Below are 57671 nucleotides of genomic sequence, written 5' to 3' on the forward strand. Positions count from 1 at the left end.
CGCAGCACCGGTACTGGCACCGAACAAGCCGAGCGGCAGATCAGCGATGTCGGGTTCAGAGGCTACCCACATTGCGGCTTCCACGACTCGCTCGGCCAGCAGTTGGATGTCAAAAACGTTCTGGCGGTCCTGTCCCTCGGTCGGTGTCAACAAGTCGAACAGCAGGGTCGCAAAACCTTGGTCGTTGAGTCGGGAGGCGACTTGCCTGTTTCGAGGGCTGAGGCGGCTGGAGCCGCTTCCATGCGCAAAAAGGATTATGCCGCGAGGATCCTTCGGCACCACCAGATCGCCAACTAGACCCAATGGGGGGATCTCTACCTTTCGCTTGTGCGGCGTGCTTTCGTTCTCGCTCCTATCAACTGAAGCGTCGGGAAACCCTGCTTGGCCGAGTAAGGCAACGGTTTCATCATCGGTGAGCTGGTGGAAGTCATGATAAAACCCACCAACACCGCGAAACTCAGTCGATGGCACAAGGCAAACGACATCGTCCGCCAAGCCAGCCAGCTCCTGCAACGCTTGAACGGGTGCGACTGGCAATGCGACCACGATTCTTGCAGCACCGTTTCGATGCAAGGCCGTCAGGGCCGCCTTCATGGTTGCCCCGGTGGCCAAGCCATCGTCGACAACGACAACTGTTCGGCCTTTGGGGTTCAAACGCTTTCGATCCCCGACATAGCGATCGCGCCTGCGTTCCAGCTCTGCCAGCTGTTCGGCATAGGCGCTTTCAAAATACTCCGTATCTGCTCCGGACCTCCGCCTGATGTCTTCATTGATGACAACCTGCACCTCGTCACCTTCGACAATGGCCCCGAGCGCCACCTCGGCATTGCCCGGCGCACCGATTTTGCGCACAAGAACAACGTCTAACGGTGCTGCTAGCGTTTGCGCCACTTCCACGCCGACGGGCACACCGCCGCGCGGCAGGGCAAAAACAAGCGGCTGATGCAACCCCATTGCCGCTAGCTGCTCGGCGAGCTTTTGACCGGCGTCTTTGCGGTCCATGAATCTAATAGCGAATTCATCCATTCAGCGAGGGTAAGACAGTCACGCAGCGCGAGATTGATATCGGTCAATTAACACCGTGCGTTTGGGCTTTACGGGACCAGAACTGCGGCCCCCTGAAGGCGACCAGCCCTGAGATCGTCCAGAGCGGCATTCGCCTCTTCTAGCGGGTATGCAGTTGTATGGGTGCGCACGCCTGCCTTGTCGGCCAAGGGAAAGAATTCTTGACCGTCCTGCCGGGTTAAATTGGCAACCGACATGATTTGACGCTCTTGCCAAAGACTTGCGTAGGGAAACGATGGAATGTCGCTCATATGGATACCGCCGCAAACAACCTTCCCGCCCTTGCATAATGCGCTCAGGGCACGAGGGATCAACTCTCCGACTGGTGCAAAAATGATCGCAGCATCCAGCGGGGCAGGTGGGGTTTGCCCGGAACTGCCAGCCCAAACCACGCCGAGCTTTCTTGCGAAATCTTGTGCGTCCACGTCGCCCGCGCGCGTGAATGCGTAGACTTCGCGCCCCTGATAAACAGCGATCTGTGCGAGTATATGCGCAGCTGCCCCAAATCCATAAAACCCAAGCCGTTGCGCATCGCCCGCCATGCGCAAGCTGCGGTATCCAATCAGGCCCGCACACAGCAAAGGGGCCAGCGCGACAGGATCTGCGGTTTCGGACAAGGCGAAGACGTACCGCGCATCCGCGACGCATTCTTCGGCAAATCCACCATTCAGGGTGTAGCCGGTAAACCGCGCGTTATCACACAGGTTCTCGCGGTGAGTGCGACAGAACCCGCAGGCCCCACATGTCCAACCCAGCCACGGTACGCCAACGCGTTTCCCGATCTTCATGCCTACAACCCCGGGACCGATTTCGGCGATGCGGCCAACGATCTCGTGGCCGGGGATCAGCGGCATTTTTGGATTGGGAAGGTCTCCGTCCAGAACATGAAAGTCTGTGCGGCAGACACCGCAAGCCTCGATTTTGATCCGGACCTGCCCGGCACCGACACGCGGAGCCTCCACCTCTTCGAGCTGAAGTCTGTTCCTAAGGCCAGCATGTAAAGTCATTGCACGCATGAGAGCTATCCTGTTTTACACGACACCGGAATCCCAAGACCCGTTTCGTGCCCAGCCATGATGGCGATCAATTTGGAAATGCTGCGACCTGTCAAAGATCCAAGCTGCATCCATTTTGATCGGTCATTTGGAAAAGGGCCGCCCCAACGGTTCCATATCCAGACGGTAATCCTCGGCAACCCGGAACACGGTCTTGTTTGGCACTTCGTACCATTGATCAACAATGGTGACAGGTTCCGACGCGATCTCGATGGCCTGATAGTTGGTTTTGGGATCGTGATGCACGTGGGGTTGATCGCAGATCGGACAATGGAACACATGGTCACGGTGCAGATAGTGTAGTGAGCGGTTGTAGCGCGATCCGATCATATGTTCGCCATCGGTCAGAACGATGTTCAGGCCCACGCGGGCGGTCGGATCAACTTCTGCTGCCCAGGTCAAAATCTGCTCGAGCCCCTCTTTTACAGTGGCAAGCAGGCCGCGTTCAGGGTGTAGCAAAAACAAGCTCATCAAATAGCGAAAAATATGTTCGCTATCGGTGGTTCCGGAAATTTTTGTTCGGTGAAGCGGGTCGATATGGTCGAGCATCTTCATCCGGACATCGTCGAAATTCGGTATCGTGCCGTTATGGGCGAAAATCCATCTGCCGTGATGGAATGGGTGGGTGTTTTCGATGCTGGTCCCGCCCACCGTCGCGCGGCGCACATGAGCCACAACGGTCTTGGCATAAACGCGCGCAGCTTTGCGGGTGAAATGTTCACCGTGAAAGGCGGCCCAGACCTGCTTTTCGATCATCGGCACTCCGTCGGGGTAGTCGGCAACGCCCCAACCATGTCCATGTGCGTATCCTTCCATGTCGCTTTGGCTTTGCGCCATCAGAGCGTTTTGGGCTTTGACGAGGCCGCATTCTACCTTGGTCGGTTCGTTGGCATGCATCGCGTAAAGACGGCACATTAGGCTTTTCCCTTCGTTGATAGGCGGATTTTAGGAATTTGCGCGGAGATGGATTGATTTTGATCAAATTGACTGCCGGAATCCGGCTTATTTTTCCGTATGTTCAACCAGCGGCAAACCAAGGACTCTGAAAGCGACTTGATCGCGCAAGACTATCTGCGCGACGAACCTGCCTTTTTGTCCTCTTTGGATTTCGGCCCTTTCGTGGCACAAGGCTGCGGGCCGGGGCCGTCTGTCCTGATTGGCGATCAGTCCGAGATCAACCTGCTGGGGTCTGTGTCGGATGTGCGGCTTGACCACCGTATGGCGCTGTTGGCAAGGAACGGTGACACCGTTCTGGTGCGCCACCGTGAGGCGGCGTTCGAGACCTACCTTGCCGACTTTCTTGGACTTGACGAAGTGTCGTTCATCCAGGTTGATAACGACCCGCTCCGCCCGGTCGCAGAGCAAGTGCGCATCTCGCTGCCACAGCGTGACGCGCTTGCGCAGACAGCGCGAAAGAGCGGCGGCATGACGCTCAAAGCCTATTTGACTACGGGGAATATCTGGAGGCTGGCGCAGACCGTCGGAGAGACTTCGGGCGCGCGCATTCATGTCAGCGGCCCGTCACCGCGTGCCACCCAGCGTGCCAATGACAAGCTGTGGTTCAGTCATCTGGTGCAAAAAATCATAGGATCCAATGCAACCCCTCCAACACTTGCCGCCTATGGCCCGGCGGCGGCGGCGGGTCTTGCACGAAAGATCAGTCGCTCCGCAGGGCAGGTTATCATCAAGGTGCCCGATAGTGCAGGCTCAGCTGGGAATATCAGGCTTGAAGGCGCGCTTTTGCGAAGCATGTCCCTTGTCGAGGTAAGACAATTTCTGATGGAGCGGTTGCGCAGCATCGGTTGGCAAGACAGCTTCCCAATTCTGGTAGGTGTCTGGGATGAAAATGTCAGCCGTAGCCCGTCAGTCCAACTTTGGATACCAAAAATATCTGACGGCCGGCCACTGGTTGAGGGAGTTTTTGAGCAACGTGTGCAAGGGGCGGCCGCCGCCTTTGGCGGCGCGGTGCGTTCAGACTTGCCGATCTCCTTACAAGAACAGTTAGGTGCCGAGGCCCGCTCGATTGCCAGTGTTCTTCAAAAGCTGGGCTATTTCGGGCGCTGCAGTCTGGATTCAGTGATTTGTGACGCGCCGGGGCGACCAAGCACCATTCACTGGATCGAATGCAACGGCCGTTGGGGCGGTGTGTCCATTCCAATACAGGCGGCGTCGCGGCTGATACCCGGCAAAGTATTGCCTGCTATCGCGATTGTTCAGGAAATCCTGCCAGAGCACGTAATTGGCACGCGGCAACTTCAGCAGCATTTGGGGGACCTCCTGTTCCGCCATGGCAAGAACACGGAAGGCTTGATCATTTTGTCGCCGGCAGAAAGTCGGGGCGGTACGTCTGTCAATTTGCTGGCAATTGCCGCTACGCAGGGGGCCGCGGATGGTTTTCTGGCCGAAGCGATGGCACGGCTTGCCTCCGTTCGCTCAGGCGCTGGCTGAGTATCCATCCTGTCCCATCCGATGCCGCATCGACGGTGATGACCCTTGGCCCTCGGGAGGCGGCGGCCCATGCTTCTTTCCTCAACTGTGCCCTCCTTTGGCCAATCGGGTTGAGCGTTCCAGAGTTTGACCTGCATCAATCCGTTTTCCTCGCTGTCCTTCACTTTCTCCCCCAGTTGGCCAGCGAATCTCAGAGGTTCTTCACCGTGCAAAATATCATTCAACACTCGGAAACCTTTCAAAAACCGCCTGCCGGGGATACCGACGGGCCTGTCTGGCTGGAGATCGCTGATCATGGTGCCAAAAGTGGAATAGATATTGGAGTGTTTGATCCGGTCACCAACCAGCTGTGCTTTGAAATTATCACTCTGGCCCCTGAGGCCTGTCCGCTGATCGGAAAGGAACCCCAATCAAATGAGTCCTTCCGTGCGTTTTGCAAAGCCTTGAACCGCACCACGAGCAGAGGCAGAATTTATGTTCTCATTCAGTTTCACCAAAGCGTTTCCACAGCTCATGCACCAGACATCGAGAGTGATGATCGCAGCAGCAGAGTCTATAGGATGGTCGAAGATATCGTTGATGAAATTTTAACACATAGACCAGGATCAAAGATCGAGATTGGAATGCGACATGCCGGAGGATCAGTTACATCACTCATGTGAGCCCCAGCCTCACATGCATTTCAGGCCGTTGCACACAAATACAGCGAAGAAAGCCGTCGGCTTTGGCCCGACGGACTTAAAGGAAGAGTAAGATGCCAGAGGCAATCAAATTGACATGTCTGTCCTGTGGACAAGGAAATCGGTTTTCAGCTGCAAGGCTTGACGCAGGGCCGAAATGTGCAAAATGTAGCGCGCTGCTGGTCAGTGGGGACGTCGCAGAGATCAACATGAAAATCCATGACAAAGCGCTGAAGATCGACGACCTTCCGCTGCTTGTCGACTATTGGGCCCCTTGGTGTGGTCCGTGCAAGATGATGGCCCCTGAATTTGCAACGGCGGGCAAGGCTCTGCGTTTCAAATCACGCTTTGCCAAGATCAACACCGAACAATTTTCTGCAATATCTCAGCGGCTGCAGATAAAGGGGATTCCACTGTTGATCCTATATGCCAAAGGCCGTGAAATTGCGCGCTTACCGGGCGCAAGACCTGCTGCCGAAATCGAGGCATTTGTGCGACAATACCTTTAGGCTAGAAGGCAATTCGCTTCACCGGTTGCGCCGCATCAGCCAACTTTATCGTGTCGATGACAGAACCGGATTGGGAACTCTTCTGCCACTCAGACAGTGGCCTGCTACGCTGAGGGTCTTTGACGAGAGCCGGAGTGCAACCATGCCTTCAATCGGCGACGGCGGCCTCCGTTAACAAACATCGGAGGGAAGACGCCGCCACGGACGCGGGACTGCCTATGCGTAAAGAAAGTTTGCGATGGATTTCGAGGATGCCACCTTTGCACTGCTGATCGGGTTCGGGGCTTGAGCGGCGGGCATTCTTTGCCACGTTGGCAGCAGATATTTCGCAAATTGCGGGAACATCACGCTTTTTATACTGGCATTGGATACGACGGATGCAGGCGGTTAAGACAGGCCAGTCAAAGGCCGCCGGGCCAACGTTCTCTAGGCTGCGCCGTTGAAGCTATCGGACTTTTGGGGTGTCATCTTGTATTCCCCCGAAATTTAGGGGTGTTTGTCGGTAGAATTTTCTCAACACTGAACGAGGAAATCTTGGTGAATCGATCAAAGTACAGCGAAGCCCGGATCATGGTCTGATCACAGTCAGTTTGACAAGTGGCGGGCCAAATACGGTGGGATGGAGACACTGGAGCGGGTTTTGTTGCGCCATTGGTCCGAGCGACAATGGCGCGCGAGAAAAAGCTTCTCACAAAGATGTTTTCTGAGAAGGGCTTGCAGAATGACCAGCTAAAGGTGGCGCATGCAAAAAAGGGGTAAGGCCGTCTCAGCGCAAGGAGATGGCACAAGCGCGGCTGCCGCATCTATCACGAGCTGGGCCTAAACATGCGCCCCTCTCGGGACATTGCCCTGCCATGTATTGCCGGGTGTCAATCAATCCGCGCAAACGCCTGCAACGGGAAAAGTCAAATCCACTGACTGTACCGGATTCTTCGAATGGTTTGGTCCATGGACTTTATGTCGGATCAGCTTGTCGATGGCCGGTCCTTCGGGCCGCTCAATGTGCTTGATGACTTCAATTGCGAAGGGCACCCCCATAAAACTGAATGGTTCCCCGACCGACGATCAGTGTCTTTTGCGAATTCACTACTTGCATGCCAATCATTTGGCACGGGTCGTCTTCGAAAAGTGGAAGAGGCGGGGGCTCTTGTCAACTGCAAGGGCAGATGAGCAACCCAGCCGCAAAACACACTTTCCTAATAACCGGAGGTGGAACTCGGCAGGGTGTGCACCAGTCATCGTGGATTGATTTTGGTCAATCGCCCTTATGTGATCTGTGGTTCGATATCGTGCAATCCGTCCGAAGAAAACAATGACCAAAGCGTCTGGATGACGCGGCTGTTTCTCGGACAGCATGTTCAGACAGCAGGGTTCGTCGGTCTCTGCTTTTCAGAAAAGGAAGACCTGATGAATATCCTTAAGAAAGCGCTTATGGTCTCAGCAACCCTGACAACCATTGGCCCTGGTTTCGCTGGTGCAGAAGGCACAGTAGAGGTACTTCACTGGTGGACTTCGGGGGGCGAAGCAAAGGCGGTCGGAGAGTTGAAAGACGCCTTTGAAGCCCAAGATGGCACTTGGATCGACTCGCCCATTGCAGGCGGCGGCGGTGATGCTGCGATGACAGCATTGCGTGCACGGGTGATCGCCGGAAATCCACCAACCGCCGTGCAACTGAAAGGTCCAGGTATTCAAGAATGGGCCCGCGAAGGTGTTTTGAACTCTGTTGATGCAGTGGCCCAAAGCGAAAACTGGGACGCGGTGCTGCCGCCTGTCCTTGCAGATATTATGAAGTACGAGGGCGCATATGTGGCTGCGCCAGTCAACATCCACCGCGTCGACTGGATGTGGGCCAACCCAAAGGCACTTGAAGCTGCCGGTGTCACGCAGATGCCGACAACCTGGGATGAATTCAACGCAGCGGCCGACAAACTGATGGCAGTCGGCATTGTGCCGCTGGCCCATGGTGGTCAGCCTTGGCAGGACGCGACCGTGTTTGAAGACGTTGTCTTGGGCATTGGCGGCGCGGACTTGTTCCGCAAAGCGCTGGTTGAGTTGGATCAGGACGCGCTGCAAAGCGATATGATGATCGCGGCGTTCGATCAGTTGCGCAAAATGCGAGGCTACGTCGATGACAATTTTTCAGGGCGCGACTGGAACCTTGCAACCGGTATGGTCATGCGCGGCGAAGCAGGTTTTCAGATTATGGGCGATTGGGCCAAGGGGGAATTTCTGGCCGCCGGAAAAGTTCCGGGTGTTGATTTCTTATGCGCCCCAACCCCGGGTAACGGATTTGTGCTGAACTCCGATAGCTTCACGTTCTTTCAGGTTGAAGGCGAGGAAAACATCGCAGGTCAACAGGTGCTTGCCGGCCTGATCATGTCGCCAGAGTTTCAAGAAACCTTCAACCTAGCCAAAGGGTCGATCCCGGCGCGCACTGACGTGTCACTTGAATCTTTTGACGCCTGCGCGTTGCGGTCACACGAAGACCTTCTTGCCGCGATTGAAAATGATGCGCTGGTGCCATCAATGGCGCATGAAATGGCTATCCCACGTTCCATTCGTGGTGAGTTTATTGACCTTGTGACCAACTTCTTCAACTCGGACATGAGTTCCGAAGAGGCGGTGCAATCGCTTGCGGCAGCCGTCGCACGCGCGCAATAGAAAGCTTGCGCCGGGGGATCCGCCCCGGCGCAGATTCAAATGGCACCCCGCACCCATAGCACCGTCCCGCTTGGCCAAAAAATAGAACTCTGGCTTCCCCGGTTCGTCGTCTCACCGCTCTTTGCGCTTAGCCTGTTCTTTGTTTACGGGTTCATTCTCTGGACGGTTTACATCTCGTTTACGAAATCCGGTGTGATGCCGAACTATTCGTTCGAAGGCCTTTCACAATACGAACGGCTGTGGGCCACGCCACGGTTGTATGTGGCGCTTGGCAATATGTTCGTATTCTCGGCGCTATTCATCGGAATAAGTCTGGCAATCGGGATCTTTCTGGCGATTCTTCTTGATCAGCGTGTCCGCATCGAAGGTGTGATCCGAACGATCTATCTTTATCCGATGGCGCTGTCGTTCATCGTGACCGGAACGGTCTGGAAATGGATCCTCAACCCCGGTCTGGGCATTCAGAATTTCGTTCGAAAAGCCGGGTTCGAGGAGTTCACCTTCGATTGGCTCGTCAACTCGGACTATGCGATCTACACCATCGTCATCGCTGCCGTCTGGCAGTCTTCGGGCTATGCGATGGCGCTATTTCTGGCGGGATTGCGGTCGGTTGATGATGAAATTCTGAAGGCCGCTGCAATAGATGGAGCGGGCAGCTTTCGCACTTATTTCAGTGTCGTGCTGCCGATCATGCGCCCGGTATTTTTGTCAACTGTGATCATTCTTGCGCATCTGGCGATCAAAAGCTTCGACCTTGTCATTGCCCTGACAGGCGGAGGGCCGGGCTATGCTACAGCTATGCCAGCGACTTTCATGTATTCTTTTGCGTTCCAGCGCAGTGAGTTAGGCGTTGCGGCAGCAAGTGCCGTGATGATGCTCGCGACGGTTATCGCGATCGTGGTTCCCTACCTGTATTCCGAATTACGGGGGACCAAACAATGAGCCGCAATAACTTGGGCGGAATAGTTCAACAAAAAGGGACGCGGCATCTGATGATGCGCACGCTGCTGTTCCTGACGCTTGGCGTGTTCTGCCTGTATTACCTAATCCCCCTGATCGTCATGATTGCCACCTCATTGAAGTCACTCGAAGAAATCCGCGCGGGGTCACTGCTGAGCCTGCCGCAGGACGTCACCTTTGATGCGTGGGCCAAAGCATGGAGTTCAGCCTGTGTCGGGGTGCGTTGCGATGGCCTGAAGCCGTTTTTCTGGAACTCAGTCGCGATGGTTGTGCCTGCGGTCACGATTTCGACGATTCTTGGCGCGCTCAACGGATACGCACTGACGAAATGGCGCTTTCCCGGCGCGGACATCATATTCGCGCTGATCCTTTTCGGTGCCTTCATTCCGTTTCAGGTGATCCTGTTGCCGATGGCCCGCACGCTTGGTGTCTTGGGGCTTGCGGGGACGATCCCGGGGCTGGTTCTAGTGCACGTCATCTACGGCCTAGCCTTTACCACGCTGTTTTTCCGAAATTTTTTCATCGGTGTATCCAGTGGGATCATACAGGCAGCCCAGATCGACGGCGCTGGCTTTTTCGGGATCTTCTTTCGGATCGTCCTGCCCATGTCATTGCCTGCGGTTGTGGTAACAGTGATCTGGCAATACACGCAAATCTGCAACGACTTTCTGTTTGGCATCGCCTTTACAGTCGGTGACAGCAACCCGGTTACGGTCGCGCTGAATAACGTGGTGAACACGTCGACGGGTGTGAAGGAATACAATGTTGATATGGCTGCTGCGATCATCGCCGCACTGCCGACATTGGCGGTTTATGTGATCGCTGGGGCGTATTTTGTTCGCGGTCTGTCCGCCGGCGCAGTAAAGGGGTAGCGCGATGTCTGATATTCGTCTGGAAATGGTCAAAAAGAATTTTGGCGCGACCGAAGTCATCAAGGGCATTGATCTGGCCATTGATCCCGGAGAATTCGTAGTGCTGGTCGGGCCGTCGGGCTGTGGCAAGTCAACTCTGCTGAACTTGATAGCCGGGCTTGAGACGATTACCGAGGGCAACATCTATATCGGTGGCAAGCGGGTCAATGACACCCCGCCGCGCGACCGCAACATCGCAATGGTGTTTCAATCCTACGCTCTCTACCCGACCAAGACAGTGCGCAACAATATCACCTTTGGCATGGTGTCACGTGGTATTCCCAAGGCGGATCAGGATGCAGCTGTCGCAGAAATCAGCACGCTGCTGCAGATCGAAAGGTTGTTGTCGCGCAAACCCGGTCAACTTTCGGGCGGCCAGCGCCAAAGGGTCGCAATGGGGCGCGCGTTGGTGCGCAAGCCAGATGTTTTTTTGTTTGATGAGCCGCTTTCAAACCTCGACGCCAAGCTGCGCATCGAGATGCGGACCGAGATCAAAAAACTGCACCAGCGGCTGGGCAAAACCATCGTCTATGTGACCCATGACCAGATCGAGGCGATGACGCTTGCCTCGCGGATCGCGGTCATGGACAATGGCCACATCCGGCAATTTGCCGATCCCAAGACAATCTATGAGGATCCCGTCGATTTGTTCGTGGCCGGATTCATGGGCTCCCCGCCGATGAACATGATGCCTGGAAAGATTCGCACGCTAGGTGGTCAGTGTGTGGTCTCAACCGGCGGTCCAGAGGACGAACCACTCGATTTTCTGCTGCCACCTGCGTTATCAGAGCGGGCCTGCGGGCAGGAAGGACGAGACGTGATCCTGGGACTGCGCCCCGAGGCGATTTTTGCAGCCGGTACTGAACTGCCTGGCGCGAACCGGTTCATTTTCGAACGCCCGATCAGCGTGGTCGAGCCGACAGGCCCGGATACCATGATCTTGTTTCACCACGCCGGACTGGACGTTGTCGCGCGTGTCAGGCCAGAAGACGCGCGGCCTGAGGGAACACTCTTCATGTTTGAGGCCGATATGGAAAAGGCCAAGCTTTTTGACGCAAAAACAACGCTGCGCATTTGATATGTGCACAGTCTGCAACACATGACCTGTCTTTCAAACAAGGCTCTGTAAATGGCTCTGTCGCAAATAACTGCGTGAAGGGCATCATGGAGTTGTTGTGTTAGGTGCCTGCCTCCAAATTTGCATGTGAGCTGCCAGCTGTGACGGCTGATTTCAAAGGCACCAAAGCCCCGAGAGCGTTATTGTACGCGGTGTTTTTCTGCGTCAGCTACAGGGTGTCATGCCGAGATTTGGAAGCAGTCATGGCCGGGCACGGTGTAGACGTCGACCATGCCACGCTAAACCGTTGGGGTGTTAAACTCACGCCACCAAATGCTGCAAAGGCCCGGGTTGGATAGACGCCCGCGGCCATCTTTTGGCGAGATGGACAAGACAGCTTTGCGTTGCAGAATTTGAAAAGCTTTTCCAGTTGGTTATTTTCCCATCTCTCGCGTCACTATGTTTGATGAACATACGTTCCGGGAGCAGCGCAAGGGGGTTCAAAGCCTGGTGAGAGGGGGCCAGATTGAGGCGGAGATACCAGATCGCTGCTGTTCTCATTTAGCCAATTCGTGTATTCAGGCCACCAAGATCCAGAGACCGCAGTTTGTCGAAAAAGCCAAAGATCGGGCCCTTTGTAAAGTGCGCCAGCAGCCCGATGCCCAATTCTATAGTGGCGGTCGGCATGTCCGGGTTCGCTCAGAATTCCGCCATTGTGACCGCCCTTTGTCAGAACGAAAGTCAAATCGCAGTCTGTGAAAAGCTGGATTTTATAGACCGATCGCCAGGGCGCAATGTGATCGGTCTCGGTTGCGATGACAAACATCGGTGTCGAAATATCTTTCAACGCAATGACCCGTCCTTCTACTGCAAAACGCCCTGCAGTCAGGCGGTTTTCCAAAAACAGACCGCGCAGGTACTCTGAATGCATCCGCGCAGGCATCCGTGTCGTATCGCCGTTCCAAACGCCAATATCTGTCGGCAAGTCCTCTTTCCCAAGAAAATAACGGTTCACCGCACGGGTGTAGATAAGGTCTTCAGCACGAATAGCGGAAAACGTTCGCGCCATCTGTGGGCGATCTAGATACCCTTGGCTCCACATCATATCCTCAACGAAAGCAATCTGGCTTTCATCAACGAACATGAGCAATTCACCAGCTTCGGCGAAATCCACCTGCGTGGCCATCAATGTAACGGAGGCAAGTCTTTCATCGCCATCTCGCGCCATTGTCGCGGCTGTGATGGCCAGCAAGGTGCCCCCAAGGCAATACCCGTTGGCATGAACCTTCCGGTCTGGAACAATCGTATTGATCGCGTCCAGTGCCGCCAGCACGCCGTTTATTCGATAGTCTTCAAGCGATAAACCCGATAGATCCGCAGTCGGGTTGCGCCATGAGATCATGAAGACCGTAAACCCTTGTTGCACCAGATAGTTGATCATCGAGTTGTGCGGCGAGAGGTCGAGAATGTAATATTTCATGATCCAGGCAGGAATGAACAAGATAGGCTCTGCCTGAACCTGATCGGTCTGGGGCGCGTACTGAATCAATTCGAACAGAGTGTTACGAAACACGATCTCCCCGGGCGTGCAGGCCAGATCGACACCGATTTCATATCCTTCGGGTGCAGGTTTATGGGTCTGGGTGAGCGTTTGGATCATGTCTTCGGTAAGATGAAAGGCTCCGTCCACGAGATTTCTGCCGCCTGTTCTTGCCGTTTCGGCAATGATCTCGGGGTTCATCCATGGCAGGTTCGAGGGGGCACCAAAATCCAGCAACTGCCGCATCTGGAAACGGGTGCGATCAGCGTCTTGTTTGTGAAGCCCGCGCATGTTGTCCGTTGCTTGGTCCCACCAATCCTGCATCGCTAGGAAGCCCTGTTGCCAGAAGATAAAGGGGGCATTGTTCCAAGAGGGATCAACAAAGCGGTGATCGTAATCTTTCGGCTGAAAAGGGGGGGTGCTGTCTTTGCCTAACAGTGTGCTGGCAGAATGCCGCAACAGTTTTAGCACGTTGGACTGAGCGCGCTCGGTGAGTTCCAACTGGCGCCCGGGTGAGCGGTTCAGATGCATGGCCCAATCGCTCCAGGCTTCGTAGGCTGAATGAGGGGATATACCGCCCGCCATCTTTGCAACGGCGGCCCGAATGGCACGATCAATATCATAATGCTTGTGCTGCGGTTCGGCCGTTATGTCCGTTGGTACCAACGTCGTTGGCACGCGTGCTTTGCCAACCTTGGCCTGTTTCGATGTGGATTTGTTCAAGTGCCGGGCTCCAAAATAGTGATGCAGGAATGTCGAGCCGCTCGCAGGCCGGCCTAACCGTATCAAACCCCGGCGCTGTCAATCCGCTGTCGTCCGACTGCATCGTTTCTAGATGGCAAGCACATCATCGAAGTGCTTTGGCAATTCCATGACCGGTACCTGTGTCAAGTCTTTGTCCAACTCTGCGATAACCAGCTTTGAGACCTTTTCGGACAACGCTTTTCGTATGCTGCTCAGCATGTGGGGCCCGGCAGCAATAACAAGCTGCTTGTAGTCACCTTGTTTCAGCGATGTTTCCAGAAAATCACAAATACTAGCTGCGAATTCTGCTTCCGCCTGCGCCTTGGGGTCTGATTGCTCGACGGCTGAAACACCCGGACCGACCCTGCTATGGCTCACTCCGGCCCTGTCTGCATAGAGCCTTGGGGGGGCCGCTTGCAGGGTTTCGACAGTTGCAGGAACCAACCCGCTGCCCCGCCCCGGATTGACAAAGAACTTCGCTACTCTGGAATTGGCGAGTACAATCATCGTTTTGCTTGTCTTCACAGTTTTGCTCCTGTTTTGCTCTGCTTTCTTCAAATCTGACATAAGCCTAGTTTTCTTGAGCAGGGCGCAATTGACGCAAATCAACGAAGATGGATTTAGGGGACCAAAAAACACTCGGGCCATGGCCGTCGGTTCTGTCGAAAACTCCCTCAATGGCTGGGTGAGAAGTTACGCTCGACACAATTTTCCAGCGAGAGCCGCAAACAGCGTGAAAATGCGACGCACCATTTTGACCAAACGGCTCCTTGCGGATCACGTCTGCGGCTTCGATCCCTGCCAGTGTCGCTGCAGCCAAATAGAAGGCCAGGAAGCCTAGCATTTGGGCGATTTTTGAGAGAAGGAATTCGGTCTTTGCGCCGAATGGACCACATAATCGGATCTGCCCCCAACCCAACGGCGTTTCAGTTGGCTGGAGATGTTTTGATGCGTGAGAGGGTCTGACCTGTATTCGCGCCTTGTCATCGGCCGTGCTGTCGCAAATTGGATGAAGCGGGGCTTGGATCTTTTGCGACGCGACACTCATCCAAAACTGGTCGATTTAAGCAACATATTCACCACCCAAACCGTTCGCCGTCGGTCGCTTATACAAGCGCGAAACAGCGGAACCAATTAAGGGGGCCATCGAACGAAGAGATGTCAAAGCCAACTCAAGATTATCGAGCCTGAGTACTCATCAAAACCAATCGTTGCGTCTCTACCTAAAACGCGTCGGCTTTGGGCAAAACAACTGTTCACCTAAGAACAGGGCAAGCATCAAAACCTACCCTGCTCTTATTCCCAAATCAGTTGATTGGCGACAACAAGCTGGGGTTAGTAACCAGATTGCGCACGCCGTGTGCGTGGTTTTCCCCAAACGGGTTGTCGCTAAGCCACTTGCCAACAGAGGCAATATTCAACTTGGCCACTCCCGGGCGCACACTCCAGGTTACCTGGAATGGTGACGCTTTTTCGTTATAGCCGGGGCCGGTGGTTGAGCCTTCATATACGACCGGTTGCCCCAAATCAGTTGGAAGGTTAGGGACCTGATTTATACCTTCGACTTTTTCAATGTGGGCCATTTCGGTGAAATCGACACCTCCCTCAGACACAAGAACGGCCACGACCGTCTCTACCCGCAGCTGCGGATTGCCGATAGCGTCGCTTAAACAGGTGCCGAGGCCATTGCCCAAAGTCGCTTGCGCCGTCGAGTGTACAAAATGGATCTCGATCGTATCTCCCGGCACGAGGTCGCCATGTTCGCTTTTGCCGACGGACATGTCGATTGGTGCGCGCTCGGCGTCAGTGAGGGCACCGTCGTACTTGAAGCCGGTGCCATAGCCGTTTCCGTCGCCGTTGCCCGCATAGGTGGTAAAGCCACCTCCCTTGTGCTCGGCGTTTTCATGAAAATGAATGTCGCACAGCATCATGTTACCCACGTCTGGGGCAGATCCGAAAACACGTTGGTTGACGCCATCCAGCGCATCAATGTCACGCGGCGATTGTGGTCCAAATCCTTGGCCCTGCGTCGCGGCGGATAAGGTTGCACGCTGCGCGGCGATGACATCATCCGAAACGGTATGACCATCGGTTGCAGCGTACGCAGTAGATTCAAGCATTGCGACCGAAAGGCTGAGCAGCAAAATTTTGTTGAGCATAATTCTTCCTGTAAAGATGCGGGCAAAATCCCCCTTTCAGGCGAACACATTTCAACCCTCAGATCAACAGGAGCTCTTCAGTTCCTCAGAATTTATAGGCTTTGCGGGATGGATCATATCGTCTGGTTTCCCAAGAAAATCACCAGTGCAAAAGCCATGAAAAAACGAGAAGTTGCCTGTCCCGCCCAGAACTACAAACCGAGCGAGACCCGTCGTGACACATTCTCGGAAAAAATATGTGCGTCAAGCCTTTGAAGAACCGACCCTGATCCGGCTTTTTTGTGGAATCCCGGCGGCCATCTGTCAAGCGGGCACAATATGACAAGGAGAGCATAGATGCTGCATCTGGGTTAAGTTGCCGTGGAGACGTTCTAATCTGTGCAAAACCCGGTTCCTGCATATAGGCGACCTTGCTGCTGCTGTAGTATATGTTGTAGTGACATAAACCTGTGAACCGCTGCTTCCGTCAAATTGCGCTGCACCCGCGCAGGGCTGTTAACGGCGGTTCTCCACCCTTCATCGATCTACCAAATGCCACAATGCAGCTTCCCCAAACCAGCCTTTGGAGCATTGTTGCAGCAATCTTGACGGCTGGATGGCAGCACTGCGAACAAAGCGACTGTCACAAGCTCTCCGTTTGGGCCGGCCTCGACGACGCTCCTGCATTCGGACGCCAGCATTCGGACACTGTCATTCTTTGCCCAGCTCTATCTGGAAACATCTGCCGGGTCAGGCGGGGTGACTACCGGCAACCCGGATCTCAATCCAGAGACTTCGACAACTTCTGAAATCGGTAGACGGATCGACCACGATGGTTTTAGCTTCGACGGTACGTTGTTTTACTCAAAAGCGCGGGACTACATCACAACGGTGGCAATGGCGACATCACGCGAATTTACCTACCAAAACGTGAACTCCGCCAAAAGTTGAGGTGTGGAAATCAGCGCCGAGTATCAATCAAGCCTGTGGCAGTTGCGCCCCTATACCAAGGCAGAATACCTGCAACGCGAATTCACCTACGCCAATGGCTATAACACCAAAGAAAGCGGCTCCCCGGAGTTTTCCGCGACGATTGGTGTCCGTCGGGATCGGGAGTTGCAGGGGATTTCGGGTGAATGGGACCTGTTTGCTACTGGTGAAAAGAAGGCCGTTTTGCGCGATTCTTCGGGCGATATTGCGAACAAAGCGGACGCCTATGCGACATTGAATTTGCAGATCTCAGCAGATTTGAACGATCAGTTTTCGCTTAGCTTGGCGGCCGGAAATCTGTTGAACGAAAGCTATCAACCCATCGACCAATACGAAGGGGCGGGGCGCAACATTAGATTGGTTTTGAACGCCAAATTCTAACCGTTTGTAGAAGCACAAAAAGGGCGCTGTCAAAGCGCCCTTTACCTGTCCGTGATGCCCTGAATTTACTCGGCCTCATAGTAGGTCGAGGCATTGAGCTGAATATAAGCGGTTTCGCCCAGCTTGTTGAAAAGCTCGATCTGAGTTTCGAGGAAATCGATATGGCCCTCTTCGTCGACCAACAGCTCTTTGAACGGTTTCATTGTCACGTAATCTTTGGCTTCAAAACACACATCGCGGGATTCGCGATACAGTTTTTGCCGCGCTTTCTTCGCCCGCCAGATCGGCCTCGAGGGTTTATTGAACAGTCTGACCAATGCGCAGCAGGTTGAGTTTTTGCAAATTTGGATGACCACCAAGCGTGATGATGCGCTGGATCAAACTATCTGCATGTTCCATCTCTTCGATGCTTTCCGCACGGTTTTTCTTGGCCATTTTGCCAAGGCCCCAGTCCTCTTCTCGGCGGTAATGTAGCCAGTACTGGCTCACTGCGGTCAACTCATTGCGCAAGGCGGCGAAAAGGACTTCAATGACTTTGGGATCGCCGCTCATAACTGGTTCCTTTTTTCCGAGGCGCACAAAAATGCGCGCGGTCTGGATTTTGGGAATTTGGCTAACTGACGTTTGGCTTATTCCAGACTGCACCCGAAAAACGAAAGTTACAACACTTGGCCTCGGCCATATTACTGAATGAATTCAGTGTGTTTTGGTCGGGTTCACCTATTCCCAGTTCATGTGTTTGAAGTCTTCACGAAAGGCGAACCGCTCCAGATGACTGTCGATTACTGACTTCGCCATCTCGATATGGTCCTGGTTATCAAGCGCAAACTCCACTGTCAATCTATTGTCATCTGCCTTGAGGGTCGCATTGCCCATCGGAAAGACGCAGGTGCCCTCGGAGTCTCTGTGAGTAACTTCGATTTTATGAGCGAAGTGTTTGCACAGCTGCCCAAGGTATTTGGACGCATTGGGGGTTTCAAAACTGCCTGTGAGGTGAAGCATCGAATTTTCCTTATCTGATAGATTTTGTCAGTTAAGACTTGCCTCGCCTTTTTCAAGCGCCTAATCAAGCCCCAATATTTTGAGCAAAGCCAGCCAAACGGTCAGCCATGCAGCAATCAGGAGAGTCCGAATGCTGAGAACGCTATCCGTTTCCATGGCCCTTTCGCTGGCCGCCATCGCGTCACCACTGGCCGCTGAAACTATTTCTGTTGAAACTTACGCAGGTGCCGTTGATGTGCCTGTTTACCCAGAAAAGATTGCCGTTTTTGATGTGGCATCGCTGGATACGCTAGACGCGCTTGGTGTGAAACCGACCGGCGTTGTTGGTCCGATTTTTGTGACATATCTGGACGCCGCCAAAGAGGGTGCCGCGCCCATCGGATCCTTGTTCGAACCTGATTTTGAAGCCGTCGCTGCAATGGCACCAGACCTGATCGTTGCCGGTGGTCGGTCGTCCAAAGTTGCGCCCGACTTGGCCAAAATCGCTCCAACTGTCGACATGACAATTTGGGAAGACACTGTTGGGCAGGGTTTGGCGCGTTTGGAGGCCTTTGGCAAAATATTTGGCAAAGAAGCCGAAGCCGCGAGCCTGACAGAGGCATTCACCACCAAATTGGATTTCACAAAAGCAATGGCCGCCGATCAGGGGAGCGCTCTGATCATCATTACAAACGGGCCTAAGATTTCCGCCTATGGATCGGGTGGTCGGTTTGGATGGTTGCATAGCACAATCGGTTTGCGCGAGGCAGTCGAAGCTGTCGAACAAGCCACCCATGGCGAAGCCATCAGCTTTGAGTTTATCCGCGACGCCAACCCGGACGTCTTGATAGTGATCGATCGTCAGGCCGCAATCGGCAAGGATGGTGATCGTGCCCGAGCCACATTGGATAACGCTTTGGTTCACGAAACCAACGCTTGGAAGAACGGCAAGGTGATCTATCTCGATAGCGCGCCACTTTACATTGCCGGTGGTGGAATTCAGTCGATGGGAATGACCCTAGATCAGATCACAGCTGCCTTTTCAGGCCACTGATCTATGACACGGCGTATGGCGGGATTTTTGGGGATATTGACCCTCATGGCGCTCGCCGTGTTGTCACTTTTTGTTGGGGTCATCGACATGGATCCGTCTGATTTATTCAGGGATCCTGAGGCAATACGCCTTGTGATAACAAGTCGTTTTCCGCGTACAATTGCCGTGATCATCACGGGGGCGGTTCTGGCCATTGCCGGCACAATCATGCAACAAATTTTGCGCAATCGGTTTGTGGAGCCCATGACCACAGGAACAGGGCAGGGCGCGGCACTAGGCATTTTGCTGGCGACGGTTATGATCCCATCTGCTCCGCTTTTGGTGCGTATGGGGTTCGCCTCTGGCACAGCTTTGCTGGCCTCGATCGGTTTCTTGTTGATCGTGCGCCGATTGCCCCCGACTCAACCCTTGCTCGTACCCTTGGTTGGGTTGGTTTATGGTGGACTTCTTGGTGCCGCGGTGACCTTTGTTGCCTATCAGTATGACCTGCTTCAATACATCGATGTCTGGATGACTGGCGAATTTTCGGGCGTGCTCAAGGGGCGGTACGAGTTACTCTGGATTGCCGCGCTTGTTGGGGCTTTGACCTATCTGGTGGCGGATCAATTTTCAATTGTTGGGCTGGGGCGCACCGTGTCGCTGAACCTTGGGTTGAACTATACTCAGGTGGTTTTGATTGGTTTAGTCTCGATTTCAATCGTAACGGCGCTGACAGTTGTGACCGTTGGAATGATCCCCTTTGTTGGCCTTGTGGTGCCCAACATCATCTCGCGGCGCTTTGGGGACAATCTACGCCAGACCCTACCCATGGTTGCCATAATGGGGGCCGGGTTGGTGTTGATCTCGGACATTCTGGGGCGGGTTTTGCGGTACCCGTTTGAAATTCCGGTTGGCACGGTGTTTGGTGTTATCGGTGCGGTGGTTTTCTTGTGGCTGCTGTACGCGAGGCCGCACCATGCACGCTAAACGATTGGTGGCATTGGCACTGATATTAGCCGTGTGTTGCTTCGCTTATATGACCATGGGGGCCAAGGGAAACTGGTCATTCGTCCTGCCTTTTCGGGGCGGGAAATTGATTGCACTAATCCTTGTCGGCGTGTCGGTTAGCACGGCAGGGGTACTATTCCAGACCATCACTCAAAACCGCATTCTAACCCCTTCTATCATAGGTTTTGATGCCCTCTATGTGATGCTCTTGACGGGGGCCGTGTTTTTTCTAGGCGGCCATGGGTACGTGCAGTTACCCCTCATTGGGCTTTTCCTTGTCAATGTTGGGTTGCTTGTCGGCGCGTCGCTAATCTTGTTCGGCAGTCTGCTGTTTCAAACCACGCATGATCTGATGCGCCTAATCCTAACGGGCATCATTTTCGGCACGCTGTTTCGATCTCTGACATCCTTTATGCAGCGTATGATTGACCCAAATGAGTACTTTGTCATCCAAGTTGCGAGCTATGCGCGCTTTACCTGGGTAGACACGGATTTGCTGCTTATTGCCAGTGCCTTGACAGTTTTGGCCCTAGCTGCATGCTGGCGGATGCGCTTTCGGCTAGACGTGTTGGCCTTGGGCCATGACGCTGCCATAAACCTCGGGGAAAACCCAAAACGCGGACAAGTCCAAGCGTTGATCCTCGTTGCGATTTTGGTCTCTGTTTCTAAGGCCTTGGTTGGGCCAGTGGCCTTTCTGGGGTTGGTAGTTGTTTCTATCGCTCACTTGGTAACACCCGGCCCGTACCACTCGGTTCTGCTACCGTCTTCGGCCCTGATTGCCGCGATCACTCTGGTTGGCGGTCAAACGATACTGGAGCGGGTGCTTCGCCTTTCGACGCCACTGTCGGTGGTCATTGATGCCTTGGGTGGCCTCTTGTTCCTAGCTCTGCTTTTGAAAGGATTGCGCAAATGATACGCGTTTCAGGCCTGTCATATCACTATGGGGCGGTGCCAATCTTGCATGACCTCACACTCGATATTCCGCGCGGAGGGGTCACGGCTTTGGTCGGTCCAAATGGAGCGGGAAAGTCCACTCTGCTTGGTCTGATTGCCCGCCTCATGTCGATGCAGGCAGGTCGAATTCTAGTGGATGATTTGGACGTCGCGAACACCCCCGGCGATGTATTGGCCCGCAAACTTGCCATCCTTCCGCAAGCGTCAGAAGTGGCCCCGCGGCTGAGCGTTTCGGAACTGGTCAGCTTTGGCCGCTACCCGCATCACAAGGGCCGTCCAAGTGCCGATGACAGGCGAAAAGTTCAGGAGGCCCTTGCGGCGTTTGACCTTACCGCCATGGCCGAGCGGTCATTGGACAGTCTCTCCGGCGGCCAGCGCCAGCGCGCGCATGTTGCCATGACATTTGCGCAAGATACCGAATATGTGCTTTTGGACGAGCCCCTAAATAACCTGGATATCGCGGCTAGCCGGTCGTTGATGAAACTATTGTGCGGGGTGGCGCACGATCATGGACGGACCGTTGTCACAGTCCTGCATGACATCAATTACGCCAGTGCCTACGCAGACCACATTGTGACGCTCAAGGGCGGGCGGTTGGGGCCGTCGGGAGCACCGGCGGATGTGGTTTCCAACGACATGCTGAAATCAGTTTTCGGAACCGATGCGCATGTTGTGCAATCGGGCGGTAGGACATTGGTTCAGGTTTGACCGGCGGGGCCACGCAGTGGCGGTTGCCGATCATTTCCAAGTAAGCGTAAACGAGAAAGACCTCTTTGCACCGGCCGGTGGCTTAGGGACGCGGCCCAATCGCCGGATCGCTGCCGCAGCCTTGGCATTGGATGATGTCACGCTCGAAAGCTGGCCATTGGCCGATATTCTGATTGTCACATTTGCCCGTCCTCGGCCCCGCACATTTGCGCGACGCTTGATGTAGGACACCACTTTTCCGGGGTAATTGCTGGCTGCGGCATTGCCTGCGCGGTCTTTTTTCCCATCTGATCCGCTTGATCTCGCTGTTGCTCCGGCTTTGCCCGTGCTCGAGCCTGCCCGCGCATTGACTGTGCTGTTTCCGCGCGATGCAGGTTCGGGTTTGGCGGGTGCTGTGGCCCTTGGTTTAGGTTCAGGTTTTGGCTTGGCGCGCGGTTGGGGTTTGGGTTTGTGCACGGTCTCAAATTCCCGACTGCGCATCCGGGGTCTCAGCGACGATGACACCGCAGCGGTTTCCGGTTTCGGAGCGGTCACCATTTGCGGCTCGACCGGTGACGCAACCTCTTTTGGCAGTGGTGCCATGGCGGGGGCAACTGGCGTAGGCTCAAGTGGATTTACGGCTTGAACCGGGGTTAGGGTTGACAAAACTGGCAAGGCCGCTTGCATAACCGGGGCCGCAAGCGGTTCATGTATAGCCATCTGTGGCGATGGAGCGTCCATTGCCACGACAGGTGCAGCGCTTTGTGGGACCAATTGTTGTGGCGTCGCCAGTTCAGGTTTTTTCGCCATTTCCGATGTGATCGTCGCGGCTTTGGCCGGTTCACCCAAATCGGGTTTAACCAAATCTGGGGTTTCGGGTTCAACGGCCTCCTTGGGCTGTTCTTCAGCCTCTTCCGGCTCAACAGGTTCTGCTGTTTCGGTGGTTTCTGTCACGCCCATGACGCCCATTGCCATATCGGCGAAACTGGTGCCCAATTTGGCATGGGCCGCGCCCGAGGCCCCCTCGACTTCAAGTGTGACGTCAGGAGTTGCGACCAACGCCAGAGCACCATGAGTGGCAACTGCCAAAACGAGGGCAGACCCTTTTAACACGCGAGACGAGGCGATCATTGCAAAGCTCTTTCTGTCACGATCAAAACCTTTTCGGCCCCGGCAGCGCGCAGGTCTGCACCAATACGAACCAAGTCTTTGGCGGGGAGATTGCGATCGGGCACAATCCGCAAAGGGCCGGTTTCGTAGTTGAGTTTGGTCAAAACCTCAGCAGCATCGGCGACCGGTTCTGCAAAGACCGATAGCCGTCCATCAGGGTAAACGACAAGCGCATCCGCTGGGGCGTTCCCCTGCAACTCGGAGGTTTGCACAAGGGTCAAACCCGTGTCGACGGACCTTGCCACGGTGCCTGCAACCAAGAAAAAGACCAACATCAAGAAGACGATATTGATAAGGGCAATAGTCGGTTCCCGTTCCGTTTTTTTGCGTTTTCGGATCATGATGCCCCCAAAACCGTGGCGCTAATTCCCGGCACATTGCGCAAGGTGACCAGCAGGTCGGTCAAGCGTTGTGAGGAAACACCGCTGCGCAGCGCAATGATAACGGGCAATTTGGACGAGTCAGTTTTTTGATCCAGCAATGTCTGGGGCAAGTCGGACAGGGCCAGAGTTTGGCCGTTGAGGCCAAGCGTGTCCTCGCCTAGTTGAAGGAAAAGCGGGCGAACATCGGACGGGGCTGCCCCGCCGCCAGCCGCAGTCAATTCGACCTCGGCAAAGCGGGTAAAGGTTGATGTTAGCATAAAGAACAACAGCAATAAGAAGATGACATCGATTAGTGACGTCATCGATAATCGCCGTCTTTGGCGGCGTTTACGCATGGCTTGGTGTCGCAAGAGGAGGTAGGCCCGTGGCATCATCGGCACTTTGGATCTGTGCGCCTTTCGCACCTGTGCCGGGATTTGAGCCAGAGTTTAAGCCAGGGCTTAAGATTGAGGCAATCGCTTGGCCTGCCAGAACTCGATCACGATCGAGGCGAACCTCAAACCAGCTGAGGACAACGGAGGTCGGCATGGCAATGACCAGCCCGACCGCCGTGGTCAATAGGGCCACCCAAATACCACCGGCAAGAATGGATGGATCAACTTGTGATCCGGCTTCTTGTAACGCCTGAAACGCGGAAATCATGCCAAGCACCGTGCCAAAAAGCCCGAGCAGGGGCGACAGTTGCGCGACGCTATCAAGAAAGCGCAACCCACCTTCAAGTTTGGCAAAACGGGTTTCAGCTTCGGTCTCTAATCGGGTGCGATCAAACCCGAGCGAAAACCCCATTTTGATAACAGGTGCGAGATAACTGGTTGAAGCACTAAGCTCTTTTTTCGCTTGTTTTGGATGACCACCATCCCAGACTTGAATGGCACGGACCAAAGCACGATGACGCCCAACGCCAGCGGCCGAAAATTGCCAAAGCTTGTAGAGCATGACAGCCAAAGTCAGGACCGAAACGGCCAGCATGACCAATATGACAGGTCCACCGAGATCGTAGATATCCATCAAAGCAGTTTGCAAAAACGCGATCATCCCTGCACCTTGATTGGCGTGCGACTTCCAAGTTTGAGGTCGTTGAGGCAAGCGTTGACCGGCAGGTCAGCACCGTCGCATTGATTTGCACCGTTGATCAATACCATCGACAGATTGGCGCAACTTAGATTTGGAACCATGAATTGGCGCACCCGAGGACGTTTGGCTGGCAATGCTCCAAAGTCAAACAGCATCATGCGATTGACCTGTTGGTTTTGGTCAAAAAGGACGGCCTCATAGACCGCTTTTTCAACACTTGCATCATGGGCGTTGGTGATCAAAAAACTAAGCGTACAGCCAGTTTCACTGGGTTGAGCTGCGTTGAGTTCAATCGACAGTTGCTGTTCGAGCGTGGTTTGCGCAACGGCCACTGAGCTCAAAAATAACCCACACAAAAGAGTGGTTTGAAAAAGTGTCATATTCGGGTCTCCTAGCCTGAAATCGACGGTGCTTGCACCTGTTCGCGTGGCTAGAAGGAGGGATACTTTGGCTTGTCGAACGGTGTCTTTTTTACATGCGCTCCCCGGTTGCGCAATAGCTTAGTTTTTTAGTTGGTTTCTCTACGGGCGCAGATCGTTCCGTTGGACGCAGACATCATGCATTGCCCCAAGCTTTTGGAGACAATGCAAAGCTAAGCCCAATGCCAAATCTCTTACAACGACAGCAGACGCTGCGCTGGCCAATCAGACTGGCACTAGGACAAGCGGTTTTGAATTTCTGGGCCATGGGTTTGGTTTGGGCGCATTTTTCCGAAAACGGCGCTCGAAAACGTGCGATATTCCGGCCCAACCTACCGGTGACTTCCAAGAAATGAACTGGATCATTGCCTTCGCAAAGCAGCAGGGCATTGGCATGCGCCAGACTTTTCTGGCCGCGCCTCACCGCTGAGAGCGTCCCGATAAGCAACCTCTCGTCGGAACAAAGGTACTGAGCACAATTTGAGCAATTCGGATTGGAAAACTGAAAACCGCTTTGGCGACTGCATCGCATCGCATTTACAACCCCAATGACGTTATTCAAGATTTCAGCCTCATGCGCCCCGGCAAAGTAGGTATGAGCAAGCTGTACGCAGCGCATCCGCTCTTGTTCCATGGGCGAGGCGTAGGTGCGAAACAGGTATCGCATCATCTCAAGAAGAGCGATCTCGTCTTGATCCAAGCCAGCTTGGTCTACTCGGGTTTGGGCCTTGCTATTGTTCATAGGAAGACACCGGTTTCAGTTTCGGATGGTGGAAACGGGGGCACATGTCAGGCTTCCTTTCGTTTCCGAAGAGGCGGCTTGAGTATCACTCAAGCACATGGCTTTGCTCACCCTACAGGTCTCTTCGAAAGGTCTTTCAAATTGGCTGGCGCGGAGGGGCGTTAGCAGTGTTAATATTAAGTTGACAAAAATACTCAGGTAAATCAAGGGCCGTTTTTGCTCAGGTAAAAAAATTCGTCAATCCCTTGGCAGGGGGCTGATCACAGAGGTGCCTGTAATCGGATCCGGGTAAACGTTGGCCCGAATGCCATAGACATCCAGCACCAAGTCTTGGGTGATTACGTCATGCGGCGCGCCTGCCTGAACCAAAGAACCTTGCTTCATTACAATGACATCACTTGCAAATCGGGCGGTTTGGGCGACGTCGTGTAGCACGCAGACAACCGTTTTGCCCTTGCGATGCAAAAGGTACATCAAATCGAGCACCTCATATTGATGCCGGATATCGAGAAAGCTGGTCGGCTCGTCGAGCAAAATATAAGGGGTGTTTTGGGCGACGCACATGGCAATGAAGGCCCGTTGTTTCTGACCTCCAGACAAATCCGTTACAAGGGAATTGCGTAGGCCATTTAGTGAAACCAGCTCAAGCGCTTCGTCGGTTTTTGCTATGTCCAATGCGCTGCGGAGGCCGAACAGGTTTTGATAGGGCGCACGTCCGTAGCCAACCAGTTGCTCAACCGTGATGCCGGCCGGAACCACAGGGTGTTGCGGTAAAAAAGAGATAAGTTGCGCCAATTGCTTAAAGGAGAGGGGGGAAATATCGGTGCCATCGATTGTGATCTGGCCTCTGGTTTTCGTAATGTGGCGGGTGATGGTTTTGAGCAAGGTGGATTTGCCACATCCGTTTGGGCCGATCAGAGCGGTCAAGCTTCCTTTGGTAATTGTGGCTGTGATGTCAGAGAGCTGAAAGCCGGAATATCCAGAAGTGACATTGGATAATGTAATGGTCATTGCGCGTCTCCCTCGCGGCTAGAGAGCAAAAGAAAGACAAAAAATGGTGCGCCAAACAGCGCGGTAAGAATGCCTGCAGAGATTTCGATGGGGGGCAGAAAAGCGCGCCCGACGCCATCTGCCAAGGTCACAAGGCATGCGCCCACCAACATAGCTGCGGGTATCAGCACGGCATGGTGCCCGCCCACCAAACGGTGCGCGATATGGGGGGACATTAACCCGACAAAACCTATCACGCCAACGGCTGAAACACTTACGGCAGCCAATCCAGCGGCGATTATCAAGAGCGCCAAACGTAGGTGTTTGACCGGCTGGCCAAGGCTTTGAGCTTGCTCGGCCCCTAGCTTCAACAAATCAAGTTTAAAAAAAAGAGCGAAGGCCAAGCTGCAAAGAAAGACGAGGACCGGCGACACCATCATCACATGTTGCCACCCCCGCGCCCAAAGTGAGCCGGTCAGCCAGACCAAAGGGGCGGAGATTTCGTAGGTATCTGCTGTCACCATGATAAAATCCACACCGGCATCGGCGGTCATTCCAACGGCGATTCCGACCAATGCCAAACGGGCAGGGGCTACGGGGCGAAGTTCGGCCAGAAATAAAATGATGCCCGCAGCCAGGAGACCGCCGGTTGTGGCTATTACCGGCAACCATGACATCGCTAAATCTGGGGCAATCATTGCGCATAGAAGCACCGCCAGCGCAGCGCCAGAATTGACGCCAATGATTTTTGGGCTGGCCAATGGATTTCGAAGCAAGGCCTGAATGATGACCCCCGACAGCGCCAAAGAAGCACCGGTGATTAAGGCCAATATCATACGCGGCAGGCGCGAGCGATTGATGATGTAGCTTTGTTTGTCGCCTTCGAGATCAAACAAAGTGTTGATGATCGTTTTCAGTGGAATGTCGATGGCACCCGCCGACAAGCCATACAGCAAAGAAATTACAGTGGCAGCCAACAATGCGAGCAAAGTCAGAGGTGGGCGCAGTGTCATAGCAAGTCCTTGGACCGGAGCGTTTGCCACAAAAAGAACGGCGCGCCCAAAAGGGCCGCAACGACGCCTATTGGTGTCTCGATTGGGGCTGTCAGCGTTTTGGAGAGCCCATCGGCGATCATCAAAAGGCCGGCCCCCAGCAGCGCGGTCACAGGGACCAATAAGCGGTGGTCATGTCCTGCCAAAGGGCGGGCAAGGTGCGGAACGACCAATCCGGCAAAGGCAATCGGCCCGGCTGCGGCTACGGAAACGCCCGTAAGACCCGCCGCCAAACCCGCACCCAGAAACAAAGTCAGGCGGGGATCAAGGCCAAGCCCTTTGGCCGAGTCCTGACCCAATGCCATGATGTTGAACTTGGTTGCCATCAGCATAGTGGCGGCAAATCCAACACCTGCGAAACATGCCAATTTGGAGGTCTCGCGCCAACGAATGTCGGAGATGTCACCGACAGTCCAGCGGACCACTGATCTGGCCAGCTCATCTTCGAGAGTGAAGGCAAAGCGCACCAAAGCAAAGGACAAGGCACCAACCGCAATCCCGCCAAGGATTAAGCGGGTAGGCTCCATTTTTCCGGAAAACCCGCCCGAAATAGCAAAGGTCAACAGCCCGGCCATCAAGGCTCCGAGGGTCGCGGTGACCTCAATAGAAAACGGCAAAACTCCCGGAAGGATAAGCGAGAGTGTGACTCCAAAAGCGGCCCCTTGGTTAATCCCCAATATCGCAGGAGAGGCGAGAGGGTTGCGGGTAAGTGCCTGCAAAGCCAACCCTGCCAAACCAAGGTTGATGCCCAAACAGGCCGCAGCCCCCATCCGTGGCAAGCGGATTTCGAAAACCACGTCGCGGGCAAGCCCGGTTGGATGCCAAAGATCCGTTAGGCCGACGTCCGAACGCCCACCCGTCGCCGCAGAGAATAACCCGCCAGTGATGAAAAGTAGGAGAATGATCAATGTGGCAGGTAGACTGGGAGCGAAGGATGCCCGCGGCGCGGCAACATGGCTCACTCGGACTGGCCCATGATGTCCAAAATGTCTTTGGCTGTTAGCTCAGCCGCCAACATGCCGCGCAGGCGCGACCAATTATGTGCCGTGACATTGAAAACCCGACCGGATTGGACTGCTGTGAGGTTTTTAAACAGCGAGTCTTCGGCCAGCCCATCGACAAAAGAAGGGTCCGTGTAGGCCCCGAAAATCAAGATGTCTGGGTTCACTTCTGACAGTTGTTCCAGCGTAGTTGGGACGTAAATTTTTTCATAAACGCCCCCGTCCTTGGGCATCATGTTGCTGTCAAATCCAAACATCTCCAAGAGCGATCCATTGTATGACACCGGCGCGTGGAGCCACAAGCCTTTGGCATTTGTGACGCCAAACTGCGCGGAAACCCCTTTGGTAAGGGGGGTAATCTGGGCGCTGTAAACCGCCATCGTCTTTTTATGTGCCTCGACCCGCGCGTTCATTTCATCCGATTTGCCGATTGCGTCGCCAATGATGGCCATTTGTTCAACCGAGGCATGGTAGTCACCCGCCAAGCTATCAAGGACAATTGTTGGGGCGATTTCAGAGAGTTGATCAAAGGCTGCCGCGTGGCGCTTTTTGTCTGCGATGATCAGGTCCGGGGCCAGAGAGGCAATCAGTTCAAGGCTGGGTGCCTTGCGTGTGCCGACCGACACCCAATCATTTCCAATCTTGTCCGTATAAGCGGGGATAACTCGATCACGTTTGTTGTCGTCAGCAACACCGACAGGGGCAACTCCTACTGAAGCCAGAGCATCAATAAAGCTAAATTCCAAGACCACTATGCGCTGTGGGCTGTCTGGAACTTTTGTCGTGCCAAGCTCATGGGTGATGTTACCGGCGTAAGCCGGAAGGGCGGGGATACTAAAAGCCAGTGTTGCGGCCAGCATGCGGATCAAGGTCATCGCAATCTCCAAATTCAGGGTTTGGTGGCTGGTGCGAAACGCTGGCTAGGCTTGCGCATGCAATACCTGATAAAAAATATCAAGTAATAACTTGACGATTTTCTTAAGACATCAAGTGACACGGAAGGTTTTTGGGGATGCTGGGGGGGGCAAATTCAGATGATCTCTAGGAGCGTGTACGGATTAATTTGTGTATTTATTACAATTGCCTAGGAATTTCTTTGACCCGCCGGAGTTTCATTTTTTGGGTGTTCAGTCTCTTTGGGTGTGCCCCTAAGGATTGGTAGGGTATCCAACCCAAGTGTTGCAAATGAGCGATTTCAGATTGCGAAATCCGAGGGCTGCCAGCATGAAGCGCTTGCCACTCTTGCGCCCGTCATCCCATACCGCACGCCAATAGGCAGCTATGATCCCTCACAGCCACTGAATCCACTTTTTCGCGATACAGGGGACTCGTAATGCGCCACAAACTTCTCAAAACCTTCCTGCTCACCAGTGTCTGCGCCGCGCCGCTTTATGCTCAGGACGCGCCGTTTGAATCTAACGCCATCTATCTGGGTACAATTGCTGTTGCCGGGGGCGCAGACGTCGATGCCATCAACGACAAAGATGTGACCGCGCAGGATTTGGATCGTAAGAACCCGGTCGATCTTCAGGACCTGTTCAGATCAGAACCAACAATTTCTGTCGGTAGCTCGATCCCTGCCTCGCAAAAAGTCTATGTGAACGGCATCGAAGAATCCCGTTTGGGCGTCACAATTGACGGGGCCCGTCAAAACAACAAAGTCTTTCACCACGCGACGACGAACTTGATCGATCCGGCACTGTTGAAGTCGGTCCGCGTTGATCCAGGTGTTGCGCCAGCGGATGCTGGCCCCGGTGCATTGGCAGGTGTGATTGCCTTTGAAACCAAAGATGTCGATGATCTGCTTGAAACGGGCGAGGTCATTGGTGGGCGTGCAAAACTTCAGTTCAGTGACAACGGCAATGTCTGGACGAAAAGCGGGGCCGCCTATGGCCGCTACAACGGTTTTGAAGCACTGCTCTATCTTAAGAAAGCCGATGGCGGTTTGCAGACAGACGGGGATGGGAATTCCATCACTGGGTCCAAGACCAATCTAACAAGCGGCTTGGCGAAACTGGCCTATGAGGCGCAAAGCGGCGATCGTATCGAGCTTTCTTATGAACGAGTGAAAGATGATGCAGCACGCCCTTATCGTGGAAACATTGGCCTGATCATTGGCGGGCGCCCGCTTCCACTGACCCGCACCTACGAACTTGATCGCAGCAATTTGGTGCTGACCTACACAGATGAAAGCCCCGAAGGTTGGTGGGACCCCAAGGTTGTGCTGTCCATGGCGCAAACTGAAATCAACCTGCCGGAAGAGGATCAAAACACCTTTGGCAAGACCAAGAGCTTTTCCGGTGTCTTTCAAAACAAATTTGCGCTTGCAGCAGGATCTGTGACAGCTGGTCTCGACTTTTTCCGGGACGAAGCCGAAATGGATTACGAAAGCTATACAAACCCGGCTTGGAACGATCACCCTGTTGAAAAATTGAACAACGTTGGGGTGTTTGCACAAGCGCGGCTTGAGCCAATGGATGCTTTGCGGTTGTCCTTTGGTGCGCGTGTAGATTGGCGCGAATTGACTGGTGTAGACGGTTCAAACCACAGTGATTCCGGTGTTTCGGGCAATATTGCCGCCGAATATGACATCACACCGAATGTGACGTTAAGTGGTGGCTATTCGCATATCTGGGGTGGTATTGATCTCGCCGAAAACTTCATCATGAACTCGGCTTGGACCTATGACCCTGATGGGTTCGAGACTGTAACAGCAGACAACATGTTCGTTGCGGCTACGGGCTACTTTGGCGATTGGACCATCAACGGCAAAATCTTCAAAACAAACATCGATAACGCCCGGAATGCGAGCTATCGCGGCGGGCCAAACCCGACGGTTGATCTGGAAACGCGCGGTTATGAATTGGGGGTCGCCTTTAACTGGGCAGATGGATTTGCCAAGGTGGCTTATGCCAATATCGAAAGCGATATTGACGGGCGCGTTGCGGATTCCTACGCGGGCAACTATCTGACCATGCCGTTGGGAGAAATGGTGACTTTGGCGGCAATGCATGAGTTTAAAAACACAGGTTGGCGTATTGGTGGAGATGTCGAGCATGCGCTCGAAAACACCCGCACCTATGATTACGCGACTGGTGGCGATGGGCCTGCGCTTCCGGCCTATACAGTTGTAAATACGTTTGCGGAATTTACGCCGCGCAACATGGACAAGCTGGTCATTCGAGCAGAGATCAACAACCTGTTTGATGAAACCTACGCCGCTCGGGCGACCTATGGGCAGGACTTTAGCGATGAAGTCGAGCCTCTTTATGAACCCGGCCGCACATTCCGGATTTCAGCTGCGTTTGAGTTCTAAACGAACTGACGGTGCCCCTTGTCTTGGGGGCACCTCAGAACTTGCCTCTGACAGGTGGACAGAAACGACAATGTTCGATGAGCATTGTTCAAAGCATGAGCTGTTTGTGTGCAATACCCTTGCCGCGCCAAATCAATGATGTCGAAGTCCTAAACCCGAATGGAGTTAAGGTCCGGCGCGTGCCGCCGTTGGATCGGTCACCTCCTTTTCCAAGGTGGCGGGGCCCTTCCATAAACCGAAATCTCACGGCTTTTTGGTCCGCGAAAATCCTTATTTTGCATCACACTTTTTGTCTTCGCTCTCTTACATACGCCCGAAGGGAATTGATCTGCCGACCAATCCAGCCCGCCGTGGGTATAGAGATATATACCACAGATTGAACGTACTGCTCGGCGGATGTTCGGCCCTCCTTGCTGGCGGTCTTTTGATACCCTTAGGGACTGACGTAGGATGTGCTTTACATGTCGAAGAAGATCGTTTCGTTTGGTCCTTGCAGGTGGACATCGAAACGATAGCTGCCATCCGGTTGTTTGCTGGCAAGTAAAGTTGGAATGCGGTTCTGATGCTCGATCCGTGACAAAATTGGATCGGCTGCATTGGCCTCGGGCTCGTCCTCGAAATAGATCCGCGTGTGAAGGCCGGTATTGATGCCACGGGCCACGATCCAAGCAGTGATATGCGGCGCTTGCATGCGACCGTCGGGGAATGGAACTGCGCCGGGTTTTACCGTATCAAAGATAAATTCGCCTGTGTTCATATCACCGGGCGAGCGGCCCCAGCCGACAAAATTGGGATCAGCTGCACCGCGGGTTTCATTGGCAGACGGAAACAAGCCGGCCGCATCGGGCTGCCAGATTTCAACCATTGCATCGCGTAGGGGGGTTCCTGTGCCGTCAAACACTGTCCCTCGGATAATGATTTCCAAACCCTTTACCGGGCCGGTTTTCATCGACGTGCCAAGATCGCCGCCATAGATACCTATGCCGGTAAAATTGGGCGTACAGCCAATGTGCACATAGGGTCCGGCGGTTTGGCTTGGGCTTTCGTGAAGATAATCAAGCTTTTGTACCATGATCAAAGACCCTCTTTGCGATTTTCAAAATAGGTTTGACGCTGGCCGCGAAGAACGATGTCGAACTTGAAGGCCCGGCTGTCCATCGGAACAGTCCGGTTCATATCCAACGGGGCCGTCAGTGCATCAATCGCTTCTTGCGTTTTCAAGATGCCGACGATGGGGCACAATTTGATATGCGGGTCACCCTCAAAATACATCTGGGTTATCAAGCGCTGCGCAAATCCGTGTCCAAAAATCGAAAAGTGGATATGTGCCGGGCGCCAGTCGTTCATGCCATTCGGCCAAGGGTAGGGGCCAGGTTGGATGGTGCGAAACTCGTAACTTCCGTCTTCGGCGGTGATCGTGCGCCCGCATCCGCCAAAATTGGGATCAAGCGCTGCTTGATAGCTTTCTTTTTTGTGGCGATAGCGGCCACCCGCGTTTGCTTGCCAAAACTCAAGCAGAGCGCCCGGAACACCGCGACCGTTTTCATCCAGAACACGTCCGTGCACGATGATACGCGGGCCAATCGCACTCTCACCCGATTTGGCGTAGTTCAGGATCAGATCGTTGTCTAAGTCACCCAAAATGCTATGGCCAAAAACCGGCGAGGTCTCTTCGCTTAGTGTTGTCGGAAAAGACAACAGGGCGGCTTGTGGGCTGCGTTTGACGCTCGTTTTGTAGGGCGGTGTCAAAGCATCAGGCTGCCACACGCGGTCGCGGGGAATAAAGCCGCCGGATTTGGGCGGACCGTTCAAGATGCTCATATGGTGACTCCCATCTCTTTATAGGTCTGTTTAGCAAGTTTGATTGCGTGGTTGGCTTTGGGGACTCCTGCATAGATTGCCACATGCATAAAGGCCTGAAGCACATCTTCGGGGCTGGCCCCCGTGTTGGCCGTAGCGCGGACATGCATCGGGATTTCCTCAAAGTTTCCGGTCGCCGCCAATAGGGCAAGTGTCAGCATCGAACGTTCCCTTTTGGCGATCGTCTCATCCGCCCAAAGCGTCCCCCAAGCCCCTTCGGTTATCATGGATTGGAACGGGGCGTCGAAGCTTGTTTTGTTGGCTTCGGCTTTGTCGACATGTGCATCGCCGAGAACGGAGCGGCGTGTCGCCATTCCTTTTTGCATTAGGTCAGACATAGCTGTGTTCCTTTGAGGTTCGGCTCGGAAGTGCGGCGGCAATCCTTGCATCAAATGCGCGCCGAAGATGGCGTGTTGGGGCAGCTGTCTTGAAAACACCCATCAGTAGGGCAACCCGACATAGTTTTCCGCCATCGCCTGCTGCGCCGCCTTATTGGACCGTAAAAATTCAAGCTCGGCCACCTGCATCTTCAGGTCAAATTCAGATTGATCGGGGTAGCGGTGCATGAGTGACGAGAACCACCAGCTGAACCGCTCGGCTTTCCAAACCCGCGCCAGCGCCTTTTCGGAATAGCTGTCGATGCCATCCGTGCTGGCACTTTCATAAAACTCACGCAGCCCTCTATAGAGATAGTGAATGTCGGACGCGGCGGTGTTCAGGCCTTTGGCCCCGGTGGGCGGCACGATATGGGCGGCGTCCCCGCACAAGAACAGGCGGCCCCAGCGCATAGGCTCTGTTACGAAGGACCGCAGCGGTGCGATTGATTTTTCAATGCTGGGGCCGGTGACAAGTTTCGCTGCCTGATCGGCTGGAATACGGCGTTTGAGTTCTTGCCAGAACGCTTCATCCGTCCAGTCTTCGGGTTTGTCACTCAGCGAGCATTGAATGTAGTACCGGCTCAGGTTTTCATTGCGCATCGAACAAAGCGCAAAGCCCCGTGGAGAGTTTGCGTAAATCAGTTCGTGATTTACAGGCGGTGTTTCTGACAGGATGCCGAGCCAACCGAAGGGATAGACTTTTTCATATTCGCGCCGGACATCCAGCGGGATCGTTTGGCGGCTGACGCCATGAAATCCATCACATCCGGCAACAAAATCACAGTCAAGACGCCGGGCTTCTCCATCCACCGCATAACTGACATAGGGCGTTTCAGTGTCGGCACCGTGGATCACAACATTTTCGACGTTGAACTCGATCTTGCCGCCGCTTTTCTCACGCGCCTCATAAAGATCACGGGTCACTTCGGTTTGGCCATAAATGACGACCGGCGTGCCGGTGTGTTCTTTGAAATCCACCCGGAACAGCTCGTCCCCATAAGACACCAGCGTGCCGTCATGTGTGATCCCCTCGGCATGTAAACGGTCGGCGCAGCCCGCCTCTTCCATGAGGGTCACAAACCCTTGTTCCAGAACGCCGGCCCGAATACGCCCGAGCACATAGCCCTTGGTTTTGCGTTCCAGAACGACACTATCGATGCCACGTGTGTGCAGCAGTTGCGACAGCAAGAGACCCGAAGGCCCGCCGCCGATGATTGCAACCTGAGTTCTCATTGTGACCTCCTGACTTCCGAACCCGTTTTAGCATGTTGATTTGCATATTTAAAATGAAGTATTGTGGATTTTGATTATCGTTTTTGGAAAGTAACGCTGTGGACCGTCGTATAAAGTTTCGCCATCTTGATGCGTTCAGCGCAATTGCACGGGCGCGGAGTTTCAAGGTCGCAGCTGAGCAACTGAACCTGACCCAGCCCGCGATCTCAAAAACAGTAAAGGAGTTGGAGGAAATCCTTGGGGTGGTGATGATGGAGCGGAGCCGGGCTGGCGTCACATTGACACCGGAAGGGGAAGTGTTTTTGCAGTTTGCAGAGCAAAGCACCGCAGCGCTTCGGCACGGGTTGCGCAGTATCCGAACGGCTGGCACTTCGGCAGGGCAATTGAAAGTCGGCGCTTTGCCTAGCGTTGCCTCAAGCTTGTTGCCGCAATCAGCGCTGGATTTCGCGAAAAAAAATCCAGACACGTTGCTTGAGGTCCATGAAGGTCCGCATCACGATCTGATTTCGCGGCTCAGAAGTGGTGGCCTTGATCTGGTTGTCGGGCGATTGGGGCGGCCGGAAACGATGGCGGGGCTTGTCTTCCAGCAACTCTATACCGAGGAGGTTGTGATCGTTGCACGCCCTGACAGTCCGGCGTTGGCAGTACGCGATTTCGAAGCGCTTGACGCTTTTCGTGTGCTCTATCCCCCAAAGGATTCTGCGATCCGTTCCTTGATGGCCCGCTTGTTGATTTCCAAAGGCATCCCGCTGTTTCAAAACCGGATTGAATCGGCGTCTCCAGTCTTCGGTCGGGCTGTTGTCGTGGAAGATGCCAATACCATCTGGTTCATCAGTCGGGGGGTTGTCGCCACCGATTTAGCAAAGGGGCGTCTTATAAGGCTGGATATAGACACCACAGCCACAGCCGGGGCCGTTGGCATTATGAGCCGCGCAGAGGAGGTGCCATCCGTGGCGGCACGGGCTTTTGAACGTACTCTTGTGACGATCTGTGAACAAAATGGCGCGTTGGTCAAAGGTGCATCGGGGTAAAGACACCGTTGAGGCGTTTGGCACGGATCTCACGCAGGGCAACGGAAATCGATCCTTGGACCATAATGCTTCGCGGCAAGCGAGCCACGTCAACAAGGGCGACGTGCAATTCAAAGCCCCGAGACCTGAGATTTTTTTTGAGCCGTTTTTCCGAGCATGTGTAAGGGAACGGGAAGGTTTATTTCGATATCACAAAGAAAGTTTCGATTTGAGTGATCCAATATTATTCCGCTGACGTATCCAATATATCCAGCATCGATGTGATGCTCATTCAACCGGGAGAACTTATATGTTCCGTCGTCACTTTATTGCCCTCACCTCCGCTGCCGCTCTGACAACCGCGTCTATGGCTTTCGCCGACGGCCATTCAAAAGACATCGTAGATACCGCCGTTGCAGCTGGGTCGTTCAACACACTTGCAGCCGCATTGCAGGCCGCTGATCTGGTGGAGACTCTGAAAGGCGAAGGCCCTTTCACCGTTTTCGCACCGACCGACGACGCTTTTTCTGCTTTGCCAGAAGGCACAGTCGAAACACTTCTGATGCCTGAAAACAAAGACCAATTGGTGGCAATCTTGACGTACCACGTTGTTGCTGGAAAAGTCATGAGCACTGATCTGACCAACAATATGATGGCTCCGACAGTGCAAGGTAGCGACGTCACGATCATGACCGAAGGCGGCGTGACTGTGAATGGTGCCAATGTTGTAACCGCCGACATCGCGGCATCAAATGGCGTGATCCACGTGATTGACGCAGTCATTTTGCCGAAATAAGCGCCTATTTAATAGCCGTCCCAATTGGGGCGGCTATTTCATGTTTTTATCCACTTAAATCATCAATGACCGGAATTCCCATGAAGAAAACAATTATTGCTATATGCGCGACCGTTCTTGCCACCCCTGCATTAACTGACGTTCAGGTGCAGTTTTTGGAAGGAGCTCCGAAAGATAGATTTGTTGTGACCAATCTTGGGGGATGCGACCTTGGAGCGGCAGAGCTTGAAATCAACTTTGCGGCTTCAAATGCAGGTTTGATTTTTGATGTGACCGGGTCGGGTGCGGGCGTCGAAGTGTTTCAACCTTTTGAAGTGGCCGTCGGGGCAAATTTTCTGGCAAGTGAGCCGGTCATTACCGACGGTGATCAGGTTGCGACGCTTGTTTTGAAAAGCCTTGGTCCGCAGCAAGAGATCGCGTTCACAATTGACGTTGATGACACAGCTGGCGGGCGTGAAATTACAGTGTCTGATGATGAAATCAGGGGCGCTACCGTAACTTTGGCCACCAAAGGCGAAACTGTTTCGGCTGTCCTTGGCGCAAACGCCAAAGCCTTGCTGGAAACGCGCAACTGTAGGTCATGAAAAGGGCAAGAGTTCAGGAGTTTTTATGAAGCTTCGATTGGTTCTGGGCGATCAGCTGACTGAAACGATCTCAAGTCTGTCTGGCGCAAGCCACGACGACTTGATTGTGATGTGCGAAGTTCGGGACGAAGCGACTTATGTGAAGCATCATAAGAAAAAGATCGTTTTTCTGTTCTCTGCGATGCGCCATTTTGCTCAAAGTTTGTCACGGGCTGGCTATAGTGTTCACTACGTCACCTATGATGATCCTGAAAACTCGGGCTCTTTGAAAGGAGAGGTCGGGCGGCTCATTGGAAAACACCCCGTTTCCGAAGTCGTGGTGACTACTCCCGGCGAATACCGCCTGCTTGAAGACATGAAGCAGTGGTCTTCGCTCCTTCAGATTCCTGTCACAGTTCTGGAAGATGACCGTTTTTTGTCCACACCCGAAGAATTTGCGTCTTGGGCAAAGGGGCGCAAACAGCTCCGGATGGAATACTTTTACCGCGACATGCGGCGCAAATACGGGGTGCTGATGACTGAGGCCGGCCCGATTGGCGGGCAATGGAATTTTGATGCGGAAAACCGCAAACCTCCGGCTGAGGACCAAACGGTGCCTGCCCCTTTTGTTACGGATATGGATCAGACCACAAAAGACGTGGTCACCTTGGTCAAAGATCATTTTCCCGACCACTTTGGCGATATTTTGCCGTTTCCTTTTGCGGTGTCCCGGGACGGGGCATTACAAGCGCTAGACCATTTTGTATCCGAACGCCTGTGCCTGTTTGGCGACTTCCAGGACGCGATGATCCAAGGCGAGCCGTGGATGTACCACAGCCTCATTGGCTTGTATCTCAACTGCGGTCTCCTGACACCGATGGAGTGTATCAAGCGGGCCGAAGCGGCCTTTCACGATGGATCTGCCCCTTTGAATTCCACCGAAGGCTTTATCCGGCAAATCTTGGGGTGGCGGGAGTTTGTGCGCGGTCTGTATTGGCTGAAAATGCCTGAGTACAAAGAGCTGAACTTCTTTGATGCGAATCGCCCTCTGCCGGATTTTTATTGGACTGGTCAGACCCAGATGAACTGTTTGCGTCAATGCATAGAAGAGACAAAGCAGAACGCTTATGCGCATCACATCCAGCGATTGATGGTCCTTGGCAACTTTGCATTGATCGCCGGGATTGACCCCAAACAGGTTCAGGACTGGTATTTGCTGGTTTATGCGGACGCCTATGATTGGGTTGAATTACCCAATGTCAGCGGCATGGCCTTGTTTGCAGATGGCGGGCTATTGGCGTCAAAGCCCTATGCAGCCAGTGGTTCCTACATCAACAAGATGTCTGATTATTGCAGCGCGTGCCGCTACAGCCCAACTGTAAAAAACGGTCCAAAGGCCTGTCCGTTCAACTATCTATACTGGGATTTCATGCAAAGGAATGCCGCCAAGTTGCGAGGCAATCCGCGATTGGGATTTGTCTTCAGAAATATGGATCGCATGAGCGACGAAAAACGGTGGGCCAACGGCGATGATGCCCTTAGGTTCTTCAAAGAGATCGGGATCAATGAAAAAATCTGATTTGCCCTCAAAAATATGTCCGGTTTGCACCCGTCCGTTTGTTTGGCGCAGGAAATGGCGGAAGGTTTGGCACGAGGTGCGCTACTGCTCTGCAAAATGCAGAAGCACTTGAATACCAGCGCCAACACAAGAAAATGCGGGTGCTTCAACTGTAAAGCATGCTTGCAATGGGCCATCCATATCGACGTGACAGGTTGACCTGCCGTCCATCCTTTTCCAGTTAGATACGATCCAAGGAGGATCAAATGCTTACAGTTAAACTCAGCGGGCTGGCTTTGATAGCTGCCCTGATGTCCCCTACGCTGATCAATGCGGAGGATGCCATGATCCAGTTTCCAGTGTCAGATCCGTCCCAATGGGACTATTTTAGCGATCAGGTTATGGGTGGTGTTTCGGAAGGGCGGGCTTCATTCGAAAAAAGCGGCGCGCAGACAATTTTGCGGCTGACGGGCACTGTCAGCACCGCCAACCGCGGCGGCTTTATTCAAGCCCGTACAACATTGGACGCGCCGTTGCCATCAAACGCCAAAGGCATCGTAATGGAAGTGCGCGGCAACAATGAACCCTACTACATTCATCTGCGCACCAGTGGCACGGTGCTGCCGTGGCAATTCTACCAAGCCCCGTTCAAAGCACCGGATACATGGCAAGAAGCACGGATTCCCTTCACAGAGTTTTCTCCCTACGGGGGGCTGTTACGCCAATCGTTTGATGTACAAAAAATCCGCAGCGTTGCCGTGGTTGCCTTTGGCAAAGACTATACCGCTGATTTGTCGGTTCGGGCCATTGGCGTTTATGACTAACAAACAGTCCTGAAATGCGGTCGGTTGGCCAGACCTAGTAAAAAACCGCGGCATCCCTGCCATAAGACAAATATTCCGACAACTGCCAGGGGTTGAAAACTATAGCCACAAGAACTCTGCGCCGGTTTGTTGGTCGATAGCACTGAAAGTTGATGAAGACGAACCAGACGACAGGAAAAACCTTGCATTCGACTTGACCGTTTTCTTTAACTGGTTCGGAAAATCAACATTTAGGCAAGAGTGTGACTATGGAAAATCTTCTTGAACAATTGGGGGCTTTTGCCCCTTTGGTATTTAGTGCCTCCAAAGCACTTCTGGTTTTAATCGTCGGGTGGATTATTGCCGGCTTTGTCTCACGTGCTGTGCGCAACCGTGTAAACGCGACGCCAAAGATCGACCCGACGTTGGGCCATTTTTTCGCCAGCATGGTGAAATGGGCGATCCTTCTTGTTGTGCTTGTGGCTGTCATGGGCATTTTCGGAATTCCGGCAACCTCGCTTGTCGCCATTCTAGGTGCCGCGTCTTTGGCCATTGGTCTTGCGTTGCAAGGCACACTAAGTGATCTGTCCGCAGGCGTGATGTTGATCATTTTTCGCCCTTATAAGCTGGGGCAATATGTCGACATCGGCGGCACCTCCGGGACTGTCAAAGACATCACAATGTTCACGACGGAACTTGCAACGCCGGACAACGTGCAGATCATTGTTCCCAATAGTCAAGCTTGGGGAACGGTCATAACCAACTATTCGGCACATGAAACCCGCCGTGTCGATCTGGTTTTTGGCATCGACTACGACGACAGCTCTGACGCCGCGATGCAGGTGATCCTTGATCTGGCGCAGGCTGACGGGCGCGTCCTTGGTGATCCGGAACCTTGGGTGCGGGTGACAAATTTGGGTGACAGCTCTGTTGACATAACGGCACGCCTTTGGTGTCAGGCGGCGGATTATTGGGATGTGAAGTTCGACCTGACCAAACAGGTCAAGGAAGCGTTCGATTCCAAAGGTATTTCCATTCCTTATCCGCATTCAGTCGAGATCCAGAAATCTGCATGACACAAGGCGATGGGCGGTTTGCGCCCCTCGGATCATAACATTGGAGCTGCGCCGTTGTGTCGGCGCGGCTCGCCTACCACCTGATATGGCTTTTGAAACGGGACAATGGCACGGCAAGCGAGAGCTGCCATTTGGTGTGTCGGTCGTGAGGGGGGAGGGGGTGCTTGAAGTTTTGAAATCAGCAATGTTGTAAATAAAGTTGTAAATATTTGCAAAACAAACGCGCTCTGCCTAGTGTGGCTTTAGCCACCTTTGAACGGAGCGGAAATGAGCCAAAAATTGAAAGTCTTGGTTGCTGGCACCGGCTTTGCCGGAGAGGGGCATGTCGATGCTTTTCGGGCTGCCGGAGCCGAAGTTGTTGGCATCGTCGGTCGCACGAAAAGTGTCGTGGATGAGGTCGCTGGTAAACTGGCAATCGGCTATGCGGGCACCGATTGGAGCGAGGCACTCACAACCTGTCAGCCGGACATTGTGTCAATCGCCACACCGGGCGGTGCGCATTACGAGCCGATCAAACAGGCAATCGCGTGTGGTTGTCATGTGTTTTGCGACAAACCGATGACGCACAGCGGTGAAACGGCTGTTGACCTGTGTGATCTTGCTCAGCGCAAAGGTGTAAAAACCGCCTATGCTGCCAGTTTTCGCTATGCGCCAAGTGTTTTGCACGCCAAGCAATTGGTGGCTGCTGGTGCGATAGGGGAGCCGCTGGAAGTCGAGTGTATTTCGCATTTCAACTTGGAACGCGACATTCCTTTTGGCTGGTCACATCGCGCAGAAAGTGGCGGTGGCCGTCTCAACAACAACTTTACCCATTCACTGTCAATTGTGACCTCTGTTGTCGGGGAAAAAATCCTGTCCGTCAGTGGCGAAGTCCGGGATGATTTAGGCAAGGCCCCGATTGTCGAGGGCGTGCATAACTTCATGACCAGACGCAACTTTATCCCCAAGGATTTGAGCGATCCGTCGCTGAAGTGGGGCGAAAGCAACGTTGAATGGTCCTATACGGTGTTAGCCCAGCTGGAAAGCGAACACGCGGCGCGGCCGGTGTCGGTGCTGTTCAAACACGGTGGCTTGAATCCTCGTTTCAACGAAGACCACATCGTTTTCTACGGCTCACGCGGCGCAATCTATATCAAAGGCCATTACGGCAGTGGCCAGCTGTATGTCTGGGGGCAAGACAAGGCATGGAATGCCGTTTCATTGCCTCAGGAGATTGTCGATGCTGTGCCAGATGTCGCAGGCGAGACCGAGCAGTGCTGGCATTATCTGGTGCAAGAGTTTGTCAAAGACATCAACGGCGAAACCGTTCCACCATACCCGACATTCAAAGAAGGCAGTCAGTACCAGCAACTGATTGATATTATACGTAAGAACGGAAGTTGGACTGACGTTTCCGATCTAGCCTGAACACATCGAGCAAGAAAGAGATCCTGATGAAGATTACCGGTGCAAAGGTGTTTGTGGGCGGACCCGGCAAAAACTACGTGACTTTGAAGATCATGACGGATCAGGGGGTCTATGGCTTGGGGGATGCGACGCTTAACAATCGCGAAACGCTGCCCGCCAAGTACCTCGAAGACTATCTGGTTCCGGCATTAATCGGTATGGATCCCCGCAACAGCGAAGACATCTGGCAGTATTTGTATCGTGGGGCGTATTTTCGCCGTGGACCTATTGCCATGGCGGCCTTTGGTGCCATCGACATGGCATTGTGGGATATCAAAGGCAAATTGGCCAACATGCCAATCTATCAACTGCTTGGCGGCAAGAGCCGTGAAGGGGCGATGGTCTATGCCCATGCAACCGGTGCCGACCTCGAAGACCTAATGGAGTCGATCTCTTATTACCTTGAGCAGGGGTACAAAGCGGTGCGGGTGCAATGCGGCATCCCGGGGATGCCTTCGGCCAGCTATGGGGTTTCGGAAACCAAAGGCGATGTTGAAAATTACATCACTGATTTCAGTGGTATCCGTCCCAAAGTCGAGATCTGGGATACAGACCGTTATATGCGTTACATGCCGGGGGCTTTGGCTGAAATCCGGGCGCGGTTCGGGCCAGACTTGAAAATTTTACATGACGTGCATCACCGGCTTTTGCCGCGCGAAGCTGCTGAATTTGCCAAAGCGGTTGAACCGGTCGGGCTTTACTGGCTCGAAGATCCGACCCCAGCCGAGGATCAGGATGCTCTGACACTGCTGCGCCAACATAGCACCGTGCCAATCGCGATAGGCGAGGTGTTTAATTCGATCTGGGATTGCAACAAACTGATCGAGAAAGAGCTGATCGATTTCATTCGCGTTGCTGTCACCTATGCTGGCGGAATCACCCCCGTGAAACGCATCGTTGATTTAGCGGGACTGCATAATGTGCGCACCGGTTTTCACGGTGCCCCCAGTCATTCACCACTGAGCATGGCCGCACAGGCCCAAATCAACGCATGGGCACCCAACTTTGGCATTCAGGAATATCTGGTGCTGGGAACGCCGGAATGTGACGCTTTGTTCCCTTCTGAGCACCGGCTTGAGAACGGGTTGTTCCATGTCAGCGATGCCCCCGGTCTTGGCGTCGATTTCGACGAGCAAGAAGCCGAGCGGTATCGTTACAAGCCCGGCAGCCATCCCATCGTGCGCTTGGAGGATGGAACCCTGTGGAACTATTGAACGGCATAAAAAGGGCACGTCATGTCTGAGGATACATATCTGGTCACGCGGGCCGAAATTGAGCAGCTTGAGGGTGCCCCGAAAGCTCATTTCCTGAACCCCAATGCGCAATGCGTGAATAAATCCTTGGGTGATCTCACAGGTTTGACCGGCTTTGGGTTTCACATAATGGAGGTGCAACCGGGCCGCGATACAACCGAGCCGCACTATCATTTTCGAGAGGATGAATGCGTTTATATTCTGTCGGGGCAGGGCGTTGCGCATATTGGGGACGAGGTTGTTTCAGTCTCTGAGGGCGATTTTTTGGGATACCGAAAAGGCGGATTGGCGCATGGGCTCAAAAACACAGGAACAGGTGTCTTGCGGTGCATTGTGGTCGGTGAACGCCATGACACAGACGTGGTCGACTATCCGGCGCAGCATAAACGGATGTTCCGCACCAAGGGCCTGCCATGGAACGTGGTTGACCAATCCGACATCAAAGACAGGGGCCGGTAAAGGCCGCTTGGCTCCAAGGTGCCAAGAGGGGGGCGGTTCATGGATCGACCGAGGGGCTTGGCACTTTGAACACCATAAAAGCCCGCAAAAATGCGGCGATACGACAAAAACCGGGGGGACTACATGACCAAGAACCTAGCACTATATGTGGCGGCTTTCGCTGCTTTGGCACCGGCCGCAATGGCCCAAACACTGACCAACCCAAGTTTTGAATCCGGGTGGAGCGGCTGGAAGGATGTCGATCCCAACAAAGATGCGACTTCCGTTTCGGGGCACTATAACACCGGCCTCAAATCGGCAAAGATCAGCAAGGAACCCGGGCATTTTGAGCAAAGTATCTCGCTCTTTCCAGAATCTGAATACGAACTGCAGGCCTACGTCAAAGGCCCCGGCGAGGTCGGAATCGAGCTGGCCGGCGAAGTCGCATCGGCCGTGTCGGCAGGGGATGGCGAAACATGGGTGAAACTCAACGTCCCATTCAAAACGGGTGCTGACACATCGGCGCGCATCTTTGGCGGTTGGGGCGGCGGCGAAGCCCGTTTTGACGATTTTGAATTGGTGGCGCTGTCCGGTCCCGCAAAAGTGGCGGCGGACGAGGCCGCCAAAGGCCCCAGGGTATACACAACGATCGCGGATGGCTGCGAAGACATCCGGCAGTTGCGTGTCCAGTACGTCAGCGCCGAGGGTGACTTTGACAAGGAATACGCGCCTGAGCGTATTATAGACCATGACTTTTCCGCGGATTCACGGTGGTCTGCCAAAGGGGCGGGGCGCGAAATCATTCTGGATCTGGGATTGCCGCAAACCCTGAAAGAGCTGGGCGTTGCCTTCTACAAAGGCCACGAACGGCGCAGCTATTTCGAGATGTCGGCCTCGCTTGATGGCCGAGGGTATCTGCCGTTGATTGCGCGCACAGAAAGCGCCGGCAAGACCACGGCAATCCAACGCTTTGACCTCGACGATACGGCGGCGCGCTATGTCAAAGTGACAGCTTATGGGAATGAGAAAAACGAGTGGAATTCGATCCTTGAAATTCAACCCTATGGCTGCGGTTTTGGCATGATTGATCCGACCGGTGATGGCGCGGATGTTGCCGAATACTCTAACAAAGGGCTGTTCGGGCTGTTCACGGATGTGCCGCCATCAGAAAACTTTGACCTGTCGGCATGGAAGATCACCGTTCCCTATGACAAAGATGGTAACGGCAAAGTCGATGAAATCAAAGAGATTGAGCTAAACTCTGGTTGGCAAGACACCGAAGTTTTCTACACCGACCCCGTCACCGGTGGCATGGTTTTTCGCACCATTCCGGGCGGTACTACGACGCAAAACTCCAGCTATGCGCGATCTGAATTGCGCCAGATGATGCGGGCGGGGGATACGGCTATCAAGACGCGCAACGATGACGGAACCCCGACCAGAAATAATTGGGTCTTTTCAACCGCGCCCAAGGAAACACAAGCCTTGGCGGGCGGTGTCGACGGCGTTATGCGCGCGACTTTGGCGGTCAATCAGGTCACCAGAACCGGTGAGCAGGGCAAGATCGGGCGGGTGATTATCGGTCAGATTCATGCCAAGGATGACGAACCGATCCGGCTGTACTACCGCAAACTGCCAGGCAACAAATTCGGCGCAATCTACTACGCCCATGAAGCTGTAGACCAAGATGACGTGTGGGTCGAAGTGATTGGCGAGCGGAAAGACAATGCCGGAAATCCGATAGACGGCATCGCGCTGGATGAAATTTTCAGCTATGAAATCGCAGTGTCGAGCCAAGAGGTCGACGGCATATTGCACCCGATGTTGGATGTGAAAATCATCCGCGATGACGGCAGCGAAATTGTGGCACCGTCTTTGGATATGTCTCAAAGTGGATACAATGTGGCTGATGACTTTATGTATTTCAAAGCCGGAGCCTATTCGCAAAACAACAGCATTTTGCCGGGCTGGCGTGATGCGGACCAAGTGACTTTTTATAAATTGGAGACCGCGCACTGAGGCAAATAGCCTGCCAGAAGCGGTTGGAAACCTATGTATGCGTTATATGATTGGCTCACGCGGGCCGCGTTGAATCTTGCGGATCCCTATGTGCACGGGGACGGCGACCCGCCCGCAACACAGGTTTGGCCTTATCTGAAATCACACTTGCGCCCGCTCCGGTGGGTGTTGATGCTGAGTGTTCTGGTCACCGCCATTGCGGCCAGCATCGAGGTGTGGCTGATCGGATATGCTGGCCGGTTGATCGACATGCTGGCCGACACCGCGCCAAGTGACATATGGCAAGATCATAGTCTGAGCCTGATGGGCGCAGCCGTGATGGTTATTCTCATTCGTCCGGTGTCGCAATTTGCCCGCCATTCGGTCAACGACATCGGTTTGCAATGCAATGCGGCGAACTTGTTTCGCTGGCGGGCGCATGACCACCTGACAAACCAGTCGGTAGGCTGGTTCCAAGACGACATGGCAGGGCGCACCGCCTCCCGCCTTGTGTTGATGGGCAACTATGCGACGGATGTGATTTACCATTCGCTGAATGCGGTCGCGTTTGGTTTTGTCTATATGATTGGTGTCGTCACCTTTATGGCGGGGACCGACATTCGCTTGGCTCTGCCCTTGTTCATCTGGCTTGCGCTTTATGTGACGCTGATGGTGCTTATTGTTCCGCGGATGGTGCGGTCGATGGAAACGTTTATGGCGTCCAAATCAGCGCTTTTGGGCGTGGTGGTCGATACGTTTTCCAACTTTGACACGATCAGCCTGTTTGCCAAGCGGCAGGACATCGAAGACGAGCACCGGCAATCGCTGGAAGAAACACGCAAAACACTGTTTCAAGCCCGCCAAATCAGCGTCGGCATGCGCACGGTTACCGTCTGGCTGGAGGGGGTGATTATCGTTGGTTTTGTTGGCTATGGGATTTGGCTTTGGTCCCAAGGCGCGGCCAGTATCGGCCTTGTCAGCGCGGCAGTTGCGCTCAGCCTGCGTATCACAACAATGGCGGATTGGGTGTCCGAAGCCGTCTGGTCTATTTTCCAGCAGGTGGGATCCGTGCGCGAAGCTTTGCGGTCGATTAGCCAACCACTGGCCATTCCAGCACTGCCCGATGCCCCCGATCTAAAGATCAATGGCGGAGCAATCACCATTCAAAAAGCGCGCCATCATTATGGCAAAGGGCGCGGCGGTTTGGATGGTATTGATTTGCAGATTGGACCGGGGGAAAAGGTGGGGCTTGTTGGCCCTTCTGGTGCAGGCAAGTCGACGTTGGTGAACCTGATCCTGCGGTTCTATGATCTTGAAGACGGGCAAATCACCATCGACGGCCAGGATATCCGCGCCGTCGACCAACAAAGCCTGCGCAGCGCCTTTGGCATGGTCAGCCAGCAGGCCGCGCTACTGAACAGGTCGGTGCGCGACAACCTGACAATTGGGCAAGTGGGCCTGACCCAAGACCAGATCGAAGCCGCCGCACGTGAAGCGAAAGCCCATGAATTCATCTGCGATCTGCGCGACAGCAAGGGCCGCACCGGCTATGACGCGCATGTTGGTGAACGTGGGGTCAAACTGTCGGGTGGGCAACGCCAGCGGATCGCGCTGGCCCGCGTTATCCTGAAAGATGCGCCGATCCTGATCCTTGATGAGGCAACAAGTGCTTTGGACAGCGAAGTCGAGGCGGAAATCCAGACCTCGCTGAAGCAGGTGATGCGCGACAAGACCGTGATCGCGATCGCGCACCGGCTGTCAACCATAGCGGAAATGGACCGCATTGTAGTGGTCGATGACGGGCGGATTGTCGAAACCGGGACACACCGTGACCTTCTGGCTGCGGACCGGCTTTATGCGCAGCTGTGGAACAGGCAGTCGGGCGGATTTATTGGCGACTAGTTTGGTAGAGCGGCGGAACGCCCTGATTCTGGGGCAGGGGGTGCACTGACTGCTTGCGTTAGGGCGCATTATCGGCATTTGGTGCCGGCGAAACAGACTGCTTCACTTTCGTACAGGCCGATCTCTATGGACTTTGACTATATCATTATCGGGGCTGGATCGGCTGGCTGCATATTGGCAGACCGCCTGTCGCGCGACGGAAAAACCAAAGTTTTGGTACTTGAGGCGGGCGGATCCGACAAACGGTTTTGGATCAAGGTCCCCTTGGGGTATGGGTTCACCTTTTCTGACCCAAAGGTCACGTGGAAATACATGACCCAGCCTGATCCGGGCTTGAAATCAAGGCCGGCCTATTGGCCGCGCGGACGGGTTTTGGGGGGCTCCAGCTCGATCAATGCCATGGCCTATGTGCGCGGCTTGCCAAAGGACTTTGATGATTGGGAAGAGGCGGGGGCCACTGGATGGAATTGGGAGGCCGTCCGGCGCACCTACGATGCGCTCGAAAGCCATGATGAATTTGCGGCGGATGGGCAAAGGCACATTCGGGGCACTGGGGCCTTGCGGGTCTCAGAACTAAGCCGCCAGATGCACCCGTTTTCGGCGCGCTTTATCGAGGCTGCCCAAGACTTGGGCTGGTCCACGCCGACAGACATGAACGCACCGGGGGCCGAGGGCCTGTCGTATTATCGCAGTACGGTGCGCGACGGTTTTCGCTGCTCCTCCGCCGACGCTTTTTTGCGGCCTGCGATGAGCCGCAACACAGTGCGATTGGAAACCAACGCCGTTGTTGATCGGCTTGTGCTTGACGGAACACGGATAACTGGCGTGTGCTATCGACAGGGCGCTCAACTCAAAACCGCAACCGCCAAGGCCGAAGTCATCCTAAGTGCTGGGGCCATCAATTCCCCGCAGCTTTTGCAACTGTCTGGGATTGGACCCGCGTCCTTACTGCAATCGCATGGCATACCAGTGGTGCAGGATTTGCCGCAAGTGGGGCAGGGTTTGCAGGACCATCTGGCTATTACACATCACTTCGCAGCCACGGAGCCGACCTTGAACAACCGCCTCGGCGGCGTTCTTGGGCAGGTTATGGCGGGGGTTCAATATATCCTGACCCGCAAGGGCCCGCTGAGTGTTCCGGTCAATCAGGTCGGCGGGTTTGTCCGGTCAGAGGGGGCGATCAACCCGCCAGACATGCAGATCTATTGCAACCCTGCTTCTTATAATCCACCCGTAAATGGCCGCCCGTCGCTGGACAAAGAGGCTGGTTTTATATTGTCGGTCCAACCTTGCCGACCTACCAGCCGTGGCTGGGTCCGGATTGCGTCAGCAGATCCGAAAAAGGCACCGCTTATCCAGCCCAATTCCTTGTCCACACAACAAGACCGCGACGAGGCAATTGCCGCCTGCAAATTGCTGCGTGAAATCGCCAAGACGCCGACGATAACGCGCTTGACCCAAACCCGCTGCGCCCCTGATGTGATGGGGATGAGTGACGATGAGATGCTGGAAAACTTCCAAAGCCGCGCGGCGACAAATTTTCATCCCACCTGCACCTGCCGTATGGGCGGCACTGCAGCGGATTCCGTATTGGATAGCCGCCTTCGGGTGCATGGCGTCCAAGGGTTACGGGTTGTTGATGCCTCGGCCTTTCCGAATGTCACGTCTGGCAACACCAACGCCCCGACGATGATGCTGGCGTTGCGTGCAGCTGATATGATCCTTGAAGATACACAGTTGGGGGCACTCTAACTATGACAACAACGCTGATTGTTCTGGCGCATCCAGACCCGCGTTCATTTAATGGCGCTTGGGCTGATGCGACCGAACAAGCCGCTTTGGATCAGGGTGACACGGTACTGCGGTCCAATCTATGCAAAATGGGATTTGATCCGGTAGAAAGCGCAGCTCACTATCCGCTGTGGTCTCAGGCCGATGCTTTCGATCCGCTCAAAGCGCAGGAGCAAGCCGCCGCCGGTTCCGGTTTTCCTGCCGATGTGCAAGGCGAAATTGAAAAATTGCGCCAAGCCGACCGAGTGATTTTTCACTTTCCGATTTGGTGGTTTGCCCCACCTGCGGTGTTGAAGGGCTGGTTTGACCGGGTGCTGGCCCATGGGGCGTTGCACACGGTTGATCGGCGATTTGATCGGGGGCTTTTCAAGGGCAAGACAGCCCAGTTTTGCGTCACGGCTGGCGCGGGTGAAACCGAATGCGGTTTTGATGGCAAAGAGGGAAACCTTGAGATGCTCTTGTGGCCGACAGCCTACACGCTGCGCTACTTGGGTTTTACTATTTTGAAGCCCAAGGCCGTTTTTGGCGTTCACGGGTATTTTGAAGGGCAGGCGCGCGTGGATCTGGAGACGCGATTGCAGAGCGTTTTACGCGATCAAGGCCCCTTCTTGAAGACGTTGGACACCAGACCGGAAGTTGCTTTCAACAAGGACACAGACTTTGATGCGGGTGGCAAATTGCGCGCAGATTCTCCGAGCGTCAGCCACTTCATCCGTCACACAAAGTGATTTCAGCAGACAAATCGCACTTGATTAACATGTCGTGCAGGCAGACTGCGGATTTCGAAAACGAAGGTTGCTTGCCACCTTGCAATGACCAGTGGTTTCCCTTGGAAAAGGGGGCTTTGCGTTTTGTCTGGCCCGAAGATCTGAATGGCCCGGATCGGAAAACAGTGTTTTTAGACAGCGGTCTAGGCCCCATGCTAGGGGCGACACCTTCGGTTAAATGCGACTGCGGCACGTAACCCTAACAGATCCGGATGGCGATGGATTTGGCCAGCTGAAGCCGGGAAAATTCGGGTCAAAAGATCAGCCAGCTGACATGTGATTTTACAAATAATTACATTTTCAGTTGACACATTACAAATTGTCGGCACATATTTTCGCAGTTCGGACGCCGCAGGTTTTCGGGCGTTTTTTGGGAGGAAATCATGTCTATCTTTAATTCTTTCGCGCGGATCATCGGCGCGGCTACAGCTGTGTCTGTTATCGCAATCACCGCTGCTTCTGCAGATGAAATCACACTGCGCGGAGCAAGCCTTTTTGACGAAGAGCACGCCTACACAAAAACGCTGCGCCAGCTTGAGCAGCTGATCGGCGACAAATATGACGGCGACGTCGTGTTTGACCTGCGCCTGAACGGTGAGCTGGGCGACGAAAGCGATTTCGTGACCTTCTTGCAGCAGGGCGTTGCGATTGATTATGCGATCATGGCTCCTTCGAACATGGCGACATTCGCCCCGTCGATCCCGCTGATGGACATGCCGTTCTTGTTCCGCGATCTTGAGCATTGGGACACAGCATTGGCCAGTGGCGTTATGGCCCCCCTTGAGGCAGAATTGCTTGCCAAGGCTGACATCCGTGTCATCGGCTACGCAGGTGGCGGTGTTCGCAATCTGGCTTCCGCAGAACCTATCGGAAACATCGACGAGTTGACCGGCCACAAAATGCGCGTGATGGGGGCCCCAATTCAGGCCCAGATCTTCTCGGCCATTCAGGCAGCCCCGTCTGCGATCGCTTACAACGAAGTGTATAACGCCATTCAAACCGGTGTAATTGCTGGTTTCGAAAACGAAGCGGCGTCAATCCAGAACCTCAAGTTCTACGAAGTTGCACCAAACATCACGCTGACAAAGCACGCCATCACGGTGCGCCCGATTGTTGTGGCTGAAAAAACATTCAAGAAACTGCCCGAAGCGCTTCAGGCTGCGATCTTGGAAGCAGGTCTGGAAGCCGGTGCATTTGGCCGTAATCTAGAGAGCACGCAAGACGGCGAAAAAATGCAGGAAATGATCGACGCAGGTCAGGTCCAAGTGCAAGAATTCGCTGGCCGCGAAAAGCTGCTGGAACTGGTCGTTCCGGTTCAGGACGCTTACGCAGCCGAGCTGGGCGCTTCTGATCTTCTTGAAGCTATCCGCTCGAAGTAAGCTAGGCGCTTACGCTTGAACACAACCACCGGCGCTTCAAAGACGCGCCGGTGGTTTTTTTGCACTTATGTATGGCGGCTCCCATGATCGGTAGAACCCTTGAAACCTTTTGCAACGGATTACGTGTCCTGCTGGGCTGTTTGGTGGCAGCTTTGGCCATTCCCGTCGGGATGCAGGTGATCGCCCGCTATACCGGTGTGATCCCAGTGTATTTATGGACCGAAGAGCTTGCCACGTTCATCTTTGTTTGGGTCGTGATGATTGGATCAATGGTCGCGGTTTGGGATGGAACGCATTTCGATGTGCGGGTTCTACCCGATGCCAAACGCCCATTCCTGAAGCTGCTCCAAAACGGCTTTGTATTGGTTCTGATAACAGCCTTTTCGATGCTATTTGTCTGGTACGGAATTGAATATGCCAAATTCGGCAGCATCCAGCATTCGACGATGATGCGCGCCAATATGATCATCACCTTCATTTCAGTTCCAATCGCCGGGTTCATCTGGACCCTTTTCGCCGGATATCGTTTGTACGAAACCGTCGCTGAATATCGCTCTAGCTCGAAAGACGTCTCATGATTGTTTCAACTGGTTTGGCCTGCGCGATCCTCGTAGGCGGTTTCATTCTATTGGTTGCGCTGCGTATACCGGTGGCTTTTGCATTGGGTATTGCGACTATTCCCGTTGTATTATTGGACTTGCGATTAACGCCTTTCATCGTGTTGGACCGGATGTTCCAGTCCTATAACTCTTTCATCTTGTTGGCGGTTCCGTTCTTTTTGCTGGCCGCAAACCTAATGAATTCGGGCAAGATAACCGACAAACTCATCGAACTATCGCGGGTTTTGACAGGGTGGATGCCCGGCGGTCTAGGGCATGTGAACGTCGCGGTTTCGATGTTGTTTGCAGGTATATCCGGATCATCAACCGCGGATGCGGCGGGCTGCGGTAAAATCTTGATCCCCGCGATGGTGAAAGAGGGATACGATACGCGCTTTGCAATTGCGCTGACGGCCTGTTCGTCGGTGATGGGGGTGATCATTCCGCCTTCGATCTTGATGATCGTTTGGGGCGGTGTGATGCAAACCTCTGTCGGAGCGTTGTTTCTGGCCGGTGCAACACCGGGTTTGATGATCGGCGCTGCGTTGATGGCGACGGTCTATGGCTACGCCAAAGTCTATGATTACCCTGTCATTGGTTCGCCAACGCTGTGCGATCTGTGGACCGCTTTTAAGGGCGCGTTTCTGGCGCTTTTGACCCCGCTGTTGGTGATCGGCGGAATCGTTGGCGGCATTGTGACCCCGACGGAAAGCGCGATTATCGCCGCTGGCTATGCCTTGATTTTGGGCATGTTTGTGTACCGCACAGTGACGGTCCGCGATCTGGGGCATATTTTTTACGACACAGGCCGCTTCGCCTCGATCTCGCTCTTTGCGATCGGGACCGCCTCCGCATTCGGTTGGCTGTTGGCCTTCTATAACGTTCCGCGTTTGATCGTAGGAGTGATGACCGCGTTGGAGTTCGGCTCGTTTGGCACTGCCCTGATTATTGCGGCTTTGTTCTTGTTCTTTGGCCTTTTTATTGATGCGATCCCGACAATTATCATCCTTGGAACAGTTTTGCTGCCGGTCGCGCAGGCGGCTGACATTCACCCGGTTGTCTTCGCTATTATCGGTATCATCTCGTTGGCATTCGGACTTGTGACACCGCCCTATGGGTTATGTTTATTGATATCGGCATCTATCGGCGGAATGAATGTCGTGCAGGTCATGCGCGATGTGGCCATCATCTTGGCACCGATGCTGTTGATCTTGCTCATTGTGATCTTGGTTCCGGACGTGGCGTTGTGGCTGCCCAAGCTGCTGATGCCAGAGAGTTTCAACTAGAAAACGGTCAGTGGCGCGTTTTTTTCCAGACATGTTCCTTCCCGCTGCAGATGTGGCGGGAAGGTGTTTTGCCAACTTTCGTCCTAACAGGCGCGGAAATCATTCAAACGAGATTTTCCGGGGTCTTAGGCAGGGCTGTCATCCACCACAGGCCATGTTTGAACCGTGCCATCATCAAAGTTCGTGACTCTTGAAATCAAGGTTCCATCGACATCGAAAACGTCCGTTTTGTTCGTCCAGAGATAGACGTTGTCAGGGTCTGTCTGCGTTTGGGTTGACCGAACTCCTGCGGCAAACTCTGTCGTCAGGATGCGGCCGTCATCATAGGTTGTTTGGGATTCGATAAGGACGCCGGAACTGTTGTAGTCGCGTTCAATACTGGCCCAGACAAAAGCATCCGCTGCGTCGGTGATCGTGGCTTCGGCCTGAACTCCTGCGACATAGCGAAAATTCCCCACCCTGCCGTCGTCGAAGTTTGTAACCTTCGAGATCAGGTTGCCTTCGCTATCATAGGTCAAGGACTGGTCTGTCCATCTATGGGCATTGTCCGGGTCTGTCAGCGTTTGTGTTGACCGGACACCAGCGGTGTAAGTCGCGCTTTGAACACGGCCGTCGTCGTGATTTGTGACCCTCGACATCAATACACCGTCGACACCGTATGCGGAGGATTGGCTGGTCCAGCTGTGTGCGTTCTGCGGGTCTGTCAGCGTTTGCGCAGATCGAACGCCAGCGGTGTACTCAGAGACCAGAACTCGGCCGTCGTCGTAGTTTGCAACCCTTGAGATCAGGGTGCCATCGCTATCGTATGCGTAGATTTGGTCTGTCCAGCTGAATGCATTTTCGGGGTCCGTCAACGTTTGCGCAGATCGAACGCCATTGGTGTATTGTGCCGAAAGCACCCGGCCGTCGTCAAAGGTTGTGTCCATCGAGATCAACGCACCACCGCCATCGTATGCCAATGACTGGCTTGTCCAACTATGTGCGTTTTCGGGGTCTGTCAGCGTTTGCGATGATCGAACGCCATTGGTGTATTGTGCCACAAGCACACGGCCGTCGTCGTAGGTAATTTCTTTTGAAATGAGTTGCCCTGTCGGAGAGATAACGGTTGTCTGGCTCTGCCAACTCGCGAGTTCTTCGGAATCAAGCCGTTCGCGAACCCTGTTGACGTTGATGACAACTTCACCGCTGCTTCTTAGGCCTTGCGCATCCACAATATCGTAGACAAATTGGTCAACTCCGTAAAAACCAGCATCAGGCTGGTAAACGAGGCTGCCACCGGCTTGTGTCACACTGCCGTGTTCTGGCTGGCCAAAACCGGCCAGTGTCGGCGCAGGGCCTTCAAGGTCAAAATCATTGGCAAGCACATCAACACTGACAGGGGCAGACTGGTTTGTTGTCGCCAGATCGTCCACCGCTTCCGGCGGCAAGTTGCTTACGCCTGTTACTGTCAATTCCTGACTGCCGCTGGCATAGCCATCGCTGGCAATGATTTCCAAGGAATAGACTAGGCCACCCACTGCGGCCTCGGGCAACGCAAGCGTTGGATCCCCGTCAAACGTCACCTCACCGGTCAAAGGGTCTATCGCAAACAAGCCCGCATCAGCTCCGGCCAGGCTATAAGTTACTGGGTGGCTCTCTGGATCGGTGGCCTCAGCGTCAAAAATGGGTGTGGTTTGCCCGGTGACCAACGTGGCCTCGGCTGTTGCCGGTAAAACGGGCGCGGAGTTCACAAGTGACGAAATCGCATAATCTGTTGTGACCAAGCCGTCAGTAAAACGTAATGTCTGAATGTTCTGGAGCAGATCACTGCCGCCAGCTTCGGTGATGACCCGATATGACCCTTCTCCGAGGTCAATGACATAGATCGATGCTGCGCTGCCGGAATAGGCTGCAACATTCACATCCGACCCCAGCGATCCAATGATTGTGTCATTCCCTGCTTCGCCAAATGCGGTGTCATCGCCGTCGCCCAGCACGATCAGGTCATGGCCGGCCCCGCCTTGTACAAAGTCGTTCCCCGAGCCAGCTCGCAGGGTGTCGTTGCCAGCATTGCCAATCAACCTGTCCGTCAGGGAACCGCCCAAGAGGCTATCCGCACCGCTGCCGCCTGTCAGATCAAAGATCTCAACATTTGAGAAGTATTGGTAAACATAACCAAAACCTTCGACATAGACGCGGTAGTAGGTGGTGGAGGAGTTGCTGTAATAGGTGATGCCACTGGTTGCGGCCCCCCAGTCGATGGTCAGCGTGTCAAAGCCGTCACCGGCAAGGAAATTCGCTGACCCCAGCGCGCCCAGATCGGTCAGATAATGGTCGTCGCCATCGCCAAGGCTGATGTAGTTCGAATAGCCAAACCAGCCGGAATTCGAGGCCACGCCGCGTGTGTCAAAGCGGTCATCGCCTGCGCCGGTATACAGGTACATCTGCTCGACGCCTTGCAAATGCGTCTCGTCTTCGGTGCCCTCATAGAAGACCGCCGCTTCGTCTTGCAGGGCCGATAGGGTGACATCGATATCCTCGGCGGGGTCGGTTTCGCCGTCGCCAAAGCGCAGGTCGAGCGAGACCCAGTCGTTGCCGTCGCCTGCCAAAACGGTGTCGCCCTTGTCGGCACCGAAAATCCGGTCCTGCCCGCCATTGGTGACAAAGCGGTCGCGCCCGCCGACGGCATAGACAATATCGCTGGCGCTGCCGGTGGTGAAATCGATCTTTTCGATGTCCGAGAAGTATTGGTAAACATAGCCGAAATCGTCGACATAGACGCGGTAGTAGGTGGTGGAGGAGTTGCTGTAATAGGTGATGCCACTGGTTGCGTCGCCCCAGTCGATGGTCAGCGTGTCGATGCCGTCACCGGCAAGGAAATTCGCTGACCCCAGCGCGCCCAGATCGGTCAGATAATGGTCGTCGCCATCGCCAAGGCTGATGTAGTTCGAATAGCCAAACCAGCCGGAATTCGAGGCCACGCCGCGTGTGTCAAAGCGGTCATCGCCTGCGCCGGTATACAGGTACATCTGCTCGACGCCTTGCAAATGCGTCTCGCCTTCGGTGCCCTCATAGAAGACCGCCGCTTCGTCTTGCAGGGCCGATAGGGTGACATCGATATCCTCGGCGGGGTCGGTTTCGCCGTCGCCAAAGCGCAGGTCGAGCGAGACCCAGTCGTTGCCGTCGCCCGCCAAAACGGTGTCGCCTTTGTCGGCACCAAAGATCCGGTCCTGCCCGCCATTGGTGACAAAGCGGTCGCGCCCGCCGACGGCATAGACCATATCGCTGGCGCTGCCGGTGGTGAAATCGATCTTTTCGATGTCCGAGAAGTATTGGTAAACATAGCCGAAATCGTCGACATAGACGCGGTAGTAGGTGGTGGAGGAGTTGCTGTAATAGGTGATGCCACTGGTTGCGTCGCCCCAGTCGATGGTCAGCGTGTCGATGCCGTCACCGGCAAGGAAATTCGCTGACCCCAGCGCGCCCAGATCGGTCAGATAATGGTCGTCGCCATCGCCGGAGTTCCAGTAATTCGATACGCCAAACACGTTGGAGGATGAGCTGACGTTTCGGGTGTCCAAAAGGTCATTGCCTGCGCCCGTTGTTAT

53 protein-coding genes and 3 pseudogenes (2 of these 56 only partly in view) are annotated in these 57671 nt (G+C 54.2%); 33 read left to right on the forward strand and 23 right to left on the reverse strand.

Annotation, left to right across the window (positions count from 1 at the left end; genetic code table 11):
- From C8N36_RS05215 to C8N36_RS05225, 3 genes are all read right to left on the reverse strand, one after another.
- A protein-coding gene (locus C8N36_RS05215; protein ID WP_245910728.1) for an erythromycin esterase family protein crosses the window boundary here: on the reverse strand, positions 1-1002 show its 5' portion. It extends 1632 nt beyond the left edge of the window; only the first 1002 of its 2634 coding nucleotides appear in the window; it begins with the start codon at positions 1000-1002; the stop codon falls past the left edge of the window.
- Positions 1003-1094: 92 nt separating this feature from the next.
- Positions 1095-2081, reverse strand: coding sequence for a zinc-dependent alcohol dehydrogenase family protein (locus C8N36_RS05220; RefSeq protein ID WP_097804747.1), 987 nt, complete (start codon positions 2079-2081; stop codon positions 1095-1097).
- 123 nt (positions 2082-2204) lie between these two features.
- Complete coding sequence (locus tag C8N36_RS05225) at positions 2205-3035, reverse strand: class II glutamine amidotransferase (protein WP_097804746.1); 831 nt, start codon at positions 3033-3035, stop codon at positions 2205-2207.
- 99 nt (positions 3036-3134) lie between these two features.
- Between C8N36_RS05225 and C8N36_RS05230 the strand changes: the two genes are divergently transcribed.
- From C8N36_RS05230 to C8N36_RS05260, 9 genes and pseudogenes are all read left to right on the forward strand, one after another.
- Positions 3135-4568, forward strand: a complete 1434-nt coding sequence (locus C8N36_RS05230; protein ID WP_097804745.1) for a preATP grasp domain-containing protein — start codon at positions 3135-3137, stop codon at positions 4566-4568.
- Between the two features lie 206 nt (positions 4569-4774).
- Complete coding sequence (locus tag C8N36_RS05235; protein WP_170125809.1) at positions 4775-5230, forward strand: hypothetical protein; 456 nt, start codon at positions 4775-4777, stop codon at positions 5228-5230.
- 92 nt (positions 5231-5322) lie between these two features.
- Positions 5323-5412 (forward strand): annotated as a pseudogene (locus tag C8N36_RS24745) (thiol reductase thioredoxin); the annotation flags it as partial.
- 45 nt (positions 5413-5457) lie between these two features.
- Complete coding sequence (locus C8N36_RS05240; protein WP_306456916.1) at positions 5458-5757, forward strand: thioredoxin family protein; 300 nt, start codon at positions 5458-5460, stop codon at positions 5755-5757.
- A 783-nt stretch (positions 5758-6540) separates the two neighbouring features.
- Positions 6541-6786: pseudogene (locus C8N36_RS24465) on the forward strand (hypothetical protein); the annotation flags it as partial.
- A 378-nt stretch (positions 6787-7164) separates the two neighbouring features.
- Positions 7165-8418 (forward strand): ABC transporter substrate-binding protein, encoded by a 1254-nt coding sequence (locus C8N36_RS05245; RefSeq protein WP_097804908.1) that lies wholly within the window; start codon positions 7165-7167, stop codon positions 8416-8418.
- A gap of 39 nt (positions 8419-8457) precedes the next feature.
- Positions 8458-9360, forward strand: coding sequence for a carbohydrate ABC transporter permease (locus C8N36_RS05250; RefSeq protein WP_097804742.1), 903 nt, complete (start codon positions 8458-8460; stop codon positions 9358-9360).
- Positions 9357-10250, forward strand: a complete 894-nt coding sequence (locus tag C8N36_RS05255) for a carbohydrate ABC transporter permease (protein WP_097804741.1) — start codon at positions 9357-9359, stop codon at positions 10248-10250. Before C8N36_RS05250 ends, C8N36_RS05255 begins: the two co-directional genes overlap by 4 nt.
- A gap of 4 nt (positions 10251-10254) precedes the next feature.
- On the forward strand, positions 10255-11367 hold the full coding sequence (locus tag C8N36_RS05260) for an ABC transporter ATP-binding protein (protein ID WP_097804740.1): 1113 nt from the start codon (positions 10255-10257) through the stop codon (positions 11365-11367).
- Positions 11368-11803: 436 nt separating this feature from the next.
- Here C8N36_RS05260 and C8N36_RS05265 read toward each other — a convergent pair whose 3' ends face one another.
- The 3 genes from C8N36_RS05265 to C8N36_RS05275 form a co-directional block, all read right to left on the reverse strand.
- Positions 11804-13609, reverse strand: coding sequence for a PHA/PHB synthase family protein (locus C8N36_RS05265; protein WP_097804739.1), 1806 nt, complete (start codon positions 13607-13609; stop codon positions 11804-11806).
- A 108-nt stretch (positions 13610-13717) separates the two neighbouring features.
- Positions 13718-14155: a host attachment protein gene (locus C8N36_RS05270; protein WP_170125810.1), complete on the reverse strand. Its 438-nt coding sequence runs from the start codon at positions 14153-14155 to the stop codon at positions 13718-13720.
- A gap of 782 nt (positions 14156-14937) precedes the next feature.
- Positions 14938-15789 carry a delta-class carbonic anhydrase gene (locus C8N36_RS05275; RefSeq protein WP_097804737.1) on the reverse strand — a complete coding sequence of 284 codons (852 nt, stop codon included), beginning with the start codon at positions 15787-15789 and terminating at the stop codon, positions 14938-14940.
- Between the two features lie 711 nt (positions 15790-16500).
- Between C8N36_RS05275 and C8N36_RS24750 the strand changes: the two genes are divergently transcribed.
- Together C8N36_RS24750 and C8N36_RS05285 are read left to right on the forward strand one after the other, a co-directional pair.
- Positions 16501-16719: a TonB-dependent receptor domain-containing protein gene (locus tag C8N36_RS24750; protein WP_342769571.1), complete on the forward strand. Its 219-nt coding sequence runs from the start codon at positions 16501-16503 to the stop codon at positions 16717-16719.
- 3 nt (positions 16720-16722) lie between these two features.
- On the forward strand, positions 16723-17139 hold the full coding sequence (locus C8N36_RS05285) for a TonB-dependent receptor (protein WP_097804735.1): 417 nt from the start codon (positions 16723-16725) through the stop codon (positions 17137-17139).
- A gap of 65 nt (positions 17140-17204) precedes the next feature.
- Here C8N36_RS05285 and bfr read toward each other — a convergent pair.
- Together bfr and C8N36_RS05295 are read right to left on the reverse strand one after the other, a co-directional pair.
- Positions 17205-17691 (reverse strand): annotated as a pseudogene (gene bfr / locus C8N36_RS05290) (bacterioferritin).
- Positions 17692-17859: 168 nt separating this feature from the next.
- Positions 17860-18141, reverse strand: a complete 282-nt coding sequence (locus C8N36_RS05295; protein ID WP_097804734.1) for a DUF2218 domain-containing protein — start codon at positions 18139-18141, stop codon at positions 17860-17862.
- 130 nt (positions 18142-18271) lie between these two features.
- Here C8N36_RS05295 and C8N36_RS05300 point away from each other — a divergent pair, with 130 nt between their 5' ends.
- Genes C8N36_RS05300 through C8N36_RS05315 form a run of 4 tightly spaced genes read left to right on the forward strand, consistent with a single transcriptional unit; the run spans position 18272 to position 21823 of the window.
- Positions 18272-19174 (forward strand): siderophore ABC transporter substrate-binding protein, encoded by a 903-nt coding sequence (locus C8N36_RS05300; protein WP_097804733.1) that lies wholly within the window; start codon positions 18272-18274, stop codon positions 19172-19174.
- A 15-nt stretch (positions 19175-19189) separates the two neighbouring features.
- Entirely contained in the window at positions 19190-20140 is a 951-nt protein-coding gene (locus C8N36_RS05305) for an ABC transporter permease (protein WP_211318229.1), read from the forward strand.
- A gap of 49 nt (positions 20141-20189) precedes the next feature.
- Complete coding sequence (locus C8N36_RS05310; protein WP_425451770.1) at positions 20190-21074, forward strand: iron chelate uptake ABC transporter family permease subunit; 885 nt, start codon at positions 20190-20192, stop codon at positions 21072-21074.
- Positions 21071-21823 (forward strand): iron ABC transporter ATP-binding protein, encoded by a 753-nt coding sequence (locus tag C8N36_RS05315; RefSeq protein ID WP_097804730.1) that lies wholly within the window; start codon positions 21071-21073, stop codon positions 21821-21823. The genes C8N36_RS05310 and C8N36_RS05315 overlap by 4 nt, the downstream gene beginning before the upstream one ends.
- A 30-nt stretch (positions 21824-21853) precedes the next feature.
- On the opposite strand, the gene C8N36_RS05320 is transcribed toward C8N36_RS05315, so the two are convergent.
- The 10 genes from C8N36_RS05320 to C8N36_RS05365 form a co-directional block, all read right to left on the reverse strand.
- The gene (locus C8N36_RS05320) at positions 21854-22933 is read right to left on the reverse strand and encodes an energy transducer TonB (RefSeq protein ID WP_097804729.1); all 1080 of its coding nucleotides are present in this window, start codon (positions 22931-22933) and stop codon (positions 21854-21856) included.
- Positions 22930-23313, reverse strand: coding sequence for an ExbD/TolR family protein (locus tag C8N36_RS05325; protein ID WP_176527085.1), 384 nt, complete (start codon positions 23311-23313; stop codon positions 22930-22932). The genes C8N36_RS05320 and C8N36_RS05325 overlap by 4 nt, the downstream gene beginning before the upstream one ends.
- Complete coding sequence (locus C8N36_RS05330; protein WP_245910730.1) at positions 23310-23657, reverse strand: ExbD/TolR family protein; 348 nt, start codon at positions 23655-23657, stop codon at positions 23310-23312. Before C8N36_RS05330 ends, C8N36_RS05325 begins: the two co-directional genes overlap by 4 nt.
- Positions 23658-23682: 25 nt before the next feature.
- The gene (locus C8N36_RS05335; RefSeq protein ID WP_097804727.1) at positions 23683-24390 is read right to left on the reverse strand and encodes a MotA/TolQ/ExbB proton channel family protein; all 708 of its coding nucleotides are present in this window, start codon (positions 24388-24390) and stop codon (positions 23683-23685) included.
- Positions 24387-24809, reverse strand: coding sequence for a hypothetical protein (locus C8N36_RS05340; RefSeq protein WP_245910731.1), 423 nt, complete (start codon positions 24807-24809; stop codon positions 24387-24389). Before C8N36_RS05340 ends, C8N36_RS05335 begins: the two co-directional genes overlap by 4 nt.
- 175 nt (positions 24810-24984) lie before the next feature.
- Complete coding sequence (locus C8N36_RS05345) at positions 24985-25590, reverse strand: hypothetical protein (protein ID WP_097804726.1); 606 nt, start codon at positions 25588-25590, stop codon at positions 24985-24987.
- A 237-nt stretch (positions 25591-25827) separates the two neighbouring features.
- Positions 25828-26601 carry an ABC transporter ATP-binding protein gene (locus tag C8N36_RS05350; RefSeq protein ID WP_097804725.1) on the reverse strand — a complete coding sequence of 258 codons (774 nt, stop codon included), beginning with the start codon at positions 26599-26601 and terminating at the stop codon, positions 25828-25830.
- Positions 26598-27593, reverse strand: coding sequence for a FecCD family ABC transporter permease (locus C8N36_RS05355; RefSeq protein WP_097804724.1), 996 nt, complete (start codon positions 27591-27593; stop codon positions 26598-26600). Before C8N36_RS05355 ends, C8N36_RS05350 begins: the two co-directional genes overlap by 4 nt.
- The gene (locus tag C8N36_RS05360; RefSeq protein ID WP_211318224.1) at positions 27590-28594 is read right to left on the reverse strand and encodes a FecCD family ABC transporter permease; all 1005 of its coding nucleotides are present in this window, start codon (positions 28592-28594) and stop codon (positions 27590-27592) included. Before C8N36_RS05360 ends, C8N36_RS05355 begins: the two co-directional genes overlap by 4 nt.
- Complete coding sequence (locus tag C8N36_RS05365; protein WP_211318225.1) at positions 28591-29508, reverse strand: ABC transporter substrate-binding protein; 918 nt, start codon at positions 29506-29508, stop codon at positions 28591-28593. The genes C8N36_RS05360 and C8N36_RS05365 overlap by 4 nt, the downstream gene beginning before the upstream one ends.
- 458 nt (positions 29509-29966) lie before the next feature.
- Here C8N36_RS05365 and C8N36_RS05370 point away from each other — a divergent pair, with 458 nt between their 5' ends.
- On the forward strand, positions 29967-31949 hold the full coding sequence (locus tag C8N36_RS05370) for a TonB-dependent receptor domain-containing protein (RefSeq protein ID WP_097804723.1): 1983 nt from the start codon (positions 29967-29969) through the stop codon (positions 31947-31949).
- Between the two features lie 457 nt (positions 31950-32406).
- Here the strand turns inward: C8N36_RS05370 and pcaG are convergent, their stop codons facing one another.
- The 4 genes from pcaG to pobA form a co-directional block, all read right to left on the reverse strand.
- Positions 32407-33021 carry a protocatechuate 3,4-dioxygenase subunit alpha gene (gene pcaG, locus C8N36_RS05375; RefSeq protein WP_097804722.1) on the reverse strand — a complete coding sequence of 205 codons (615 nt, stop codon included), beginning with the start codon at positions 33019-33021 and terminating at the stop codon, positions 32407-32409.
- Between the two features lie 2 nt (positions 33022-33023).
- On the reverse strand, positions 33024-33770 hold the full coding sequence (gene pcaH, locus C8N36_RS05380; protein WP_097804721.1) for a protocatechuate 3,4-dioxygenase subunit beta: 747 nt from the start codon (positions 33768-33770) through the stop codon (positions 33024-33026).
- A complete protein-coding gene (pcaC, locus tag C8N36_RS05385) occupies positions 33767-34147 on the reverse strand; it encodes a 4-carboxymuconolactone decarboxylase (protein WP_097804720.1) in 381 nt (126 codons plus the stop codon). The genes pcaH and pcaC overlap by 4 nt, the downstream gene beginning before the upstream one ends.
- 102 nt (positions 34148-34249) lie before the next feature.
- Positions 34250-35419 carry a 4-hydroxybenzoate 3-monooxygenase gene (pobA, locus tag C8N36_RS05390; protein WP_097804719.1) on the reverse strand — a complete coding sequence of 390 codons (1170 nt, stop codon included), beginning with the start codon at positions 35417-35419 and terminating at the stop codon, positions 34250-34252.
- Between the two features lie 98 nt (positions 35420-35517).
- Between pobA and pcaQ the strand changes: the two genes are divergently transcribed.
- The 17 genes from pcaQ to C8N36_RS05480 all read left to right on the forward strand — a co-directional run bounded on the left by pcaQ (position 35518) and on the right by C8N36_RS05480 (position 54084).
- Positions 35518-36450 (forward strand): pca operon transcription factor PcaQ, encoded by a 933-nt coding sequence (gene pcaQ, locus C8N36_RS05395; RefSeq protein ID WP_097804718.1) that lies wholly within the window; start codon positions 35518-35520, stop codon positions 36448-36450.
- Positions 36451-36739: 289 nt separating this feature from the next.
- The gene (locus C8N36_RS05400) at positions 36740-37225 is read left to right on the forward strand and encodes a fasciclin domain-containing protein (RefSeq protein WP_097804717.1); all 486 of its coding nucleotides are present in this window, start codon (positions 36740-36742) and stop codon (positions 37223-37225) included.
- An 80-nt stretch (positions 37226-37305) separates the two neighbouring features.
- Positions 37306-37809 carry an aggregation factor core gene (locus C8N36_RS05405; protein WP_110767811.1) on the forward strand — a complete coding sequence of 168 codons (504 nt, stop codon included), beginning with the start codon at positions 37306-37308 and terminating at the stop codon, positions 37807-37809.
- Positions 37810-37834: 25 nt separating this feature from the next.
- Positions 37835-39367 (forward strand): cryptochrome/photolyase family protein, encoded by a 1533-nt coding sequence (locus tag C8N36_RS05410; RefSeq protein ID WP_097804715.1) that lies wholly within the window; start codon positions 37835-37837, stop codon positions 39365-39367.
- Complete coding sequence (locus tag C8N36_RS05415; RefSeq protein WP_097804714.1) at positions 39354-39479, forward strand: DUF2256 domain-containing protein; 126 nt, start codon at positions 39354-39356, stop codon at positions 39477-39479. Before C8N36_RS05410 ends, C8N36_RS05415 begins: the two co-directional genes overlap by 14 nt.
- Positions 39480-39612: 133 nt before the next feature.
- Positions 39613-40170 (forward strand): CIA30 family protein, encoded by a 558-nt coding sequence (locus C8N36_RS05420; RefSeq protein ID WP_097804713.1) that lies wholly within the window; start codon positions 39613-39615, stop codon positions 40168-40170.
- 248 nt (positions 40171-40418) lie between these two features.
- Entirely contained in the window at positions 40419-41225 is an 807-nt protein-coding gene (locus C8N36_RS05425) for a mechanosensitive ion channel family protein (protein ID WP_097804712.1), read from the forward strand.
- A gap of 267 nt (positions 41226-41492) precedes the next feature.
- Complete coding sequence (locus C8N36_RS05430) at positions 41493-42632, forward strand: Gfo/Idh/MocA family protein (RefSeq protein ID WP_097804711.1); 1140 nt, start codon at positions 41493-41495, stop codon at positions 42630-42632.
- A gap of 26 nt (positions 42633-42658) precedes the next feature.
- Positions 42659-43885, forward strand: coding sequence for a D-mannonate dehydratase ManD (gene manD, locus C8N36_RS05435; protein ID WP_097804710.1), 1227 nt, complete (start codon positions 42659-42661; stop codon positions 43883-43885).
- A gap of 21 nt (positions 43886-43906) precedes the next feature.
- Positions 43907-44383: a cupin domain-containing protein gene (locus C8N36_RS05440; protein WP_097804709.1), complete on the forward strand. Its 477-nt coding sequence runs from the start codon at positions 43907-43909 to the stop codon at positions 44381-44383.
- Between the two features lie 123 nt (positions 44384-44506).
- A complete protein-coding gene (locus C8N36_RS05445) occupies positions 44507-46381 on the forward strand; it encodes a polysaccharide lyase family 7 protein (RefSeq protein WP_170125812.1) in 1875 nt (624 codons plus the stop codon).
- A 33-nt stretch (positions 46382-46414) separates the two neighbouring features.
- Positions 46415-48262, forward strand: a complete 1848-nt coding sequence (locus C8N36_RS05450) for an ABC transporter ATP-binding protein (protein WP_097804707.1) — start codon at positions 46415-46417, stop codon at positions 48260-48262.
- Between the two features lie 126 nt (positions 48263-48388).
- Positions 48389-50014: a GMC family oxidoreductase gene (locus tag C8N36_RS05455; RefSeq protein WP_176527084.1), complete on the forward strand. Its 1626-nt coding sequence runs from the start codon at positions 48389-48391 to the stop codon at positions 50012-50014.
- Positions 50015-50016: 2 nt separating this feature from the next.
- The gene (locus C8N36_RS05460; RefSeq protein WP_097804706.1) at positions 50017-50781 is read left to right on the forward strand and encodes an NAD(P)H-dependent oxidoreductase; all 765 of its coding nucleotides are present in this window, start codon (positions 50017-50019) and stop codon (positions 50779-50781) included.
- 422 nt (positions 50782-51203) lie between these two features.
- Positions 51204-52199 (forward strand): TRAP transporter substrate-binding protein, encoded by a 996-nt coding sequence (locus tag C8N36_RS05470; protein ID WP_097804704.1) that lies wholly within the window; start codon positions 51204-51206, stop codon positions 52197-52199.
- An 83-nt stretch (positions 52200-52282) separates the two neighbouring features.
- Complete coding sequence (locus tag C8N36_RS05475; protein ID WP_097804902.1) at positions 52283-52777, forward strand: TRAP transporter small permease; 495 nt, start codon at positions 52283-52285, stop codon at positions 52775-52777.
- Entirely contained in the window at positions 52774-54084 is a 1311-nt protein-coding gene (locus tag C8N36_RS05480; protein WP_097804703.1) for a TRAP transporter large permease, read from the forward strand. Before C8N36_RS05475 ends, C8N36_RS05480 begins: the two co-directional genes overlap by 4 nt.
- A 125-nt stretch (positions 54085-54209) precedes the next feature.
- Here C8N36_RS05480 and C8N36_RS05485 read toward each other — a convergent pair whose 3' ends face one another.
- A protein-coding gene (locus C8N36_RS05485; RefSeq protein ID WP_110767815.1) for an Ig-like domain-containing protein crosses the window boundary here: on the reverse strand, positions 54210-57671 show its final stretch. 4659 nt of this gene lie beyond the right edge of the window; only the last 3462 of its 8121 coding nucleotides appear in the window; its start codon lies off the right edge, out of view — the gene reads right to left on this strand; its stop codon occupies positions 54210-54212.

The organism is Pelagimonas varians (genome assembly GCF_003208435.1).
Classification (GTDB): Bacteria; Pseudomonadota; Alphaproteobacteria; order Rhodobacterales; family Rhodobacteraceae; genus Pelagimonas; species Pelagimonas varians.

Coding starts and splice junctions, on each gene's coding strand:
- C8N36_RS05220 (WP_097804747.1), bottom strand. CDS start 2,081: ATGCGTGCAATGACTTTACATGCTGGCCTTAGGAACAGACTTCAGCTC.
- C8N36_RS05250 (WP_097804742.1), top strand. CDS start 8,458: ATGGCACCCCGCACCCATAGCACCGTCCCGCTTGGCCAAAAAATAGAA.
- C8N36_RS05405 (WP_110767811.1), top strand. CDS start 37,306: ATGAAGAAAACAATTATTGCTATATGCGCGACCGTTCTTGCCACCCCT.
- C8N36_RS05425 (WP_097804712.1), top strand. CDS start 40,419: ATGGAAAATCTTCTTGAACAATTGGGGGCTTTTGCCCCTTTGGTATTT.
- C8N36_RS05315 (WP_097804730.1), top strand. CDS start 21,071: ATGATACGCGTTTCAGGCCTGTCATATCACTATGGGGCGGTGCCAATC.
- C8N36_RS05340 (WP_245910731.1), bottom strand. CDS start 24,809: ATGACACTTTTTCAAACCACTCTTTTGTGTGGGTTATTTTTGAGCTCA.
- C8N36_RS05320 (WP_097804729.1), bottom strand. CDS start 22,933: ATGATCGCCTCGTCTCGCGTGTTAAAAGGGTCTGCCCTCGTTTTGGCA.
- C8N36_RS05480 (WP_097804703.1), top strand. CDS start 52,774: ATGATTGTTTCAACTGGTTTGGCCTGCGCGATCCTCGTAGGCGGTTTC.
- C8N36_RS05415 (WP_097804714.1), top strand. CDS start 39,354: ATGAAAAAATCTGATTTGCCCTCAAAAATATGTCCGGTTTGCACCCGT.
- C8N36_RS05305 (WP_211318229.1), top strand. CDS start 19,190: ATGGCGGGATTTTTGGGGATATTGACCCTCATGGCGCTCGCCGTGTTG.
- C8N36_RS05295 (WP_097804734.1), bottom strand. CDS start 18,141: ATGCTTCACCTCACAGGCAGTTTTGAAACCCCCAATGCGTCCAAATAC.
- C8N36_RS05260 (WP_097804740.1), top strand. CDS start 10,255: ATGTCTGATATTCGTCTGGAAATGGTCAAAAAGAATTTTGGCGCGACC.
- C8N36_RS05240 (WP_306456916.1), top strand. CDS start 5,458: ATGAAAATCCATGACAAAGCGCTGAAGATCGACGACCTTCCGCTGCTT.
- C8N36_RS05440 (WP_097804709.1), top strand. CDS start 43,907: ATGTCTGAGGATACATATCTGGTCACGCGGGCCGAAATTGAGCAGCTT.
- C8N36_RS05430 (WP_097804711.1), top strand. CDS start 41,493: ATGAGCCAAAAATTGAAAGTCTTGGTTGCTGGCACCGGCTTTGCCGGA.
- C8N36_RS05410 (WP_097804715.1), top strand. CDS start 37,835: ATGAAGCTTCGATTGGTTCTGGGCGATCAGCTGACTGAAACGATCTCA.
- C8N36_RS05255 (WP_097804741.1), top strand. CDS start 9,357: ATGAGCCGCAATAACTTGGGCGGAATAGTTCAACAAAAAGGGACGCGG.
- C8N36_RS05445 (WP_170125812.1), top strand. CDS start 44,507: ATGACCAAGAACCTAGCACTATATGTGGCGGCTTTCGCTGCTTTGGCA.
- C8N36_RS05400 (WP_097804717.1), top strand. CDS start 36,740: ATGTTCCGTCGTCACTTTATTGCCCTCACCTCCGCTGCCGCTCTGACA.
- C8N36_RS05335 (WP_097804727.1), bottom strand. CDS start 24,390: ATGATCGCGTTTTTGCAAACTGCTTTGATGGATATCTACGATCTCGGT.
- C8N36_RS05455 (WP_176527084.1), top strand. CDS start 48,389: ATGGACTTTGACTATATCATTATCGGGGCTGGATCGGCTGGCTGCATA.
- C8N36_RS05420 (WP_097804713.1), top strand. CDS start 39,613: ATGCTTACAGTTAAACTCAGCGGGCTGGCTTTGATAGCTGCCCTGATG.
- pcaC (WP_097804720.1), bottom strand. CDS start 34,147: ATGTCTGACCTAATGCAAAAAGGAATGGCGACACGCCGCTCCGTTCTC.
- C8N36_RS05370 (WP_097804723.1), top strand. CDS start 29,967: ATGCGCCACAAACTTCTCAAAACCTTCCTGCTCACCAGTGTCTGCGCC.
- C8N36_RS05460 (WP_097804706.1), top strand. CDS start 50,017: ATGACAACAACGCTGATTGTTCTGGCGCATCCAGACCCGCGTTCATTT.
- C8N36_RS05300 (WP_097804733.1), top strand. CDS start 18,272: ATGCTGAGAACGCTATCCGTTTCCATGGCCCTTTCGCTGGCCGCCATC.
- C8N36_RS05350 (WP_097804725.1), bottom strand. CDS start 26,601: ATGACCATTACATTATCCAATGTCACTTCTGGATATTCCGGCTTTCAG.
- C8N36_RS05275 (WP_097804737.1), bottom strand. CDS start 15,789: ATGCTCAACAAAATTTTGCTGCTCAGCCTTTCGGTCGCAATGCTTGAA.
- C8N36_RS05475 (WP_097804902.1), top strand. CDS start 52,283: ATGATCGGTAGAACCCTTGAAACCTTTTGCAACGGATTACGTGTCCTG.
- C8N36_RS05230 (WP_097804745.1), top strand. CDS start 3,135: ATGTTCAACCAGCGGCAAACCAAGGACTCTGAAAGCGACTTGATCGCG.
- C8N36_RS05355 (WP_097804724.1), bottom strand. CDS start 27,593: ATGACACTGCGCCCACCTCTGACTTTGCTCGCATTGTTGGCTGCCACT.
- manD (WP_097804710.1), top strand. CDS start 42,659: ATGAAGATTACCGGTGCAAAGGTGTTTGTGGGCGGACCCGGCAAAAAC.
- pcaH (WP_097804721.1), bottom strand. CDS start 33,770: ATGAGCATCTTGAACGGTCCGCCCAAATCCGGCGGCTTTATTCCCCGC.
- C8N36_RS05470 (WP_097804704.1), top strand. CDS start 51,204: ATGTCTATCTTTAATTCTTTCGCGCGGATCATCGGCGCGGCTACAGCT.
- C8N36_RS05225 (WP_097804746.1), bottom strand. CDS start 3,035: ATGTGCCGTCTTTACGCGATGCATGCCAACGAACCGACCAAGGTAGAA.
- pcaG (WP_097804722.1), bottom strand. CDS start 33,021: ATGGTACAAAAGCTTGATTATCTTCACGAAAGCCCAAGCCAAACCGCC.
- C8N36_RS05245 (WP_097804908.1), top strand. CDS start 7,165: ATGAATATCCTTAAGAAAGCGCTTATGGTCTCAGCAACCCTGACAACC.
- C8N36_RS05365 (WP_211318225.1), bottom strand. CDS start 29,508: ATGACCTTGATCCGCATGCTGGCCGCAACACTGGCTTTTAGTATCCCC.
- C8N36_RS05450 (WP_097804707.1), top strand. CDS start 46,415: ATGTATGCGTTATATGATTGGCTCACGCGGGCCGCGTTGAATCTTGCG.
- C8N36_RS05330 (WP_245910730.1), bottom strand. CDS start 23,657: ATGACGTCACTAATCGATGTCATCTTCTTATTGCTGTTGTTCTTTATG.
- C8N36_RS05345 (WP_097804726.1), bottom strand. CDS start 25,590: ATGAACAATAGCAAGGCCCAAACCCGAGTAGACCAAGCTGGCTTGGAT.
- C8N36_RS05325 (WP_176527085.1), bottom strand. CDS start 23,313: ATGATCCGAAAACGCAAAAAAACGGAACGGGAACCGACTATTGCCCTT.
- C8N36_RS05310 (WP_425451770.1), top strand. CDS start 20,190: ATGACCATGGGGGCCAAGGGAAACTGGTCATTCGTCCTGCCTTTTCGG.
- pobA (WP_097804719.1), bottom strand. CDS start 35,419: ATGAGAACTCAGGTTGCAATCATCGGCGGCGGGCCTTCGGGTCTCTTG.